A 57,671-nucleotide genomic window follows, 5' to 3' on the forward strand; every position below is an offset into this window, starting at 1 on the left:
TGCGTCCAGGTAGTGTGATTGAGTTTACTCTGCTACGTAAAGGGCAAGAAATGATAGTACCAGTGACGATTGCCGAAGATAGCCGAGAATAAACGCTCTCGTTTATTGCTTATCGAGTATCAGCAACAAACAACAGATAAAAAAACGGAGCCTAATGGCTCCGTTTTCTCAATGAGAACGCGAGTTCTAGCATTATTTTCTAGTAAGCTTCTCTCTAATACGAGCTGCTTTACCAGATAGATCGCGTAGGTAGTACAATTTGGCACGACGTACTGCACCACGGCGCTTCACTTCAATGCTAGCAACAACTGGAGAGTGAGTTTGGAACACACGCTCAACACCTTCACCGTTAGAAATCTTACGTACAGTGAAAGCTGAGTGTAGACCACGGTTACGGATAGCGATTACAACACCTTCATAAGCCTGTAGACGCTCACGATCACCTTCTTTTACCTTAACTTGAACCACAACAGTGTCACCTGGTGCGAATTTAGGTAGGTCTTTCTTCATTTGCTCTTGTTCTAGAGCCTTGATGATATTACTCATGTTTTTAAATTCCTAGAATAAACTGATACTAAATTTAATAGGTTACTGTTGAGTCTCTTTAATATACTCAGCCAGTAATTGTTCCTGTTCGTCAGTCAGAGCTAGGTTTTCCAGGAGCTCTGGTCTTCTTAGCCAAGTACGGCCTAACGATTGTTTCAATCGCCAGCGACGAATTTCCTGATGATTACCAGACATCAATACCGTAGGTACGGTTTTGCCATCCAATACTTCAGGGCGCGTATAATGTGGGCAATCCAATAAACCATTAGCAAAAGAATCTTCTTCTGCTGACGCGAAATCACCTAATACCCCTGGAATAAAACGGGACACCGTATCAATCAACGTCATGGCTGGAATTTCGCCCCCAGTCATTACAAAATCACCGATTGACCATTCTTCATCAACCTCTGATTGTATAACGCGCTCATCTATCCCTTCGTAGCGACCACAAATGAGCAATAAATTGTCATTGTTTGCCAGCTCTTCTACTCCTTGCTGATCGAGTTTTCGACCTTGGGGAGAGAGATAAATCACTTTCGTCTTGCCCGGTGCGGCTGCTTTGGCAGCATGTATGGCGTCACGCAAAGGTTGCACCATCATTAACATGCCTGGGCCACCACCGTAAGGCTTATCATCGACAGTATGACGTTTGTCATGAGCGAAATCGCGTGGATTCCAGCTCTGTACGGATAATAGCCCTTTTTTTACCGCTTGGCCTGTGACTCCAAAATCCGTTACGCTACGGAACATTTCAGGAAATAGGCTAATAATGCCAACCCACATGTGTTCTTCGCCTTATCGATTTAGAGTTAAAACGCAGGATCCCAGTCAACTTCGATCCGTTGAGCAGTGCGATCAATTTGTTTGATCACTTGCTCTTCAAGAAACGGAATTAATCGTTCCTTTTGCCCAAAAGCATCTTTAAGATTCGCTTTCACTACGAGAACATCGTTGGAGCCAGTTTCTAACATATCGACAACTTCACCAAGGTCATAACCTTTCGTTGTCACCACTCGCATTCCAAACAATTCACGCCAGTAGAATTCATCTTCTGACAGTTCAGGTAATGCAGCTGGGTCAATTGAAATTTCAAAGTTAGTCAATAGATGAGCATCTTCACGCACATCAAGACCTTCAAGTTTTGCCACCAAACCTTTGTTATGGCGCTTCCAACTTTCTACTTTGTACTCAACCCATTCACCATTTTGGTTTACCAACCAAGGGCTATAATCGAAAATGCTTTCAGCATTGTCTGTGTAGGACAAAACTTTAAGCCAGCCACGAATGCCATAAGAAGCACCAAACTTGCCTACAACAATTTTCTCGCCTTGCTCGCTCATTGTCTGTTTGCCTTTCATCGACATAAACTAGTTGCTACTGGTTATTAAGCCGCTTTTTGAGCGTCTTTAACTAGTTTAGCTACGCGATCAGATAGAGATGCGCCTTGTGAAACCCAATGGTTCACGCGATCTAGATCAACACGTAGGCCTTCTTCTTTACCCGCTGCTGTTGGGTTGAAGAAACCAACTTTCTCAATGAAACGGCCAGTTGCAGAGTTGCGGCTATCAGCTACAACGATTTGATAAAATGGACGCTTTTTAGCGCCGTGACGTGCCAAACGAATGGTTACCATGTCGTCCTCTTTGCTTTCTCAAAAATAAAATTAACCCCAGAAACTATTTATTTAAAACAGTTTGGGGTCTCGTGCCAAAATAAAGCCTCGGAATTTTACTCTTATTCCGAGGCTTTGCAAGGGGTTTAGCTACTTTTTCACCAGCATAAATTGCATTTTAACTTTGTGATTTAGGTAACAGCTTTAAAAAGAGGAAAAAAAACAAACTGGCTTAAGCAAAACTCAAGCCTCGATTTTTTAACGGCCAAACGGGTTAAAGCCACCACCGCCCATCATGCCTTGCATATTGCGCATCATGCCCTTCATGCCGCCTTTTTGCATTTTTTTCATCATTTTTTGCATTTGAGTAAACTGCTTGAGTAGTCGATTAATATCTTGTACTTGTGTTCCCGAACCTGCCGCGATGCGTTTTTTACGCGAGCCTTTGATTAAATCGGGATTTTGTCTCTCTTTCATGGTCATCGAATTGATGATGGCTTCCATTTGCTTAAACATGCTATCATCAACTTTATCTTTAACGCCCGCCGGAAGTTGTGACATACCAGGGAGCTTATCCAGCATTCCCATCATGCCACCCATGTTTTTCATCTGCCCTAATTGCTCGCGAAAATCTTCTAAATCAAAGCCTTTCTTCTCTTTGAACTTCTTCGCTAGCTTCTCGGCTTTGTCTTGATCAACATTGCGCTGTAAATCTTCAATTAATGATAAGACATCGCCCATCCCGAGAATGCGCGAGGCAACGCGATCCGGATGGAAGGCTTCAAGCGCATCGGTTTTTTCCCCAACCCCCAAAAACTTGATCGGTTTCCCTGTCACATGACGTACCGATAAAGCCGCACCACCACGTGCATCACCATCAACTTTCGTTAGAATTACACCAGTAAGTGGTAAGGTGTCACCAAACGCTTTAGCTGTATTCGCAGCATCTTGCCCCGTCATTGCATCAACAACGAACAAGGTTTCTACAGGGTTAATCGCCGAATGAAGCGCTTTGATCTCAGCCATCATCACTTCATCAACCGCTAATCGACCGGCTGTATCGACAATCAAGACATCGTAAAACTTCTTCTTGGCATGATCGACGGCAGCATTAGCAATATCAATCGGCTTTTGATCCGCTGATGAAGGAAAGAAATCCACGCCCAAATCGTTAGCTAATGTTTCTAACTGCTTAATCGCGGCCGGACGATAAACGTCTGCCGAAACCACCAGCACTTTTTTCTTATCACGTTCTTTAAGTAACTTAGAGAGTTTACCGACACTGGTGGTTTTACCAGCCCCTTGTAAACCCGCCATTAAAATAATTGCCGGAGGCTGGGCAGCAAGATTCAACGCTTCATTCGCGGCCCCCATGACAGTCTCAAGCTCATGGCGAACTATTTTAATAAACTCTTGCCCAGGCGTTAACGATTTGGAAACTTCAACGCCAACAGCACTCTCTTTTACTCGACTAACGAAGTCGCGCACCACTGGCAAAGCAACGTCGGCCTCAAGTAGTGCCATACGCACTTCACGTAAGGTATCTTTTATATTGTCTTCGGTAAGACGACCTTTACCACTAATATTCTTTAGGGTTTTAGATAAACGATCGGTTAAATTTTCAAACATGTTTTTCTCTTCGCGATTAGGCGACCAATGCGCCTGAGTATACCTTAGCCAACTGCTTAGGCATACCCATTGCAAGCTAGCTGTCGAGTTTCTTTGTTAGATTGGGTTATCTTTCGATATCTCAACTCTCAAAAACGATTGCGATCCAACGTAGCTCATTAAGGTTTGGCAAGGTATAATTCGCCAACTGAGCCACTAAATTTGTGACAAGCATGGATAACCTAATCGCTATTGTTGCCGCTACGCTGTATTTTTTATCGATTGCCACTATTGTCCCTGGACTGGTTAATCAAACGGGCATTAAGGCAAAAACCGTCTTCATTAGCGCTACATTGGGGCTTTTTTTTCATGCCTGGTTACTTAGTGGCTTAATTTTCCACAGTAATGGACAAAATCTTAGCATTCTTAATGTTGCTTCGCTTATCAGCTTTATCATTGCTTTGGTGATGAGTTTAGCGATGTTCAAGGTGCGTTTATGGTTTTTACTGCCCGTAGTGTATAGCTTTTCAGCAATCAATTTATTCTTGGCAACCTTTCTACCAAGTACCTTTATCACTCATTTGGAACGTGAACCAGAGCTAATGGCTCATATTGCCTTAGCTCTTTTCTCTTATTCTACGTTATCCATTGGTGCATTATACGCTTTACAGCTTGCTTGGCTGGATTACAAATTGAAAAAAAAGAAAGGCTTATCCATCAACCCTAATTTACCACCCTTGATGATGGTCGAGCGCCAACTGTTTAAAATTATTTTAATCGGCAATGTTCTACTTACAGGAACATTATTAACCGGTGCACTTTTTGTACAGGATATGTTTGCTCAAGGTAAAGCTCATAAAGGTATTTTATCGTTTATCGCTTGGATCGTTTATTCGATTTTATTATGGGGCCATTATCAAAAAGGATGGCGAGGACGCAAAGTGACTTGGTTTGCCGTTGCAGGGGCGACATTACTCACCCTCGCTTACTTCGGTAGTCGATTTGTCAGAGAGATCATTCTGCGCTAAGGTCTGTTTATATCTGACTTTATCAACCTATCATCATGGAAAATAATGCTTAATTTAGGTCTAACGATGGGATGAAAACGGTGGACTTAATCCCCATATAAGCTCAGTGTATTTTATTTCTGGATACAACTTTATCCCTGAATCACTTGATGTAACAAATAAACGGTAAGATGAGTACCCCATAAATACAGATAAATCGTCTAATGGGGATTAGTGACTACAGTCGCACCGACGTTGCTTTTCATCGAAAAGGGATACGCTCTTTTTGTTATTGAACATCTATAAGTATAAGGAAACAAAGCGTTTTGGACGACATATCAACGGGTATCTTATTTGCGCTACTCGCGTGTCTTATCATTATTTCTGCCTATTTTTCAGGCTCAGAAACAGGCATGATGGCACTTAACCGCTATCGCCTTAAGCATTTAGCGAGTACTGGTCATAAAGGCGCTAAACGCGTTGAACGGTTACTCAGTCGTCCAGACCGTTTAATAGGCTTGATCTTGATTGGCAATAACTTAGTCAATATCCTTGCCTCTGCGATTGCTACGATCATCGGGATGCGACTATATGGTGATATTGGTGTAGCGATAGCAACCGGTGTATTAACTCTCGTGATTCTCGTCTTCGCGGAAGTGACCCCGAAAACGCTAGCTGCGATTTACCCTGAAAAGGTATCTTATACCAGCAGTGTTGTGCTGACTTTTCTAATGAAAGTGCTTTCTCCTTTGGTGGTTTTTATCAATTTCATCACCAACGGCTTCATTCGCTTACTGGGTCTCAATGCTAAACACACTCGCGATGATCCCCTCAGCTCCGAAGAACTGCGTACGATTGTTAACGATGCAGGGCGGCTTATTCCTCGTCGCCACCAAGATATGCTGTTATCCATTCTTGATTTAGAACATGTAACAGTGAATGACATTATGATTCCGCGTAATGAAATCACGGGCATTAATATTAATGATGATTGGAAGTCGATCATTCGCCAGCTCACTCACTCACCTCATGGTCGAGTAGTACTGTATCGCGACAATATTGATGAGGCAGTCGGCATGCTGCGCTTACGTGAAGCAGCACGGTTAATGTTAGAAAAAAACGAATTCAATAAAGAAACGCTCTTTCGGGCCGCTGATGAAGTGTACTTTATTCCCGAAGGAACACCGCTTAATGTCCAATTACTCAAATTCCAACGTAATAAACAGAGAATTGGTCTTATCGTTGATGAGTACGGCGATATTATAGGTCTTATTACCTTAGAAGATATTCTGGAAGAGATTGTCGGTGAGTTTACCACCTCAATGGCTCCTAGCTTAGCTGAAGAGATCACACCACAAGGTGATGGCAGCTTCTTAATTGAGGGTAGTGCTAATATTCGCGATATTAATAAAAGCTTAAAATGGAAGTTACCAACCGATGGGCCAAGAACCCTAAATGGACTAATTCTGGAACATTTAGAAGAGATACCTGAAACTCACTTAAGTGTTAAAGTTGCTAATCATCCGATGGAAATTGTTCAGTTAGAAGAAAACCGCATAAAGCTAGTGCGTGTCTACCCGCGAAAAATCAAAAAGCCCTAATCTATGATGATCATAAACGGCTAAAAAAATGGGCTGCGAATCAACGCAGCCCATTTTTATTACCTGATAGTTTCTTAAGCTATTAATTGACTTGTAAATTTTTTAGCATCGATTCAGGTAAAGCAAGTTGATCGTTTTTGTTCACTCCAATACCGCTGGTCAATACTTGCTGAGCAATGGCTTGTGCTTCCGATAAAGAGTGCATCGCTGCAGTACCGCACTGATACTCATTGAGTTCTGGAATGTCCTTTTGATCACGAACTTTCAAAACATCTTCCATCGCAGCGAGCCACGCCTTAGCCACTTGCTGCTCCGTAGGGGTACCAATCAAACTCATATAAAACCCAGTGCGGCATCCCATAGGAGAAATATCAATAATTTCTACCTCTTCGCTATTAAGATGATTACGCATAAACCCTGCATAAAGGTGCTCTAGAGTATGAATCCCTTTTTCAGATAAAATCGCTTGATTAGGTAGAGTAAAACGTAGGTCAAACACAGTGATGGTATCACCTTTGGGTGTTTGCATCGTTTTCGCTACGCGTACAGCGGGAGCTTGCATACGGGTATGATCGACCGTAAAACTATCTAATAATGGCATGTAACTTATCTCCTTGTTTAACCGTTAAAATACCCATTTGTACGCTGAGCCCAATTCACTAGCGATCTCAGTCTGCGTAGCAAACGAACGACATTTTCTTATTCATACGTCACTGATTATGACTCTAAATAGCTAAAATAGTCAGCTAAAAAGGCATCGAAACTCAGCGTGTCTTGCTGCTCTATCTCTAATTGAGCCTCGCGTGAACGAACGACTTCTTGCTGCATTTGTTGTTCGGAATAGACTTGGTAAGCATGCTGTAAATTATCTTCACGATAGCGTTCACCAAGATAACTTCCGACTTTACCTAATCCACCTAGTTGCTGAGTTTTTTCTAGTAAACAAGCCGATAAGGTTTGTTCAGGGTTATCAATCCAGCGGTCAAGCTCTTGGCACACCTCTTGATAGGCATTACCGCCACAGGCCGCGTCCATTTGCTCAGCAATCAAACTTAGGTCTGCAAATACGCGTTTCGCCCATGCCGTCAGAGTTAATTTTTCACCATGACAGCCAATTTGCAACTCTAGTCCTGGTTTTCGTCCTTCAAGGACGACTTTACTCCAGTTATCGCGCCAACACTGTAACTCACAACTATCCATCGGGTCTGAATCTGATAAAGCGGTCCATGTGAGGAACAAATCTAGAAAACGTACTTGCTGTTCGGTGATCCCGATAGGACTGAAAGGATTGACATCCAATGAACGTACTTCAATGTATTCTACCCCACCACGCGCTAACGCTTCTGAAGGTTTTTCACCATTTTTAGCAACACGTTTCGGACGAATCGGCGCATAGAGCTCATTTTCAATTTGTAAAATATTGCTATTCAGTTGACGATATTCACCATCGACTTTGACACCAATATTAGCAAATAGCTCAGATGGCGTTCTTATCGCTTGATTTAAGCCAGTTAAATATTGTTCTAAACTATTAAAACCAATTTTGAGGCTACTTTGCGCATCATTGGTGTAACCTAAATCACTCAGTCTCAATGAAGTTGAATAAGGTAGGTAGAGCGTTTTACCTATCGATTCGAAAGGTAACTGCGTTTCTCTTCCCTGAATAAATGAAGAGCATAATGCGGGAGAGGCCCCAAAAAAATAAGGGATCAACCAACCAAAACGATAATAGTTACGGATTAGGCCAAAATAGGCTTGCGACTGACTAGCTTGACGCTCTTGATCCGTTTGCTCGCCGTATAAGGCATCCCAAAATGCAGCTGGAAACGAGAAATTAAAATGCACGCCAGAGATGATCTGCATTAGGCTGCCGTAACGCTGTTTTAATCCTGTTCGGTATAGGGTTTTCATTCGTCCAGTATTGGAAGTGCCGTATTGAGCAAGCTGAATATCCGCTTCACTCCCAACATAACAAGGCATAGAGAGAGGCCAGAGTTTTTCGTCACCAATGTTAGCTTGCGTAAAATGATGAATGTCTGCTAATTGAGCCATTAAGGTATCGACATTGTTCGACACTGGCGTAATAAACTCCAGTAATGATTCAGCAAAATCAGTAGTGATCCAAGCATTAGTCAACGCTGAACCTAGTTTCTCAGGGTGCGGCGTTTGAGCAATACGACCATCGACGGTATAACGTAAAGTTTCACGCTCAACACCACGGCCAAACTGCTGAAATATTTCTGGTTGATTAGCAACTCGTGCTAGTCGATCGGCAAAGTTAGTCAAAATAAAATTCGCTTATAAATAGATGATGTTGTAGATATCGCTACCGTCGTTCGCCCAAGGCCCACAGACGCTCCAGAAGATGCAGACTCCATTGCTTGATCGCTACTTTGTCACAGCAACGAAAGCCACGTAAAATTTTTGTGGCCTTAGTTGCTCAAGTAACGAGGTAGAATGCGATATTTGATACGCGATAAGAAACCTAATGGCTCATAGCGCAGCCTTGAAAGCCGTATCTTTTCTTCTACGTTGTTTTTATATATGCGTGCTCTAATGGATTATTTCAAGCTCTTCAATCGGAATTGATAATTTTTCTAATTGTGGCCTTAAGCTTTTAGCATCGCCAACCACAATAATTTGATAATCCTCTGGGACAAACCATTTCGCCGCCAATGTGTTCAGTGTCGATTTATTCACCGTTTTCAATAGACGATTACGCTGCTGAAGATAATCCTGATCCAGATTATTAGTCAGCATTTGTCCAATCAATTGTGCTTTTTGTGAAGGCGTTTCGTAACTCAAAGCCTCTTGTTGACCAACGGCAAGACGTAAAAAGGCCATCTCATCCGTGGTTAAACCATACTGACTAAAATGACTCAGTTCTTGGATAATTTCTTGAATGGCTGGTAACGTTGCATTCGCTCGCACTTGAGCATTAAAAATGATCGCCCCCACTTCACGATTACTGGACAAATAACCACTTGCACCGTAGGTATAGCCTTTATCTTCACGTAAATTCTGGTTAATACGACTATTAAAGTTACCCGCCAAGTTGAAATTCGTTAATTGAGTGAGATACATTTCTCCCGTGGCATCGAAAGGCAGTCCACGGCGAACAAAACGCACCACACTTTGCGGTGAATCGGGTTTATCGACCAAAAAAAGACGCTGCTCAGTGAGCGTCGGGATCACTTGCGGACGGAGAATAGGGGCAGGTTGACCATGCCAATCAGTAAAAAAAGCCAGTTGTTCACGAACTTGTTGAGGTTCAATATCACCGACGACAATCACTTGAGCACCGTGTGGCGTATAATGCTGCTGATAAAAACCTTTAACCTCATCCAATGTCAGTGCAGCAATAGAGGCTTGTGTACCATCACTCGAACGAGCAAACACCGAGTCGCCAAACAACACTTGACGCATCGCCTGCCCTGCCAACCAACTAGGTTGCTGATGCTGATAGACCACACTTTGCAGCATTTGTTGCTGGATACGCTCAAAATCCTCTTGCTTAAATCCAGGGGTTAATAACATCTCTTGGACAATCTGCAATGTTTCTGGCAAATGCTTGGTTAAGCTTGAGATAACCACATTGGTTGAATAAGCTCCGGTATTGAGACTGATGGTCGAGCCCAGTTTATCAAGTTGTGCTTGAATCGCTTCCACACTGCGTATCGCTGAGTCCTGCTTGATTAAAGCTGCCGTTAAATTTGCTAAGCCTTCTTTGCCAGCTTCAACATGACGCTCTCCCGCCGGTAAACGGATCTCTATTTGTACCGTCGGAGTCTCACTGCTCACCGTCCCGATTAACTCCGCGCCATTATCAAAATGGATTTCATACAACTCAGGCATATTAATTTGTACAGCTTGCGCAACGGCAGGCATCACCGAACGATCAAAATTATCCACGACTTGGCGGTATTCTAGCTGTTGTTCTGTTATTTTCTGATACGTGGGTAATAAACGATCAGGAGTGACAAAGGTTGCTTGACGAACGGCTAATGATTGACGACCTCGAGGGACAACACTTAATGTGACTTTGGGTTTACCTTGTAGATAAGTTTGAAAAACCTGACTCACTGATTGAGGGGTAACCGCTCTTAACTGTGCTAACTGTGCTTCGATACGATCGGGTTGATCATAGAAGGTTTGATTACTTGCCAACTGGGTCACTTTGCCTTGAACACTTTGTAAAGCAAAAATAGCGTTCGCTTCTGCCATCCCCGAAATTTGCGCTAGACGGTCATCACTAACACCTTGCTGCTCAAATTGCGCCAATGTACGCATGATTTCTTTATACAAGGGGGCCAATTGAGCACGTTGCCCTGAGGGAGCCATCGCGTAGATATAAAAAGTACATGCCAGTTCTGCACAATCTTGAAAAGCACCGGCATCGACCGCTTTCTGTGTTCTTACTAAATTCTGATACAGTAAACTATTACTACCACTACCAAGTACTTGTGCTAAGGCATCTAATGAAGCTTGTTGTTCAGCGCCTCGATAAGCCGTTGGGAAGCCAATCAGTACCATCGGCTGCTGAATACGATCTTCTAAGGTGATATAACGATCTTCCATTAACGTGACTGGCTGTTTCTCTGCCTTATCAACCTCTGGACCTCTGGGAATCGAGCCAAAATAACGATTAACCCAAGCTAAGGTTTGTTTAACATCAATGTCCCCGCCAATCGTAAGTACTGCATTATTCGGTCCATACCAGCGTAAGAAAAAAGCTTTCAGATCATTCACATCCACTCGATCTAAATCTTCGACATAACCAATCGTCTGCCACGAATAAGGATGGCTTTGTGGATACAAGGCTTCAGCCATTTTCTCCCAAATCAGTCCATAAGGACGATTATCATAGTTTTGTGCGCGCTCGTTTTTCACCGTATCACGTTGTATTTCAAACTTACGCTGCGAAACAGCATCAAGTAAAAAGCCCATTCGATCGGCTTCTAGCCATAACACTTTTTCTAGTTGGTTAGCAGGGACGGTTTGAAAATAATTGGTTCGATCACGATTGGTGGTGCCATTTAAACGTCCGCCAGCTTCAGTAATCAACCGAAAATGCTCTTGATCGGCGACATGCTTAGAACCTTGAAACATCATGTGTTCAAAGAAATGTGCGAACCCAGACTTACCTTGCTCCTCACGAGCAGAGCCGACATGATACGTCATATCAACATGCACTAATGGATCAGAATGATCCGGTGACAAAATCACGGTTAAGCCATTATCTAAGCGATATTTGCTATAGGGAATCATCACTTTATCAGGCTGTGCTTCGATCTCTTCTAGTAAAGTGACACCAGAAGGTAAGGATGAAAAAAAGGATAACGAGGTAGGAGTAGAACAGCCAGAGAGAGCTAGCAGCGCGAGTGCACCTAGCCAAATAGTCTTCATGCCATCACCTTAAAAAAGACCGTAGAAAATTGCAGTTAATAAGCAGTAGCGGAGCATCTTCCCAATCAGGAGCATACAAAAAACCACACTACCACGCATTCGTAACCACCCTGCGGCTAAACAAAGTGGATCACCAATAATCGGTAACCAACTGAATAATAATGCCCAATAACCATGTTTGTTTAACCACGTTAATGCATTATGACCATGTTTTTCCTGTTGAGTTCGATTAGGAAGCAATAAACCTAACCAATAATTAGTCATACCTCCGAGTGAATTACCAAGCGTTGCGATCAAAATGATCAACCATGGAGAGTATTGACCAAGGGCAAGTGTTGCAATGAGTATCGCTTCGGAACCACCGGGAAGTAAAGTCGCGCTAAGAAAACTAACAACAAACAATACCCAAAGTGCTGAAGTAGAAAACAGCTCCGCCAAATAGGTAAAACTGATATTAAACAGTTCTAGCATTGCATATTAAGCAAGATTTTACCTCGCGTATGTCCCGTTGCGATTTGCTCGTGTGCTTGTTGTACTTCTTGCAGAGGGTAAATATGTTGAATTTCTATTTTCAACAACCCAACCCCAACCATGTATAGCATAGTATCTAACTGCTCAGGATTAGGATCGACCAACATACCACAGGCTTCAAAACCCAATAATTTGGCTTTCTCACAGATAAGCTCAGCGCTGAGTGTGGGTACTGTGACCACTCTGGCCGCATCTTTCAAACATTTGAGTGCGTCGAGAGCAACATCACCACCAACAAGATCGATCAGTACATCAACCTCTTCTAATCGCTGAGAAACAGGAGCGAATTGATAATTGATTGCATGAGCACCTAACGTGGCAAGATAATCTAAATTGGCTTCACTACAAGTGGTGTAAACTTCCGCTTTCGTGGCTAACGCTATCTGTAAAGCGATATGCCCAACGCCGCCGGCTCCAGCAAGGATCAATACACGATCGCTCTCTTTAATCTGAGCTTTACTTAAAGCTTGAGCTGCAGTCTGTCCAGCTAATGGTAATGCAGCTGCTGCCTCCAAAGTCACCGAGTCAGGTACGATACTAAGATCTTTTTCCGCCACACAGACATATTGACTATAACCGCCGCCTCGCAGTGGAAAGCCAATAAAGCCTGCGACATTCATCCCCTGCTGTAACTCACAAACCCCAGAACCAACTTTAATAATCCGTCCGGAGATATCATAACCAGGAACCCAAGGCAATTTATCTTTATTTTGTTCTGCAGCCCAACCTAAACCGGCGCGAGTTTTGATATCAATTGGATTCACGCTAGCAAAAGCAACCTTGACTAACACCTCCCCTTCCTGTGGCTCTGGAATGCTTGATGATTGAATCGCGAGCACTTCTGGCCCACCGAATTGGGTAATGACTATCTGCTTATTGTCCATGTCCTCGGTTCCTATTGCTAGCAAGTAAAAAGAGATGCCGAAGCATCCCTTTGAATATATATCATTTTATAACTGATTGTGAACTATATCTCCCCAAAGTGATTGGAGAGCGTCCGTTTCATTGCTAAGAGTGAAGACACTCAATATTCAGACTCGATGTGTTGCTCAACCTACCAAGGCAAGCAATACTCCAGCAGCAACGGCTGAACCTAATACCCCTGCCACATTCGGCCCCATCGCATGCATTAATAAAAAGTTTTGCGGATTGGCTTCTAAGCCGACTTTATTCACCACTCGAGCAGCCATTGGTACCGCAGAAACACCAGCGGCACCGATCAGAGGATTAATGTCTTCTTTAGAAAATTTATTGAGTAATTTCGCCATCAATACACCACCAGCGGTACCAATACTAAAAGCGACGGCGCCAAGCAATAATATTCCCAGCGTCGAGACATTGAGAAACTTGTCCGCTTGCAGTTGAGAGCCGACTCCCAAACCTAAGAAGATAGTCACAATATTAATCAGCTCATTTTGTGCCGTTTTCGATAATCGCTCAACAACTCCCGCTTCACGCATTAAATTACCTAAACAGAACATACCAACCAAGGGGGTCGCTGCCGGAAGAAATAAGATTGCCATCAACAACACTAACAATGGAAAGATCATTTTTTCCAGTTTACTGACAGGGCGAAGCTGAGCCATCTTAATTTGACGCTCTTTTTCCGTAGTCAATGCTCTCATGATTGGCGGCTGAATGATCGGCACCAGCGCCATATAGCTATAAGCAGCAACAGCAACCGCCCCCAATAAATCAGGAGAGAGTTTACTGGTCAGAAAAATCGCGGTTGGGCCATCAGCCCCACCGATGATCGAAATCGAAGCAGCATCCGCCATGGTAAAACTGATCCCTGGCACATAATTGAGTAAAATCGCACCAAATAAGGTGGCAAAAATCCCAAACTGCGCCGCAGCACCCAGCCATAACGTTTTCGGGTTAGCAATTAAAGCACCAAAATCGGTCATGGCTCCTACGCCAAGGAAGATCAACAACGGGAAAATACCTGACGCAATACCTATGTGATAAACGTAGTAAAGCAATCCACCGGGGTCGGTAAAACCAGCATTAGGAATGTTGGCTAAAATCGCTCCAAAACCAATCGGCAGCAATAATAACGGCTCAAATCCTTTGCCAATGGCTAAAAATAGCAATCCCACACCAACCAAAATCATGATTAACTGGCTGAGTTCAAAATTAGCAATCCCAGTTTCATTCCATAGAGTTAACAATCCGTCCATGTGATAACCCCTATGCCAGACTTAAGATTGGCGTACCAACGGAGACAGAATCACCCTCTTTGACATGTAGTGCTTGAACGACACCATTACGTGCAGCACGCACTTCCGTCTCCATTTTCATTGCTTCTAAAATCACCAATACATCACCTTCAACCACTTCGCACCCTGGTTGAACTTGAACTTTAAAGATATTGCCAGCGAGCGGTGCTGGCACAGCTTCTGCGGTTGATGCTGAAGCTACCGCAACGTGAGGCGAAGCTTGAGCGGCGACAGAAGTCAATTCTCCCTGAGGGCCCACCTCCACTTGATAAATCTGACCGTCTACTTTAACGCTGTAAGTCTCAACACCTTTTTGCGCGACACTCGTCTGTCGATTTTCTGTCGGTACAGAGGATTGAGGCGCAAGATTAGGTGCGGGTTCAAATGCTGAGGCATCACCTCGGTGTTTTAAAAACTTCAAACCAACCTGCGGGAAAAGGGCATAAGTTAGTACATCATCAACGGCTTGCTCAGCAAGAGAAATCCCTTCAATTTTGGCCTTCTCTAATAATTCGCTCGTTAAGTTAACCATCTCTGCTTGTAAAAGATCCGCAGGACGACAAGTGATAGGTGACTCACCTGCGAGTACTTTTTGCTGTAACTCATGATTAACCTCGGCAGGTGTCGCGCCATACTCGCCCTTCAAAACACCAGCCGTTTCTTTGGTAATGCTTTTATAACGCTCACCCGTTAAAACGTTAATCACTGCTTGTGTACCGACAATTTGTGAGGTGGGTGTGACCAAAGGGATATAACCGAGATCATGGCGCACTCTCGGGATCTCTTGCAGAACTTCATCAAGACGATCAGCCGCTCCTTGCTCTTTTAACTGGCTCTCCATATTGGTCAACATACCACCAGGTACCTGAGCAATCAGGATTCGTGAATCAACCCCTTTTAACTGCCCCTCAAATTGAGCGTACTTTTTACGTACTTCACGGAAATAGGCGGCAATCGGCGCTAATTGCTCAAGACTCAGTTGAGTGTCATATTCTGTTCCTTGCAGCATCGCAACGACGGTTTCCGTTGGCGTATGACCATAGGTTTGACTCATCGACGAAATCGCGGTATCCAGAATATCTACCCCAGCTTCAACCGCTTTAATCGCGGTTGCCGTCGACAGCCCAGTGGTTGCATGACAATGCAAGGCTAGAGGCACTGCGCAAGACGCCTTAATCCGCGAAATCAATTCTTCCGCTTCATAAGGTTTAAGTAGCCCAGACATATCTTTAATGCACAAAGAGTGGCAGCCGAGATCTTCTAAACGTTTCGCAAGATCGACCCAAGTCTGAGTATTGTGAACTGGGCTAGTAGTGTAAGAAAGTGTCCCCTGAGCATGAGCACCAACATCGATCGTTGCTTTTACTGCTTGTTGAAAATTACGTACATCGTTCATCGCATCAAAAATACGAAATACATCCATGCCATTGGCATGAGCGCGTTCTACAAATTTGGCGACAACATCATCGGCATAATGACGATACCCTAATAAATTTTGGCCCCGTAACAACATCTGCATCGGCGTATTGGGCATCGCTTGTTTTAATGCCCGTAAACGATGCCAAGGGTCCTCACCGAGAAAACGAATGCACGCATCAAATGTCGCTCCACCCCATGTTTCCAGTGACCAATAGCCGATCTTATCTAACTCTGCCGCAATCGGCAGCATATCTTCCAAGCGCATACGAGTCGCAAATAATGACTGATGTGCATCACGTAGGACCACATCGGTGATAGCAAGTGGTTTAGACATGCTGATTAACTCCTTTTAATTCTTACAATTAGACTGCTGAATGTCGGTATTGATGTACCGCGGCAGAAATGGCCGCCACAACCTGAGGATTTGCAGTCGTGGCTGAAGGGATACGGTTATGGGCTGGGACAGGCTTCGCTTCTGGTAGTGCCTCATCGGGGAGACATTTGGACATCAGTCGAACCAGATAGACCAAAATAGTTAAAAAAACAAATACTACCGCCATTCCTGTACCCATTAAGGTTGCGGCATCGATAAGCAGGCTTCCAATATCAATCATGTTGCTTCCTTTCTCTGTCATCCTGACAATCTGCTTGAGAAATTACATTGACGGCTACAGCGTCTTAGCCTCACTGAGCATTATCATTGCTGAGAAAATGTCTATTAGCGATTGAGATAATTCACTCGAAGCTTAGATAAAAGCGAGGTCAGCAGGGATTATCTCGACTGGCGAAAAATTGTCAATTTGCTTTAAACATCTTTGACCAAATCGGGGCATGTAAGTCATAGAAGCGTCACATGAATCACATAAACGAGTGTAATATTGGCTAAATAAGAGCAGAGATTATATTCAAAATAGCAAGTTTGGTGAGTTTTGATACTCCGACAAACGATATTGCCATTAATTGCAAAAAGCATTTATTGAAAACAAAGACTTGTAAATTAAAAGAACAAAAAATGTTAATGAAAAGTTAAACTAAGGGGAATAAAAAACCCCGCCTAAGCGAGGTTCTTATAAATGGCGCGCTCAGGAGGATTCGAACCTCCGACCGCCTGGTTCGTAGCCAGGTACTCTATCCAGCTGAGCTATGAGCGCGCAGATGTTTTATCTATTCATTCACACCACTAGTGAAGAAAAGAATCGGTGATCACTCACCGTAATATGGCGCGTCCTGGAGGATTCGAACCTCCGACCGCCTGGTTCGTAGCCAGGTACTCTATCCAGCTGAGCTAAGGACGCAAGGCTAATGATTGACATCACTAGTTTAAAATATGGCGCGCTCAGGAGGATTCGAACCTCCGACCGCCTGGTTCGTAGCCAGGTACTCTATCCAGCTGAGCTATGAGCGCGCAGATGTTTTATCTATTCATTCACACCACTAGTGAAGAAAAGAATCGGTGATCACTCACCGTAATATGGCGCGTCCTGGAGGATTCGAACCTCCGACCGCCTGGTTCGTAGCCAGGTACTCTATCCAGCTGAGCTAAGGACGCAAGGCTAATGATTAACATCACTAGTTTAAAATATGGCGCGCTCAGGAGGATTCGAACCTCCGACCGCCTGGTTCGTAGCCAGGTACTCTATCCAGCTGAGCTATGAGCGCGCAAGAGTGATTTTCATCACTAACTATTTCTTTTAAAACAAAAATGTTGACCTCAGGTCAACAAATGGCGATGAGGGAGGGATTCGAACCCTCGATACGGCTACAAACCGTATACTCCCTTAGCAGGGGAGCGCCTTCAGCCTCTCGGCCACCTCACCACATATTTATACTCTAAAAGAAATATGGCGCGTCCTGGAGGATTCGAACCTCCGACCGCCTGGTTCGTAGCCAGGTACTCTATCCAGCTGAGCTAAGGACGCGCTGTCACTTATTTCTACAAATTTCTTCATCTAAACAAGCGCCACAAGATGGCGATGAGGGAGGGATTCGAACCCTCGATACGGCTACAAACCGTATACTCCCTTAGCAGGGGAGCGCCTTCAGCCTCTCGGCCACCTCACCGTCTTGCGGAGGCACATATTACGATTTACCCAAAATATGTCAAACACTTTCTTGGTAAAAAAAACAAAAACCACATCAACCGTTGGCAATTTAACCAAAGCGTTGAGAATTTGCACTTTAGAAAAAGTATAGGTAAAAACAAACACCTAAATAATCTCGCACACGACTTATCACACAGACACTCAAAATGCGCTATCTCGACTGTCATGGCGGTAAATAAAAAACCAGAAAGGCTGACAATCGTCAGCCTTCCTCAGTTCAGTAATTAGTAATTGCCAGTCGTGGCGTTACCATTACCTTTTTCAGCTTGAATGCGCATGTAGATTTCTTCACGGTGCACAGACACCTCTTTCGGAGCATTCACACCAATACGAACTTGGTTACCTTTTACGCCCAGAACTGTTACGGTTACTTCATCACCGATCATCAGTGTTTCGCCAACGCGGCGAGTCAAAATTAGCATTCTTTGCTCCTTGAGTATTCTCTGTATTATCTTGCAACAACACTATTATCTACTAAAAGTTATATTTTCGTAAACTCTATACTCTCTAAATCAGCCTAAAAAGGCTTGTTTAGCCTGAAACTGCAATAAAGTATCCGAATGAATATAAGCTTCGTGCAAAATATTAGCCGCACTATCAACCTTGTCCGGCGCAAGCATTAACATTAACGAGTGTGAGGTGTGAGAAACATAATGCACATTAATACCGTTCTCGGCCAACAATGTGCAGGCATGCTCCATCAAAGCAGGGGCTTGCAAACCAACTGTCGTGAGTAAACTCACCTGCTCACTATTACGGATTTTATCGTGGAACACCAGATCCAACTTAGCATAAGCATCGCGTTTTATGACCACACCTGCCCATTCTGTCTCCTCGATCACATTCCAAAGTTCAATCGCTAGCATCTGACACTGTTTAATTAAACCAGCTAAGCTGTCATGAGGAACGGTGACTAAAGCCATATCGCGTTGTATCGCTACGCCACAGACTCTTTGTGTACCGACTTCCCCTTTAATTAAGCTGCCATGATTAACATCGAACGTTGATAACACTCGTAAAGGCACTTGATGCTTCCATGCATATTGCACGCAAGGTAAATGCAACACTTTAGCGCCTTTACGCGCCATCTCTTCCATAGATGGGAAATCTATCACGTCTAGCTTTTTGGCTGTAGGCACCACTCGTGGATCACAAGTGTACACACCATCAACATCCGTGAATATTTGACACTCATCAGCTCTCAGTGCTCCAGCGAGTGTTACTGCACTCGTATCGGAGCCTCCTCGCCCTAAAGTGGTGATATCCCCATTGTCATTAATACCTTGAAAACCTGCCACTATCACAATCTGATCTTGCTCTAATAGCTCAGTAATCGTTTGAGTATCAATGTTCTTAATCGTTGCGTCATTGTGTTGATTATCCGTCACAATCTTCGCCTGAGCTCCGGTTAGTGAGCGAGCAGCATGCCCTAACTTATTTAAGGTCATCGCCAACAGTGCCATCGACACTTGCTCACCAGCAGAGAGCAAAACATCAAGTTCTCGAGCAGTAGGAACGCTATCGATTTGTTGGGCGAGACCCAATAAACGATTAGTTTCTCCTGACATTGCCGAAACGACAACGACAACTTGATTACCATCATTCTTCGCTTTAATGATGTGTTCGGCTACGGTATACATTCTTTCGATTGAACCAACCGACGTTCCGCCGAACTTTTGCACGATAAGGGGCTTTTTCACCAGTATTCACCTTCCCAAGACCAAAGTCTCATTAGGTTCAAACAATATCATAATCAACCAGTACACTAATCAACCTATTGATTATTTGTTTGAAGAGTATAAACAACAAAACCAAGTGAGTAATTGGTTACGGTTAAAATAACGTCAATTACACCACTTGGTTAACCAGATAAAGTTACGCTCAATCAAAAAAACAGTGATTGAGCGTAAGTTATCATTATTTTATAGACGCTCAGCAATCCAAGCGTCTACTGACTCTAAAGCCAATGGCAGTGCTTGCGCGTCACTTCCCCCAGCTTGAGCCATATCAGGACGACCACCACCCTTGCCACCAACTTGCTGAGCAACGAGGTTAACCAGCTCACCGGCTTTGACTTTGGCGGTCAGATCGTTAGTTACGCCAGCAATTAAACCAACTTTGTCGTCAGCTACATTGCCAAGTAAAATAATACCACTACCCAATTGGTTTTTAAGTTCATCCACCATGCCACGTAAGGCTTTATTATCAGCGCCATGCAATTGCGCCACGAGGACTTTAACACCCGCGATTAATTTAACCTGATCGATCAAGCTAGCACTCGCTTGTGAAGCAAGTTTATCTTTCAGTTGCTGGATTTCTTTTTCCAATTGCTTAGTTTTTTGCACCGCTTCCGATAATTTCTCTTCGTACTTGTGCTGCTGAGTATCCAGTGCATCCAGTGCGGCTTCACCCGTTACGGCTTCGATACGACGGATCCCGGCCGCAATTCCTCCTTCAGAGAGAATCTTAAATAGGCCTATATCGCCAGTATGTGACGCATGAATACCACCGCATAATTCCGTCGAGAAATCACCCATCGACAAGACACGCACTTGTTCATCGTATTTCTCGCCAAACAGCGCCATCGCGCCTTTTTGCTTGGCTGACTCGATGTCCATCACATGAGTTTCAATTACATGATTTAAACGAATTTGCGCATTAACTAAACGTTCAACTTGCTTAATTTCTGCTGCGGTCATGGCTTCTAAATGAGAGAAATCGAAACGCAAATTTTCGGCTCTAACCAGTGAGCCTTTTTGCGTCACATGCTCACCGAGCACTTGACGTAAAGCGGCGTGCAATAAGTGGGTCGCTGAGTGATTGAGTGAGATCGCATTGCGACGTTTTTCATCCACCAAGGCTTCTACATGATCGCTACTTGCTAATACACCTTCTTGCATCACACCATAATGGGCAATGGCATTACCCAATTTCTGGGTATCTTCTACTTTAAACACACCCGAAGCGGTTCTCAGTAAGCCAGCATCACCACATTGACCACCGGATTCAGCATAAAACGGCGTCGTTTCCAAAACCACAATCGCTTTATCACCCGCGGATAGCGCCGAAACTTCTTGTCCATCGACAAACAAGGCAGATACCGGACTCATTTGCTGGGTCGCGCTATAACCACAAAATTCCGTTTCTCCATCAACCTTAATCAGGCTGTTGTAATCGGTGCCAAAATTGCCTGCATCGCGCGCGCGCTGACGCTGCTCTTCCATCGCAGCTTCAAAGCCTTCTTCATCAATGGTAAAACCACGCTCACGCGCGACATCATTGGTTAAATCCGCAGGGAAGCCGTAAGTATCATAGAGTTTGAATACGGTTTCACCATCTAAAACCGAACCTTTAACCGTATCCAATGCATCGTTGAGAATCGCCATACCGCGCTCTAATGTACGACCAAAGTTTTCTTCTTCGATACGCAGAACTTTTTCCACTAAGGCGTGCTGTTTCTTAAGCTCTTCGCCAGCACTGCCCATCACCTCGGCTAACGGTGCCACAAGCTTATGGAAGAAAGCCCCTTGTGCTCCTAATTTGTTACCATGACGAACTGCACGGCGAATGATGCGGCGCAGCACATAACCACGGCCTTCATTCGACGGCATCACACCATCCACAATCAAAAAGGCACAAGAGCGAATATGGTCAGCGACAACACGTAATGATTGATTAGTGAGATCTTGGTAACCAATAACGTCTGCCGCGGCTTTGATTAACGTTTGGAAAACGTCAATCTCATAGTTGGAATGAACCCCCTGAGTGATCGCCGAAATACGCTCAATACCCATTCCGGTGTCAACCGAAGGCTTAGGCAGCGGTTCCATTTTTCCGTCAGCGTGGCGATTAAACTGCATAAAGACTACGTTCCAGATTTCAATAAATCGATCGCCATCTTCTTCGGCTGAACCTGGAGGACCACCCCAAATATGCTCACCATGATCGTAGAAAATTTCCGTACAAGGACCACAAGGTCCGGTATCACCCATTTGCCAAAAGTTATCCGACTCGTAAGCTTTACCACCAGGCTTATCGCCAATACGAATAATACGATCTTGGGGAATACCAATCTTCTGATGCCAAATATCAAACGCTTCATCGTCGGTTTGATAAACGGTGACCAATAGACGCTCTTTAGGAAGCTTAACCACTTCGGTTAAAAACTCCCACGCATACTGAATGGCATCTTCTTTGAAATAATCGCCAAAACTGAAGTTGCCTAGCATTTCAAAAAAAGTGTGATGACGAGCAGTAAAGCCAACGTTTTCTAGATCGTTGTGTTTACCACCAGCACGAACGCAGCGCTGAGCTGTCGTAGCGCGAGTATAGGCGCGTTTTTCTAGGCCTAAAAAGCAGTCTTTAAATTGGTTCATCCCAGCATTGGTGAATAGCAGGGTCGGATCGTTTGCAGGCACCAATGACGAACTGTCAACGATTTGGTGTCCTTTACTTTCAAAGAATGAGAGGAACGCGCGGCGAACCTCATCGGTGCTCATAAACATGCAGCTCTTCCTGAATAACTCAAGTTAGAATTTTGCGTATTGTAAAGCATGGATAAGGCTTCGCCTAGTTTTCTTAAATAAAAGCCGCTAATGGTGATAGAAAAGAAGCGTGATAGACAGTTATATAGCGTTTAGTTCATCTCTTCTTGATCACTCAAAGCGTAGTGAATCTGTTCAAAACTGAAACCTCGAGACTGTAAAAATCGCACCCGCTTTGCCTGTTCTTTGGCTTCAAGCGCAGCTTGGGCTTTAAACTTTTTTTTTGCTAGCTGCTTGGCAAGTTGAAACCAATCGGGATCAAGCTGCTGTAACGCGGTATTGACCAGATCATCGGCAACTCGATTTTGCTGCAATAACTGACGAATTCTCCGCTCACCATGGCCTTTGTTCATGCCTTGGCGAATGGCACTCAAAGTGTAACGTAAATCATCAAGATAACCGTATTCTCGACAAGAATTCATCACAGGTTGTATCTCCTCATGATTAAACCCTTTGAGGAGTAACTTTTGCAGCAATTCATATTCACTGTGATCTCGACGAGACAATATCCGCAAAGCCGTTTCTTTAGGAGAACTAACGGCTGAAGCATTTTGATGTCGATGGGGAGAACGCGAGGATAAAGGAAAATGCATCGTTTTCGCTCCAATAAGAAAGCCCTGCACAGCAGGGCTTAAAGAGTAGTCAGGCGTTAGATTATAACTCTTCTTCCTGTTCAGGAATCACGCCAAATTCAGGCTCATCGAGCGGAACTTGTTCAGGGCTGAGTAACATCTCACGCAGTTTGCTATCGATTGCTTTACTGACTTCAGGATGCTCACGTAAGAACTTACAAGCATTGGCTTTACCTTGGCCGATTTTATCGCCATTGTAACTGTACCAAGCACCCGATTTTTCAATCAGCTTATGTTTAACCCCTAAATCGACCAACTCACCCTCACGGTTAAATCCTTGTCCATACATGATTTGAGTATTGGCTTCTTTAAACGGAGCTGCGATTTTATTTTTAACGACTTTAATGCGGGTTTCATTACCAACCACTTCTTCGCCTTCTTTAATCGCACCAGTACGGCGAATATCTAATCGAACAGAGGCATAGAACTTCAGAGCATTACCACCGGTTGTGGTTTCTGGGTTGCCAAACATGACACCAATTTTCATCCGAATTTGGTTGATGAAAATACACATACAGTTCGACTGCTTCAAGTTACCCGTCAGCTTACGCATCGCTTGAGAAAGCATACGGGCTTGTAGCCCCATGTGGCTATCACCCATTTCACCTTCGATTTCAGCTTTTGGTGTTAGCGCAGCAACAGAGTCAACAACGATGACATCGACGGCACCTGAACGCGCTAGTGCATCACAAATCTCTAATGCTTGCTCACCAGTATCAGGCTGAGAGACGAGTAAATCGTTGATTTTCACACCCAGTTTCTGAGCATAAATAGGATCAAGAGCGTGTTCAGCATCAATAAACGCACAGGTTTTACCTTCACGTTGTGCAGAAGCAATTAACTCAAGAGTTAAGGTTGTTTTACCCGAAGATTCAGGACCATAAACTTCAACAATCCGCCCCATTGGTAAACCGCCGGCACCCAATGCGATGTCAAGAGAAAGAGAACCGGTTGAAATCGTCTCTACATCCATAGTACGGTTATCACCGAGCAGCATGATAGAGCCTTTACCGAATTGCTTTTCAATTTGACCGAGCGCTGCGGCTAAGGCTTTTTGTTTATTCTCGTCCATTACTTTCTCCAGACTGTCACCTTGCGGTGAAAAGTTTCGCGATTGAGTGCGACGTTATCGTCAACTTGCTACTTATTATACTGTTGATTCATACAGTGTCCAGAGCTGTATGAAGATTTTTGCGCCTTAGTTCAAATCGTCGAAGATAAATGGTCACTGATGATTTGTAACGCATGGATGATCGCTTGCTCGCGAACGCTCACTCTATCCCCTTGAAAACAAATCGTTTCTACTCTCCGCCAATCTTGGTTACTTGCCCAAGCAAAACACACTGTGCCGACGGGCTTATCTTCCGTTGCTCCTGACGGACCAGCGATACCACTGATCGCCACTCCAATGGTCGCTTCTGAATGCAACAGGGCTCCCTGCACCATTTCTAGCACAACCGGTTCAGACACCGCGCCATATTCCAATAAGGTTTGTGAGCGTACGCCGAGCATCTCTTGTTTGGCTTGATTACTGTAAGTGACAAAAGCGCGATCGAACCAAGCCGAGCTGCCTGCTGTCTCAGTGATAGCATAGGCAACCCCACCTCCCGTACATGATTCTGCGCTAGTCATTATTTGCTGAGCCGCCAATAGCTGCTGTCCGACTTGTTGGCTAAGTGCGATAAGGTTACTCATGCTACCCCCTACTTATTTTCGATCCAATCATCCAACATCATAAAACATAATGGGTACCATTCGGTACCCATTGATTAACATCGCACAGTCATGATGACTCTTAAATTTCAAACATCAAACTGTCCGCATCGAGGAACGGCCAGCGAATAACCTGAGGAGATTGACTTTGTTCGTCAAAAAAATACCCGACCTGTGGCGTAGCAAATACTTTGTCACCACGAGCAATAGGCTGCTCATTTAAAGCGCGATGAGTCAGTTTCGCTTCCCATGGTTCAGGGCTTTGCCAACCGATAGGTGCAAGCTCGACTCGTACCTCCGCACCAACAGGATTAATCGACAAGACCTCACAAGGTAAGTACGCTTGACTGTTCTCTTTGAGAGAAATACTCAACTCATGACTACGAACGTAAAGTGTTCCAGTTTGTTGAATCGCCCTCTGCTGAGGCGGCAAAATAAAAGCCTGATCATTTTGCCAATGGGGAGCCTGCCACTGAGCAGGAAAAACATTCACATTACCAAAAAAGTCGAACACAAAACGACTGTTCGGCTCAGCGTACAGCTGAACAGGGGTATCGACTTGTTCAATACGACCATTACTCATCACCACCACACGATCAGAAAGCTCTAAGGCCTCATCTTGATCGTGCGTAACAAAAACACTGGTAAAGCCGAGTTCATCATGCAAACTGCGTAACCAGCGACGTAACTCTTTACGTACTTTGGCATCGAGTGCACCAAACGGCTCATCCAACAACAATACTTCTGGTTGAGTGGCCAATGCTCTCGCCAATGCAATACGCTGTTTTTGTCCACCCGATAACTGCTCTGGATAGCGATCCGCCAAGTGACCAAGTTGAACGATTTCAAGCAGTTGCTTGACTCGTCGAGCGATTTCAGTCGATGTTGGCCGTTGGCGACGCTCCATCACTTGTAAACCAAAGGCTACGTTATCTGCAACGGTCATGTGCCGAAACAGAGCGTAATTTTGAAACACGAATCCAACTCGACGATCACGAACATGAACATGGGTCACGTCGCGGTCACGAAAATGAATGTGTCCCGTATCCGCGTCTTCTAAACCAGCTATAATACGCAGTAAGGTAGTTTTTCCAGATCCAGAAGGGCCTAGTAAACCAATCATTTCTCCGTCATCAATATGTAAAGAGAGCGGTGATAAAGCCTGAAATGCTCCAAAGTTTTTGGAAATATTATCTAAACGAATACTCATACCGTCTCTTGCTCACTATTTGTTTTGCTTTGATTATGTTCTTGTCGCCATTCAACAATCGCTTTTAACACTAACGTCAACAAGGCGATAAATGCCAGTAATGAAGCGCTCGCGAACGCCGCTTGCGATTGATAATCTTCATATAATACTTGGACATGCAAAGGGAGTGTGTTGGTCTCACCGCGAATATTGCCAGAGACCACCGCTACCGCACCAAATTCACCAATCGCCCTAGCATTGGTTAAGATCACCCCGTAGATAAGAGCCCATTTGATATTCGGTAACGTCACTCGACGAAACAATTGCCACCACGAAGCCCCTAAAATTACCGCAGCTTCTTCATCCGAGCGGCCTTGCTGCTGCATCAGTGGGATCAGCTCTCGGGCAACAAACGGGCAAGTCACAAACACCGTGACCAATACGATCCCCGGCCAAGCAAACATCACCTGTAAATCACGGTCAAATAGCCACTGACCTAACCAGCCATTACTGCCATAGAGCAGTAAGTACAACAGACCAGCAACAACAGGTGAAACTGCAAAGGGAATATCTATGATTGTGGTCAGTACCTTACGTCCCGGAAATTCAAAACGCGTCACCGCCCAAGCGAGCAACACCCCGAAAACCAAGTTAATAGGCACCGTTAATAGAGCAACGAATAACGTCAAACTGATCGCATGACGTGTATCGGGTTCGAGTAAATGACCAATATAAGCCGATAGCCCGCTCGCAAACGCTTGCTGAAAAATACTGACTAATGGGATCACTAAAAGTAAAGTAACCCAGAATAGCGCTAATCCTATCAAGCTCCATTTCACCCAAGGCGTTTCACCGACTCGTCTCGGCTGTAATCCTTTCATCGCCTTCTCCTTAACGCCCATGAATACGGCGTAAATAAGCACCTTGCCATAGATTAATCATCAGCAGTAACAGCAAAGAAGCCACTAGCACCACAGAAGCAATCGCGCTCGCCGCAGGAAAATCAAACTCTTGTAAGCGTACAAAAATCATTAATGATGTAATTTCACTGACATAAGGCATGTTACCTGCAATGAAGATCACCGCTCCAAACTCTCCCAAACTGCGCGTAAATGAAAGCGCGACACCAATCAATAGAGCGGGCTTTAACGAGGGCATGATCACTCGCCAAAATACCGCTCGATCCGTCGCACCAAGGGTCATGCCAGCTTCTTCTTCCTCTTTGGAAATCTCTTCTAACACTGGCTGAACCGTACGAACGACAAAAGGCAAACTGGTAAATACCATCGCCAATACAATCCCTAAAGGGGTGTAAGCAACCTTGATACCGAGTTCACTAAGCACACTTCCTACCCATCCGTTGGTTGAGTACAGCGTCGCTAAGGTTATTCCTGCCACTGCCGTGGGGAGCGCAAAGGGTAAGTCGACTAACGCATCCAAGACCCGTTTGCCATAAAACTCATAACGAACCAAAACCCACGCCAATAAAAGCCCCAATAAACCGTTAAATAATGAGGCAATCAAAGCCGCTCCGACAGTGACTTTATAACTGGCGACGACTCTGGGATCGGCGATAACCTGCCAATACTCTGTCCAAGACATATTGCTGGTTTGAATGATTAAACCACTCGCTGGCAGCAATAAAATTAAACTAATAAAAAAGAGCGAGGTCCCGAGACTAACCCCAAAGCCGGGCAATACTCTTTTATGACGTGGTCGCGTGAGAGAACGGCTCATAAACCCTCTGCAAAAACTTAAGCGTAAGATAGCCACTTATCGAAATAAGTGGCGAATAATCGGTTAACGACGTTGTAATTGATCCAATTTTGCACCATTAGCAAAATGATCTTGCATGGCTTTTTCCCAACCACCTGCGATAGTCTCTACCGTTAATAGTTCGACATCAGGAAAACGATCGGCAAACTCGGCTTTCACTTTTTCATCATGAATTCGATAGCTAAAACCAGCCAGTAAGCGCTGTGCTTCTTCACTGTACAAATAAGAAAGGTATTCGTGAGCAACTTCATAAGTGCCTTTACGTTTAGCGGTACGCTCGACAACCGCTACCGGAAATTCAGCCAAAATAGAAATTTTAGGCACCACGACTTGATAATCATCCATGCCGTACTGCTGACGAATATTATTAACTTCAGATTCAAAGGTAATCAAGACGTCCCCAAGACCACGCTCAACAAACGAAGTGGTTGCCCCTCGACCTCCGGTATCAAATACCGCAACATTGGCAAGAAACTGTCTTAAAAATCGGTCTTGTTCCGCCTGATTATCAGCGCCAAATTCTTGCTGGGCAAAACCTAGTGCTGCCAAGTAAGTATAACGCGCATTACCGGAAGTTTTCGGATTTGGAAACACCGATGACACATCGTCGCGAGCTAAATCATCCCAGTTTTGAATATTTTTCGGGTTACCTTTGCGAACTAAAAATGCGGTTGTTGAATAATAAGGTGAGCTCGCATTAGGAAATTGATCTTGCCAATTGGCGTCGATGAGCTTTCCCCGATCATGCAGAACTTGCACGTCGGTAACTTGGTTGAAGGTCACCACATCCGCAGCAAGCCCTTGTAAAATAGAACGAGCTTGGGCGGAAGAGCCACCATGAGATTGGCGTATTTCTACCGTTTGCCCAGTTTTTTCTTGCCAATGCTTAGCAAATAGCGGGTTATAAGCATTGAAAAGCTCACGAGCGATATCATACGATGAGTTAAGAATGGTTTGATCGGCGGCTGAAACATTCAATGATCCAACCATAAGTAGTGTGGCTAACGCCGACTTAATAAACTTCATATTTGATACTCCACAATTCCCGTTGCCAGCATGGCTTCCTATTGCTTAGAGTATTAGGTAAATGAATTATAACAAAGCTTATTAATAGAACTTTTTGGAATAAAATCTAGCAATAAATTGTATGTCGATTAAACCGTGAGTTTTATAATAAACAGACGACCGGAGTGTGATAAAACAGCTTAGTCTGAACGACACCTCTATCACTCAGACAACCAGCGGTGTACTGTTTCATCAAATGATCAATGACTAAGGATAAGCACGTGACTGATTTTCCAACCATCGAAGCGTATGTCGGACAAACACCATTAGTTCGTTTACAAAGATTACCTCAAGGTAACTCAAGTACCGTTTTAGTCAAACTGGAAGGAAATAATCCAGCAGGTTCAGTCAAAGACCGTCCAGCGTTGAATATGATTATTCAGGCAGAAAAGCGTGGTGATATACAACCTGGAGATAGGATCATCGAAGCCACCAGTGGTAATACTGGTATCGCTTTAGCCATGGCTGCGGCTATTAAAGGCTACAAAATGACCTTAATCATGCCAGATAACGCAACCCAAGAGCGTAAAGATTCTATGCGCGCCTATGGCTGTGAATTAATTCTGGTCAGTAAAGATCAAGGGATGGAAGGAGCACGTGATTTAGCTCTGCAAATGCAAGCTCAAGGCAAAGGGAAGGTGTTGGATCAATTTAATAATCCAGATAATCCCTTAGCGCACTTTCAGTCAACCGGCCCCGAAATTTGGCAGCAAAGCCAAGGAAAAATTACTCACTTTGTCTCTAGTATGGGAACCACTGGCACCATCATGGGGACATCTCGCTATCTAAAACAACAAAACCCGCAGATCCAAATCATCGGTCTACAACCATCTGAAGGCAGCTCGATACCTGGAATTCGCCGCTGGCCAAAGGAGTATCTACCGGGGATTTTTGAACAGTCTCGGGTCGATGTGGTGATGGACATCAGCGAGCAAGACGCTATTCAAACGGCGCGCGCGTTAGCAACTCAGGAGGGGATTTGCGCAGGTGTTAGCTCCGGAGGCTCTGTATTTGCCGCCTTACAAATCGCCAAACAAAATCCAGGCTCGGTGGTTGTCGCGATCGTCTGTGATCGTGGTGATCGTTATCTCTCTTCTGGTCTATTTTCTTGAAACCAAAAGAGTATTTTTGAATGACATGATGAGCCTGTTCATCATGTCATTCACTGCCTGCCCCATCGGTTGATTGCTCATTAATAGTGAAGTTTGTTATCCTCTGCGGCTGAGTTGTTGACGCTCAGAACAAACAACTGGCTAACCGAGTAACGAATACCATGAGTACATCCAACGCTTCTTGCATCGAGTCTTCCTCATCTCATACGCCAATGATGAGGCAATATCTTAAACTCAAAGCAGAAAACCCCGATATTTTGCTGTTTTATCGTATGGGTGATTTTTATGAGCTGTTTTATGATGATGCAAAACGCGCCTCGCAATTATTAGATATCTCACTCACTAAACGTGGAGCGTCCGCTGGTGAGCCGATTCCTATGGCTGGCGTTCCTTACCATGCCGTCGAAGGCTATTTAGCTAAGCTGGTACAACTGGGAGAATCTATTGCTATTTGCGAACAAATTGGCGATCCGGCAACCAGTAAAGGCCCCGTTGAACGTAAAGTAGTACGCATTATTACCCCTGGCACCATTACTGACGAAGCCTTATTGTCTGAGCGTAGCGATAACTTGATTGCGGCGATTTACCATCAAGACGGTAAATTTGGTTATGCGACTTTGGATGTCACTTCTGGCCGCTTCCAACTTTCTGAACCAGATTCGGTAGAATCAATGTGCGCTGAACTGCAACGCACTGCACCGCGCGAATTACTCTTTCCTGAGGATTTTAGCCCAGTACAGGTTCTGGCCAATCGTAAAGGTAATCGCCGCCGCCCAATTTGGGAATTCGAACTCGACACCGCAAAACAGCAGTTGAATCAACAATTTGGTACTCGTGACTTGGTGGGTTTTGGTGTAGAAAAAGCCAAACTCGGTTTATGTGCAGCAGGCTGCTTAATTCAATACGTAAAAGATACTCAGCGCACCGCCCTACCCCATATTCGTGCTCTAACTTTTGATCGCCAAGATCAATCGGTTATTTTAGATGCAGCGACTCGTCGTAACTTAGAATTAACCCAAAATTTAGCGGGCGGACAAGAGCACACCTTAGCGGAAGTATTAGATCACTGTGCGACCGCAATGGGTAGCCGCATGCTCAAACGCTGGATTCATCAACCTACTCGCCATATCGACACCATCAATCAACGTTTGGATGGGATAACCGAGCTCAAACAAGAGGCTCTCTTTGCTGAACTTTCCCCAATACTAAAACAAATTGGCGATATTGAGCGTATCTTGGCTCGTTTAGCACTGCGCTCTGCTCGTCCACGTGATTTGGCTCGCCTGCGAAATGCGCTACAGCAGTTACCTGAACTCAACCAGCAAATGGCATCACTGAAACACCCGTATTTATGTCAACTACGTCAAGATGCCCAGCCTATTGAATCCCTTTCTCTATTGCTAGAACGTGCAATAAAAGATAACCCTCCAGTGGTGATCCGTGATGGCGGAGTGATTGCCGATGGCTATGATGCTGAACTGGACGAGTGGCGAAAATTAGCGGCTGGCGCGACCGAGTATCTTGATCAATTAGAAGCCGATGAGCGTGAACGTCACGGTATTGATAGCTTAAAGGTCGGTTACAACAATGTGCACGGCTTTTATATCCAAGTCAGCCGCGGACAAAGCCAACTTGTGCCACCGCACTATGTACGTCGCCAAACCTTAAAAAATGCTGAACGCTATATTATTCCTGAGCTCAAAGCACATGAAGACAAAGTTTTAAATTCAAAATCCAAGGCGTTAGCACTAGAAAAACAGCTTTGGGAACAATTGTTCGATCTGTTACTGCCCCATTTAGAGCGTTTGCAGGCGTTAGCTTCAGCACTCTCACAGTTAGACGTGTTACAAAATTTAGCCGAAAGAGCAGAAAGCTTGGATTATTGTCGGCCAACTTTAACCCAGAGTATTGGTTTACAGATTCAAGCCGGTCGACATCCAGTGGTTGAGCAAGTGATGAACGATCCCTTTATTGCCAACCCAATCACACTCCACCAACAGCGCAAAATGTTGATCATTACTGGTCCGAACATGGGGGGTAAATCGACTTATATGCGCCAAACCGCCTTGATCGCCCTGATGGCGCATATGGGCAGTTACGTCCCAGCGCAATCAGCGACGATCGGTTTGTTAGATCGGATTTTCACGCGGATTGGTGCTTCTGATGATCTGGCTTCAGGACGATCCACGTTTATGGTCGAAATGACCGAAACCGCGAATATTCTGCATAATGCAACGCAGCATAGTTTGGTATTGATGGATGAGATTGGCCGGGGCACCAGCACTTATGATGGGCTCTCTTTAGCATGGGCCAGTGCCGAATGGTTAGCCACTAAAATTGGGGCGATGACCCTATTTGCTACTCACTATTTTGAGTTAACTGAACTGCCCAACACTTTGCCACATTTGGCGAATGTTCATCTCGATGCGGTTGAGCATGGTGAAAACATCGCCTTCATGCACGCCGTACAAGAAGGGGCGGCCAGTAAATCTTACGGTTTAGCCGTCGCGAGCTTAGCCGGTGTACCTAAGGCTGTGATTACCAATGCCAAAAATAAACTCGCGCAGCTTGAGCAACAGCGAGAGACGACGAAGAAACCTGCAGCATCACTGGCTATAACTGATCAAATGAGCTTAATTCCTGAACCAAGTGAAGTTGAACAACTACTCGCCGATATTGATCCCGATGAGCTGACACCACGCCAAGCATTAGAAGCCTTATATCGTTTAAAAAAACATTTATAAACACCTAACTATTAAAGCAAAAAGGCACCGTAACGGTGCCTTTACTCGCTCATTAAAACCAATTAATAGTCATTATCAACATTAAACAAAGCTTCCATATTCAGCCCTTGTTTAACGAGGATCTCACGCAATCGGCGTAAACCTTCCACTTGGATCTGTCTGACTCGTTCACGAGTAAGGTTAATTTCTCGCCCAACTTCTTCCAGTGTTGATGGTTCATAACCCAGTAATCCAAAACGGCGTGCTAAGACTTCTTTTTGCTTTGGATTGAGCTCATCAAGCCAATTAAGCAAAGATAAACGAATATCGTCATCTTGAGTCGATACTTCCGGATCAGAGTGGTTAGAGTCTGGCAGAATATCCAACAATGCTTTATCGCCATCGCCACCAATCGGAGTATCAACAGAACTGATTCGCTCATTCAAACGTAGCATTTTGTTGACATCTTCAACTGGCTTGTCCAGCTCAGCAGCAATCTCTTCTGCCGTAGGTTCATGGTCTAAACGCTGTGAAAGCTCACGAGCGGTGCGCAAATAGATATTGAGTTCTTTAACAACATGAATCGGTAGACGAATGGTACGAGTTTGATTCATCAGCGCCCGTTCGATGGTTTGACGAATCCACCACGTGGCATAAGTCGAAAAACGAAAGCCTCGTTCTGGGTCAAACTTCTCAACCGCTCTGATCAAACCTAGATTGCCTTCTTCAATCAAATCGAGCAAGGCTAGACCACGGTTACTGTAACGACGAGAGATTTTCACAACCAAGCGTAGGTTACTTTCAATCATTCGCTTGCGCGCGACCTCATCACCACGTAACGCACGTCGAGCATAAAGAACTTCTTCTTCGGCGGTTAAAAGGGGTGAGAAACCAATTTCACTCAAATACATCTGTGTTGCATCTAAGCTTTTGCTCGATGCATCGTATTCTTCTTTGAGGTTAATGGCGGATAGTTGCTCAACGTCAGACTCCGCTGCGCTGATAACTTCAGGATCAAAATCAAAATCTTCGACTTTAGTGACTGAATTGCTGATACTCATAACGCCTCCCCTGGCGAGCTAGCAAGACATTACAACTTCAAATGTCGGCTACATAACTCATCACAAGCATGTTTATGGTAAGTAGCGTTGTGGATTCACTGGCTTACCTTGGTAACGAATTTCAAAATGTAAGCGAACACTGGTGGTTCCTGAGCTGCCCATGGTCGCGATTTTTTGACCGGCAGTTACATTCTGACCTTCTTGGACCAGCAGTTGATCATTATGAGCATAGGCACTTAGATAGTCATCATTGTGCTTAATAATGATCAAATTGCCGTAGCCGCGTAGCGCATTACCTGAATACACCACTGTCCCAGCCGCGGTAGAAACAATCGATTGACCTCGCTGACCTGCAATATCAATACCTTTGTTTCCTTGATCTCCTGCGGAGAAACCTTTAATTACTCTCCCTTTGGTTGGCCATAGCCACTTAGCGATTTTATCGTTATTTTGTGTCGGTTTAGTGACAGGCTGATTAGTAACATTCACTTTAGGTGTAGATTCAACATACCTGTTTGTTTTCGGTTGTTCAATAGGTGGCGTAGGTGCTTTCCTATCAGTTGTAGGCGTTTTCTTACCGTTTTGAGAGATCGATACAGGATTAGAGTCTTTGCTCTTCACAGACACCGACGGAGTCACGACAACGGGCGTAGGCGCAACGACAGGAGTCGATGCTGAAGCAACGCTCCCTACCGAGCTAACATTAGCTCTAGGTCGAGGACCAGCGCCCGTTCCAGCATAAGCAGGAGGCGTATAAACCGGCCCCCATAAACGCAACTTTTGCCCAGGATGAATCACATAAGGCGCTTGCAGGCGATTAAAACGGATAATATCGTTAACATCTTTATCAGTGATGTAAGAGATAAAATATAAAGTATCGCCTTTTTTTACCTCATAATAACTGCCTCGATAGCTGCCACGAGGTATTGAATTATAGTCTTTGTTCAGCTCCGAAACTGGCGCAGGAGTGTTAACCGCACAACCAAATAGTAAGCAGCACAAACCAATCAACCATCCATTTCGACACTGTAGCTTTTTCATTAAGCTAATTCACCTGCTACTAAAGGTACGAAACGTACCGTTTCTACGCTTTGAGTTATCCATTCATCACCTTGACGACAAATACACAGTAGTTGCTGCTCTTCTTCCCCTACAGGAATAACTAAACGCCCACCATCGGTTAGTTGATTAAGTAAAGCCTGAGGCACCACAGGTGCGGCCGCAGTAACGATAATCGCATCAAACGGTGCTTTAGCCGTCCACCCTTGCCAGCCATCACCGTGTTTAGTTGAGACATTATAAATATCCAATTGTTTCAAACGGCGTTTCGCTTCCCATTGTAAAAATTTAATACGCTCAATTGAAAATACGTGATCAACCAGTTGAGCGAGTACCGCCGTTTGATATCCCGACCCCGTCCCCACTTCTAAAACTCGGCTATGTGGCTTTAAAGACAATAGCTGAGTCATTTTGGCCACAATATAAGGTTGGGAAATCGTCTGTCCAAGACCAATAGGTAACGCGTTGTTATCGTAAGCTTGGTGCATCATCGCTTGCGATACAAAGCGCTCTCTTGGCAATCCATGAATGGCTGAAAGTACCGCTTGATCATCAATACCTTGCTGCACTAAATATTCAATCAGTTTGTCCGCTTTAGGGTTACTCATTTTTTATACCTTTAACCACGTCGCCATCGCTCCTAGCGACTCGTGTGCAGTTAAATCAACCAGTATCGGCGTGACTGACACATACTTTTGCTCAATAGCAAAAAAGTCGGTGCCTTCACCCGCGTCTTGCTCTCTTCCCGGAGGCCCCAACCAGTAGATATCATGCCCTCGTGGATCTTTTTGTTTGATCATGTTCTCAGCATGATGACGAGCGCCAAGTCGGGTGACTTGAGTCCCTGTTAGCTGCTCGAAAGGCACGTCTGGAATATTAATATTAATCAATCGATTGGTTGGAATTGGAGAAGATAAGTGCTGCAAAACGATTTGACGAGCAATCTTACCCGCCGTTGCAAAATGGGTTTTACCAACCAAAGAGAAAGCGATAGATTGCACACCAAGAAAATGCCCTTCCATAGCCGCAGCAACCGTACCAGAATAAAGCACATCATCGCCTAAGTTAGCACCATGATTGATGCCACTTAATACCAGATCCGGCAAATCATGTTTGAGTAATTCATTAAGAGCAAAATGAACGCAATCGGTGGGTGTACCCTGTACGGAATAGGTATTCGGCTCAATTTTAGTGACTCGCAATGGCTGCTCTAACGTCAAAGAATTTGAGGCACCTGAACGATTTCTATCCGGAGCAACAATGATAATCTCAGCCAAATCGGCTAATGCATAGGCCAGCGCTCGAATACCCTCGGCATAAACACCATCATCATTACTCAATAAAATTTTTAATTTTTTATTAGTCATAAACTCGTTCAACTGGAATTTCTTCAATTAACTCACGGACGATAGAGGTCGCAAAACTGCCCGCATCCAAAGTAAAGCTAAGCACTATATTATTATTGTCGACTTGCCACTGAAGCTGCTGAGGATGTAAAGCAATCACTCGCCTGTCGTGACGCATCCGGTTGCCGCGGATCAGTTTCATTAGATCGGGTTCGGCATCGAGCGCTTGTTGCTCCAAGGCTTGCGCAGCACTTTGAGTCGGCAGAGCATTATCTCCTGCCAATGCCGCAGTAATTTGGACTTTCTGATCGGCTAACTGTTGATTAAACTCCATCAGTTGCTCACCACTAACCAGTTCTGATGCTCCGTTTTTTAAGGCGATATCCCCCTCAATAAAAGACTCAAAACACCCTGACTGAATGCGAGCAGAAACAATATGATTAAAAATCCACGAACGGGCAGCAGATAAATACAAACTGCGCTGATTTTGATTACGAGAGCGCACATTGTCACGTCCCCAGCGACGGGCTTCATGAAGGTTATTACCATCTTTACCAAAGCGCTGTTGACCAAAATAGTTAGGGACTCCCTGCTCAGCAAGCACCTGCAAACGCTGCACAACATTATCGATATCGGTCACTTCGCTCAGGGTCAGTTCAAAGTGATTGCCCTGCAAATCACCGGGACGTAACTTTTTATGATGGCGAGTCATCGCCAATACTTGAATACTTGGGTATTGCTTTTCAAATGCGGCCAAATTCGGCAATTTGCCATCAGGAAGATAGACACTGAGCCACTGTTCCGTCACAGCATGACGATCTTTAAGCCCGGCCCAGCCGACATCTTTGGATTTTACACCACACGCCTTAGCCAGCTCGTTCGCGACAAAACTGGTATTTTCTCCGGTTTTTCTAATGCACACCATGACATGCTCACCTTCACCAGAGAAGGTATAGCCCAAATCTTCGATGACCTTAAAATGCTCTGGTCGCGCTTTAATTTTTGCTTTCGCCGTCGGCTGACCACATAAATACGCCAGCGAAGAGAGAAGATCAGTCATTTTTTATTCCAATATCTGCCTACTCACACTCGTTAACGAAAATTTGAGTTTATGGTAAGCAGTGAATGTATCCCATCGCTATCGTTCGATAACAATCGAGGAGTAAGATAAACGGACGGCGTACCGCTCCACATACCATCATGCAAAGCGTTCACCAAGTACTAAGCTTTGATTAATAATACCACGGCCTCACAAGCGATCCCTTCTTTACGGCCAGTAAAGCCGAGCTGTTCGGTGGTGGTTGCTTTGACATTAATGTTACTGATTGCTGTTTGTAAGTCCTCAGCAATCACTTGGCACATCGACTCAATATAAGGAGCCATCTTCGGTGCTTGAGCAATCAGGGTAATATCGGCATTACCCAACTGATACCCTTGTTTAAGAACGCGTTGATACACATCGCGCAGTAAGGCTCGACTATCAGCACCTTTCCATTGTTCATCCGTATCGGGAAAATGGCGGCCAATATCACCGGCGGCAATCGCGCCTAACAGTGCATCACACAAAGCATGCAGCGCCACATCACCATCAGAGTGAGCTATCAGGCCCTGCTCATAAGGGATAGAAACACCACCAATTATCACTGGGCCTTCACCGCCAAATTTATGCACATCAAAACCGTGACCAATACGTATCATGCTGTTTCCTTTTTCTGACTGACATAGAACTCAGCCAATGCCAGATCTTCTGGCTGAGTAATTTTAATATTATCCGCTCGACCGCTGACCAAAGCGGGATACACACCTTGCCATTCGAAAGCAGAAGCTTCATCGGTAATGATGGCATGCTGTGCTAAGGCTTGTTGCAGAGCTTGTAACAAGGGTTGGCAACGAAACATCTGCGGCGTGAGTGCATGCCATAACGCTTGACGTTCAACAGTCTGCACAATATTTCCATCACCATCGCCACGCTTCATCGTATCGCGAACTGGGCTAGCGAGTATCGCTCCCACTGGGTGAGATAACGCGCGCTGAATTAACTGGCTAATATCACGCTCAGTGACGCAGGGTCTGGCCGCATCATGCACCATTACCCATTCCCCTAATTGCTGTTCATCCACCAAACGCAGCGCATTCATCACCGAATCTGCGCGCTCTTTTCCGCCATTCACCACCTTCACTCGGGGATGACTTGCTAATGATAAGGAAGAAAAGTAAGGGTCTTGCTGACTGATAGCAATGACAACCTGTCCTATCTGTGGGTGAGCCAATAACTGCTCAACCGTATGCTCTAATACCGTTTTTCCATTAAGCAGGAGATATTGCTTAGGACGATCAGCTTGCATTCGACTGCCAACCCCAGCAGCAGGGACAATTGCGGTAATTAATGGGACGATCAAGGCGTTACCTCACCGATAATCCGATAGAAGGTTTCATTGTCTTTGACCATTCCTAACTCATGACGGGCACGCTCCTCAATGGCATCGAGCCCCTGCCGTAAATCATCGATTTCAGCAAACATCTCTTGGTTTCGTTGATACAAATTACTGTTTACTTGCTCTTGCACCTTAATTTCACTCGAGACCGTTCGAAAGTCTACAATGCCATTCTTACTTAGCCATAAATGGTATTGCAGCCAGCCAAATAGCAAACATAAGGCTATTGCCAATACTCGCATCTTTTTCACCTTACTGATGGGAGCGGTACATCGTGCAGATGTACCGTCTACATTGACGATTTACTTGCGAGCTTACTTATATCATAAGAGCCAAAATCAGGCGAGTAAGCTCACCGCTTAAGTGGTTGCTACTCAACACCTATCCCAAATGATTGAAACAACGCAACACAAACATCCTGATGATATTGACTGAATCTAACTAACCCGAGATAACCTCAAAGGCGAGCGGGTCGGCTCTCATGACAAAAATATTAATTCATCGATAAAAACAGAAGTAATCCGCAACCTAAAATTAAACGATAAATGACAAAAGGAGTCATACCCATTCGAGAAATAAGTTTTAGGAAAAAGAAAATGCACAAATAAGCACTAATAAACGAAGTGATCACGCCAGTAATTAAGAAATTCATCTGAATCGGTTCACCGCTCGTGATTAACTTAAGACCTAAATATCCACCAGCTAAGGTAATAATTGGAATCGACATTAAAAATGAAAATCGCGCCGCAGCCTCGCGGGTAAAACCTAAATACAGTGCAGCCGTAATGGTTGCTCCTGAGCGAGAGGTACCCGGAATGATCGCTAGCGCCTGTGCAAGACCAACAAAAAGAGCCTGCTTCCATCCTGCTTGATATTCATCTTGAGCAAGGCGAGCATGTCTATCCACATACCAAAGCAACAAGCCAAAAATGATCGTCGTTATGGCAATGACCCACGCACTACGCAGATACAGTTCGACAATATCTTTCATTAATAAACCAAAGATACACGCAGGAATGGTCGCAAGAACAATCAACCAAGCCAGTTTCGCTTCTTTAGTGCGATCGCCTTTGAAAATAGACGCAAAAAATGCGCGTAATAAGCTCACCACTTCATGGCGAAAATAAATAATCACCGCAGCTAAGGTGCCAACATGTACTGCGACATCAAAAGCTAAGCCTTGATCTTCCCAACCTAAAATCGCCGACGGCAAAATGAGATGAGCCGAGCTAGAAATAGGTAAAAATTCAGTTAAGCCTTGGATCAACGCCAATATAAACGCTTCAAAATAAGTCATGATTATTCTCTAATTAACGGATTCACGGATGGAAAACCACAAAGGAATGGGGGTTAAAGAATCGAGTTCTGGCGTTGCTTGCCACACCTCTTCAACCGTTTTCTCGCTGCCAGGGATCAGCAGTTGAGGCGACAAGTCGTACAAAGGTTGGATAACAAACGGATAATGATAAATATCACGTCTTGGTAAGACGGGAGCTTCCGTAGAGACTTGGTTACCATAGAGTAGTAAATCTAAGTCTAAGGTACGGTCTTGGAATTTCTTTGCGTTACTTTCTCTTCCCCAACGCTGTTCTATATGCCGTAATTTCTCTAGCAAGGCCGGTAAAGACAATGTGGTGCTAAGTTCAGCAACAAGATTATAAAAAGGATGGCTATCAAAGCCGACAGACGGGCATTCATAAACCGACGATAAACGCAGTTGATCAGTTAATGTCGCTAAGTCACGACATCCTGCTTCAATATGTTGATGGCGTTGAACATTTGAACCAATACCAACATAGCAAGTTATCATGCCTGTCCTCGTTCAATTACCACACCAACTCCTCTCGCTTGTGCCACTGCTCCCGGTTTTGTTAAGCGAATCTTCACCCAAGGCACAGAAAAACGCTGCATAATCAACTCAGCCACTTCTTCAGCAACTCGCTCTACCAATAAAAAACGTCCCTGCTCAATATGCTCTATCACCGCTTGACTGACTTGCGCATAATCTAATGCATCAGCCACATCATCACTTTTTCCAGCGGGTTGATTGTTATGCGCCATCTCCAAATCAAACACTAATTTTTGCTTAATGGTCTGCTCCCAGTCATAAACACCAATGGTTGTCACCACGGTTAACTGCTCGATAAAAACTTTATCCATGGCGATATTGCCTCCTTTTTGCTGGTCGGATATCCAAATTGAGTAAAAAAACGGACTATTTTTGCTTATCACGATATCATATACCCAAATCACCTATTGATGCGAAACTCCGAATAGTTTTTTTGTTTCTCAACACAATTGATCGATCTCTTTTATGCTATTTAACAATCGCTTGGAATTACCGTCGACGTTCTTTATCCATTGTCAAAGAGCAGTCAAGTTACGCTGTTTTATAAGCATGGCAATGTAATTAAATCGAGCGATACGATGCTTATCCGGTGTATATCACGTTAAAAATAAAGAAATCCTGAGACTATATACCCAAACGACTTGGAGTAGCCGGTAGAGGGTAAGTGCATAATCCCCAATGAGCGTTGACCAACGATGTGATTGGACGAATGAAAGCAGCCAACACCGCAGCAGCGTCAAGTAGGAAGAGAATATTCACCGCATTAGAGAGTCCCCGCTTAAACATTGGCTCAAGGACAGACTTTGCAGCTAAACAACGACGGTAGAGGCCAGTATGACGCCACTAGCACTGATCATGATCATTTGCGCCTATTTACTGGGATCCATATCCAGTGCGGTGTTGATCTGCCGATTACTGCGGCTGCCTGATCCTCGCGGCGTTGGCTCCCATAATCCCGGAGCCACCAATGTGCTGCGCATTGCTGGTAAGAAAACCGCCCTGACCGTGCTGATTTGTGACATGCTCAAAGGAACGATCCCAGTTTGGAGTGGCTATTACCTTAACATTGATCCTCTCATGCTCGGCTTAATCGGTATAGCCGCATGCCTTGGCCATATGTATCCCTTATTTTTCCATTTCAAAGGTGGTAAAGGTGTGGCGACAGCACTAGGCGCCATTGCACCAATAGGCTTAGAATTAACCGCCATGGTCATCGTCACTTGGTTAGTGGTGGTGTTTATTTTCCGTTATTCTTCCCTTGCTGCATTGGTGACCGTGTTATTGACGCCTTTTTATACCTGGATGATCAAACCGCACTACACGTTACCCGTCGCCATGCTCTGCTGTTTAATCGTGCTGCGTCACCAAGAGAACATTAAGCGTCTTTTTATCGGCACAGAGCCAAAAGTGGGTGAGAAAAAACCATAAAAAAACGGCCACGACGGTGACCGTTTCCACTGAGAAGTTTTACCGTTTGATTAATTAAACGATCGGCGTCAGTTGGTCAATCGGCCAGCGAGGCCTTGCTTGAACACTGAGCTCTGTTACATCACCATTTTTTAAACGCTGCATACCCGCATAGGCAATCATCGCGCCATTATCGGTACAAAATTCGGTACGCGGATAAAAGACTTCACCGCCAATTTTTTCGGCTAATTTGGCTAAATCAGCGCGCAGCTGCTTATTCGCACTCACCCCACCTGCAATCACAATACGCTTCATTCCGGTTTGCTCGAGTGCACGTCGACATTTAATGACTAACGTGTCACACACTGCATCTTGAAAAGCGTAAGCAATATCAGCCCGAGTTTGTTCATCGTCGCCATTGGCAGCAATGGTATTGGCCGTAAAGGTTTTTAAACCTGAAAAACTCATGTCTAAACCTGGGCGATCGGTCATAGGACGAGGAAATTTAAAGCGTCCAGGCGTGCCTTTTTCTGCTAAACGAGCCAACATCGGCCCCCCTGGATAATCGAGCCCCATCAACTTTGCGGTTTTATCAAACGCTTCGCCCGCAGCATCATCAATCGATTCGCCTAAAATCGTATAATCGCCAATCCCCTTGACCTCAACCATCATCGAATGACCACCAGAAACCAGTACCGCAACAAAAGGAAACGGCGGTGGATTGTCTTCCAGCATCGGGGCCAATAAATGCCCTTCCATATGATGGACCGCTACCGCAGGGATATTCCAAGCGTATGCCAAACTGCGACCGATCGTCGCGCCAACCAATAAAGCGCCCACTAAACCGGGGCCAGCGGTATAAGCTATGCCATCGATATCGGCAGGATTGAGCTTCGCCTCGGCCATAGCGGCTTTAATCAGTGGAATGGTTTTTTTCACGTGATCACGTGAAGCCAGCTCCGGTACCACACCACCATAATCGGCGTGCAATTTTACTTGGCTATACAATTGATGAGATAAAAGGCCTTTCTCATCATCATAAATCGCGATTCCAGTCTCATCGCAAGAAGTTTCAATTCCAATAATGCGCATAGTATTCTCAGCATGCTGTCAGCTAACGGTTATTACCTTGCTCAGTGAACAACCGCCAATAATCAAAATTCCGCTCATGTTACCTCGGCTTGGCATGACAAACAAACTTTGTACAGACAGTAAACAACAAAGTACTTTACAAAGCGGTCACGATGGGATTAAAATTCCGCACCATTTTTGATCAAGCTGGTTATCGCTCTAGTCAACAAAGTATCTTGTTACTTGAGCCACAAAATACCAGCGTTAACGAATTAACCCCTGAGGTGAAAGGCATATGCCAATAGTTAAAGTACGTGAAAACGAACCGTTCGACGTAGCATTACGTCGTTTCAAGCGCTCTTGCGAAAAAGCAGGTATCCTTTCTGAAGTGCGTCGTCGTGAGCACTACGAAAAACCAACTACTGTTCGCAAACGTGCTAAAGCAGCAGCTCAAAAGCGTCACGCTAAGAAGCTAGCTCGCGAAAACGCTCGTCGCGTTCGCCTGTACTAATAACTGATTCCAGAAAAGGAATAAAGTTATGGCTCTGATTGACACTCTCAAAGAAGAGCAAAAATTAGCGATGAAAGCCAAGGACAAAGCGCGCCTTGGCACTATCCGTTTGGCCTTAGCCGCCATTAAGCAACGTGAAGTCGACGAGCAGATTACTCTGAGCGATGACGATATTCTAGCTGTGCTGGTAAAAATGGTTAAACAACGTCGCGACTCTGTTGCGCAGTATGAAGCTGCTAATCGTCAAGATTTAGCGGATGTGGAAAAAGCTGAAATCACCGTTCTTGAGGAATTTATGCCTCAACCATTGAGTGAAGAAGACGTTATCGCCTTGATTGACAGCGCGGTGGCCGAATCTCAAGCCAGTGGCATGCAAGACATGGGTAAAGTGATGGCACTGATTAAACCACAAATTCAAGGGCGTGCAGATATGGGTAGAGTAAGCAGTTTAGTTCGCGCTAAACTCGTTTAATCCCACACCCAAATTGCATCAAGCCGTGCTATCCTCTGGTAGGCACGGCTTGTTCGTATCTACACTTTTGGTTTCTCTCTCTTTCTTTTAGGTTGTATGGCAGGACAAATTCCTCGTAGTTTCATTGATGATCTCCTTGCTCGACTCGATATTGTCGACATCATTGACGCACGTGTAAAACTTAAAAAAAAGGGCAAAAACTACGGCGCTTGTTGTCCATTTCATAATGAGAAAACGCCCTCGTTTAGTGTTAGCCAAGAAAAGCAGTTTTATCACTGTTTTGGTTGTGGCGTACATGGCAACGCAATTGATTTCCTTATGGAATATGAACGACTGGAATTCCCTGAAGCCATTGAAGAACTTGCTTCTTATCTAGGATTAGAGGTTCCACGTGAAGAACGCTACAACAACAGTCAGTCAGCCTCAAATTCAACACCGCGCGTTAATAGTGATGAAAAACGCACACTGTATGATTTACTGAGTAACATCGCACAGTTTTATCGTCAGCAATTAAAAACGCCAGCCGGACGAGGCGCGATCGAATATCTCAAAGATCGAGGCTTATCCGGTGATATAGCACAACAGTTTGGCATTGGTTACGTACCTGACGAGTGGGACTTAGTACGCCGTAATTTTGGCCAACATCCACAAACTCAAGAGATGCTGGTAACTGGCGGGATGCTGATAGAAAACGAAAGTGGCAAACGCTACGACCGTTTTCGTGGTCGAGTCATGTTTCCAATTAGGGATCGCCGAGGTCGCGTAATTGGTTTTGGTGGTCGAGTCATTGGTAATGGCACACCTAAGTACCTAAACTCACCAGAAACACCGATCTTCCATAAGGGTAAAGAGCTTTACGGCTTGTATGAAGTGATGCAAGCCCATCGTGATCCGACACAGATACTGGTCGTTGAAGGCTATATGGACGTGGTCGCTTTGGCTCAATATGGTGTTGATTATGCGGTTGCCTCACTGGGTACCGCGACCACAGGCGATCATTTACAACTGTTGTTTCGTCAAACCAATACCGTTGTCTGTTGCTATGATGGTGACCGAGCTGGTAGAGAAGCGGCCTGGCGAGCTTTAGAAAATGCACTAAGCTATCTTAAAAGTGGCAATATTCTTAAGTTTCTTTTCTTGCCCGATGGTGAGGATCCTGACAGCTACATCAGAAAGCACGGTAAAGAAAATTTTGAACACGCTGTACAGCATGCGAAGCCTCTCTCTAGTTATCTTTTTGAAAACCTGATTGAGACCCACAAACTCAACTTAGGCACCGTTGAGGGGAAATCAACCCTACGCACCCTAGCGAATGACTTGATTAACAAAATTCCAGATATTGGTTTTCAACAAGAGTTGGATGAAAAACTCGATAAACTCACTGGCTTTATGAGCCATGGAAAACAACGTCGAACTCAACCAACAAGTGAACGGCCACAACCGCACAAAGAGCTAAAGCGCACCCCAATGCGTGAAGTTATCGCTTTGCTTGTGCAAAATCCGAGCTATGCTGAAATGGTGCCGGAGCTGTCGAGTGTCAAACACTTAGCCATTCCCGGTTTAAGTTTGCTGGTCAATGTGGTTGAAAATTGTCAGCAACAACCCCATATCACTACCGGCCAATTGCTCGAGCATTGGCGTAATAATGAACATGAGGCACTGCTGTCTCGTCTGGCAAGTTGGGAAATCCCTCTTGTCGAAGACAATCAAGAAGAACTATTTTTAGACTCATTGGACAAAATTCTTGCCCAGTGTGTAGAAAAACAAATTGAAAACTTGCAGGCGAAAGAAAGAAGCGTCGGTTTATCAACCGATGAAAAAAGGGAGCTAATAGCATTAATGCTAGAATTGAAAGCGTAACCCAGTTTAAATAGTCAGCAACGAATAAATTTGTTAATATACATGGTTTGCATTTCGCACACTATTCTTTCACCAGATACGAAGTTGGATACCGTCTATGGATCAAAGTCCGCAGTCACAGCTAAAATTACTTGTCATCAAGGGCAAGGAACAAGGCTATCTGACCTACGCCGAAGTAAATGACCACCTACCTGCTGAGATCGTCGATTCTGAGCAAGTGGAAGATATTATTCAGATGATCAATGACATGGGTATCAAGGTAGTAGAAACTGCTCCTGATGCCGATGATCTCGCGTTAAGCGATGATAACACGATCACTGATGAAGATGCCGCTGAAGCCGCTGCCGCAGCGCTTTCAAGCGTAGAAAGCGAGATTGGTCGAACTACCGATCCTGTGCGCATGTATATGCGTGAAATGGGAACCGTAGAGCTGCTAACTCGTGAAGGTGAAATTGATATCGCTAAACGCATTGAAGAAGGTATTAACCAAGTTCAAAGCGCCGTTGCTGAATATCCAGGTACGATTCCTTATATTCTTGAGCAGTTCGATAGAGTTCAAGCAGAAGAGTTACGCCTAACCGATCTCATTTCCGGTTTTGTTGACCCGAATGAAGATGAAACTACTGCGCCAACGGCAACGCACATCGGCTCAGAGCTGACTGGTGCTGATCTCGATGACGAAGACAGTAAAGACATCGATGACGACGAAGATGAAGACGAAGATGGCGATAGCACGACCGATGATGCCGAAGAAGATACTGGTATCGATCCTGAGCTCGCACTCGAAAAATTCACTGAGTTACGTAATAAATATCAAAACTTACAGTTAGCGATCAACGAACACGGCAATGACAGCTCAACGACTCAGCAAGCTTCTGAGTTGGTACTGGATATCTTCCGTGAGTTTCGTCTAACGCCTAAGCAGTTTGATCATTTGGTTACCACACTACGTAACTCAATGGAACGTGTTCGTACTCAAGAACGCTTGATCATGAAAACCGTGGTCGAAGTCGCTAAAATGCCGAAAAAGTCATTCATTGCCCTATTTACTGGTAATGAATCGAGTGAAGCATGGTTGGATCAAGTCCTAGCAACCGATAAGCCTTACGTTGAAAAAATTCGCGCCAATGAAGAAATGATCCGTCGTTCTATTCAAAAGCTGCGTATTATTGAACAAGAAACCTCACTTGATGTGAACCGCATCAAAGACATTAGCCGTCGCATGTCAATTGGTGAAGCGAAAGCTCGCCGAGCGAAAAAAGAGATGGTAGAAGCCAACCTACGTTTGGTTATTTCGATTGCTAAGAAATACACCAACCGTGGTCTACAATTTTTGGATCTGATCCAAGAAGGTAACATTGGCCTAATGAAAGCGGTGGATAAATTTGAATATCGCCGTGGTTATAAGTTCTCAACCTATGCAACATGGTGGATTCGTCAAGCCATCACCCGTTCTATTGCCGATCAAGCGCGCACCATTCGTATTCCAGTTCATATGATCGAAACGATCAATAAACTGAACCGAATTTCGCGCCAGATGCTACAAGAAATGGGTCGTGAGCCTCTGCCTGAAGAATTAGCGGAACGCATGCAAATGCCGGAAGATAAAATTCGCAAAGTGCTCAAAATCGCCAAAGAGCCAATCTCAATGGAAACGCCAATAGGTGATGATGAAGATTCACATCTAGGTGATTTTATTGAAGATACTACGCTTGAACTGCCTCTAGACTCAGCCACGGCAACGAGCCTAAGAGCCGCAACAAGAGACGTTCTGGCTGGCTTAACACCACGTGAAGCTAAAGTGTTACGGATGCGTTTTGGTATTGATATGAATACAGACCACACTCTTGAAGAAGTGGGCAAACAGTTCGATGTTACTCGCGAACGTATTCGTCAAATCGAAGCCAAAGCACTGCGTAAACTTCGTCACCCAAGCCGCTCAGAAACCCTGCGCAGCTTCCTTGATGAGTAAATCAAACTAACGTGTTTAAAAGGTGAGCAAATGCTCGCCTTTTTTATTACCCAAAATGCTAAGTGAATAAAAACTAAGCGCTATTACCCTATTTTCCGGCTAGACAGACACCCAGCCTTCCCCTATAATCACACACCTATCGGCCCCTTAGCTCAGTGGTTAGAGCAGTCGACTCATAATCGATTGGTCCGCAGTTCAAGTCTGCGAGGGGCCACCAAATTCTAGAAGGTTAGTAAGCGTAGTGTTTACTAACCTTTTTTTGTACCTGACGATTTTGGGTCAGGTAATGGGTCAGGTAAGCCCCGATCACGCACTCTTCTCTTTCTCACTCAAGCTACTTTTTAGTACTCTGTACCATTACCGATGAGAGCGGAGATTGTGCTTATTGATAACCGCAAGAGAGAAAGGCTTTGCGCCAGATTCAAGAGCTTGTGCCAATTCTGAGACCTTTCGGTAATAAGTTACTCTTCGCTCCGATAAAGTGGTGAGCTTTAGTGCTACTGGTTGATGTGCTTTCATTGTGCGTTCTCATTATCTGTTTGCTGAGTAAATTCTTGCAAAGCCTGTAGCGCCTTTTCAGCCAGAGTGCTTTGCACAAAAATATGATCATGATAATAACCAGCAATCACATTAGCACTGATCCCATAAGACGCTAACTTAGTCGCGAACGCAGCGGTTAAACCTACCGCCTCTAAACTAGAATGCACGGTAAGTGTGATTAAGCTAAAAACGCTATCAAACTTCAGTTTGGCTGCTTTGGCTTGTTGTTCTAATAACACTAAAGTTAAGCCCTCTTGCTCTCGAAACGTTGCGATTGGATCTAGGTGCCAATACTCAGATAACGGCCCCTTCACGGTACAAAATACGTAATTGCCCTCGATGATCTGTGGTGACATCGACTTTAGTAATACCTCTAACTCGCTAATTGCTGACATTTTCTAACCTTATCTACTACCTACAAACGTGAAGAATATACGGTGAAATAAAATAAGTTTAATTCATGATATTAATGAAACATAAGAAAAGCTAATATCCAGCACGACATAAACTAAATAAATAGAAGAAAGAGAGAAATAGATTGCTGTTACATGGTTGCTTTAACGTTGGACTACGACAAAAAAAGCTGACTTATCATCATCACACTCATTCACAACAATCAATTCCATCAGGATAAAAAACTGAGAATCGAAGGTTAATTAGCATTTAAAACGAAGAATTCTTCACAAAACAAACGACCACCAAATACAGGATAATTACTAAAATTAAAGTTCAAAATAAAAACAAAAATTAGATTTAAATTTCAATTAAAAAACAAATTACCAGATAAAAAAACCATTAATAACAAATCAAATAGTCACATATTCCAAATTTTAAAAATAGAGTTATGATACACGAAAAATGACCTAGAAATAATCTGCATCCAAGGGTGCTTATCCACTGCTTAGGGTCTTTTGAAAGATAAAATCTATTTTTATTAAATAGTTATATACCAAAGCCTCTTAGAGTGAAGAGAAAACGGCAAGTGCATAAAACGCCATGAACATCGATACACGATGTGCTTGGGATGAACGAACGCGCAAACACCGCTACAACTTCAAGTCGTTTGGGTATACCAGTGTACTTTGATTGATATTATTAGGTAAGAATCATATGTTGGAAAGCATTGGCATCGTTAACCTTTGGGCCTATTTAGTCGGCGTTTTTTTAATTGTTATTGTTCCAGGGCCAAACTCTATCTTCGTGCTAACGGCCAGCGCAAAGCATGGTGTGCGTGGCGGATATAAAGCCGCAATGGGCGTCTTTACTGGTGATGCACTGCTGATTTTTTTAGCCTTTTTGGGCGTGGCTACCGTGGTCAAAAACTCACCGGCTCTGTTTCATGCCATTCAATATTTGGGTGCGGCCTACCTACTTTATCTCGGTATAAAAACCATCACTCAGAGCTTAAGAGTTAAAGAGTCTCAGCCTGAGGTAAAATCAGTTCAAGGCAGTAGAGGGATCTATTTTAAAGCGTTAGGACTGAGTATCCTCAATCCTAAGATGATTATTTTTTATGTCTCATTTTTTATTCAATTCATTGATTTTAATGCGCAAAGTACCGGCTTATCGTTTTTAGTTTTGGGCGCAATTTTACAGCTGTGTAGCATGCTTTATCTCTCGCTACTGATTTTTGCTGGTTTTGGCATCACGAATAAAGTTAAACAACATAAAAAACTAGCGACGCTATCCAATACTTTTATTGGCTCACTGTTTGTGATGTTTGCTTTAAGATTGGCTTTAACCGCTTAGTCTTTCGCCATAAAAACTTCATCACAATGCCGCCTCGCTGACACAAACCCCACTTAGCATAACGTCAAGATCACTGTTTGTGAGGACGTTATGCTATCTACCAGCCCTTTTAAATTACCCCGAAAAACCCCTTTTGGACTGGCTGAAAACCTTGCAGAATGGGCAACGGGATTAAGCAAACTCGATAAATTTTACCATCAACGCCCAGCACAATGCTCCAGTGCGGAATTTTTACGCTTTACCTTAGAGATATTAGGGATTGATTATCGCGTCACTAAAGGCTGTGCATCACAAGTACCAAACCTAGGAGCGACGATTGTCGTGGCGAATCATCCTCTCGGATGTGTTGAAGGTATTATCCTTGCTGAACTACTGCTATCGGTTCGTGATGATGTAAAAATTCTCGCTAATCACTATTTAAAAACCGTACCAGAACTCGATGAACTGTTTATTGGGGTTGATGTATTTACTGGCGAGAATGCAAGCCACGCGAATCTCTCGGCATTACGTCAGGCGCATAAACACCTTGCCAATGGCGGCGTTTTATTGATGTTTCCTGCAGGCGAAGTCTCACAGTGGGTGGGCAATAAACTGCAGCGAGTTGAGGATAAAGAGTGGAGCCAATCCGTCAGCCGGTTGGTAAAAAAACATCAAGCCACCGTCTTACCGGTCTATATTGATGGTGAAAATTCAAAACGATTTTATATGGCTGGGAAAATACATCCATTACTTCGCACACTATTGCTGGGCAGAGAACTACTCAACAAGCAGCAAAGTTGTATCGAAATAGCGATAGGAGAAACCATTGCTTGCTCAGAAATCGCCGCCTTAGATGACCAACAATTGGTCAATTATTTACGTTTAAATACCTATTTACTACAAAGCCAGCGCTGGATAACTCGCGATAAAACACAGCAAGATCGAAGTCTACCGCCTGTCGTTGAAAGGCTAAGCGACGATATTTTACAACAAGATATTGCAGCCCTACCTCAAGAATGTCATTTATTGGATCATCAAAACTTTGCCGTCTATTGTGCCAGTGCCGAGCAAATTCCGGCAGTTTTGCATGAAATTGGTCGAGTCAGAGAGTTGAATTTTCGCCAAGTTGGCGAAGGAACCGGGTTAGCTTTAGATATTGATCACTTTGATCGTAATTATCTGCATCTTTTTATCTGGGATCGAGAAAAAAATGTGTTGGTTGGTGCTTATCGTCTCGGATTGGTTGATAAATTGGTTGAGCGACATGGTATCCATGGTTTGTACACCAGTACTTTATTTCACTACGATCAGCGCTTTATCGATAGTATGGGGAAATCGATTGAGATGGGGCGTTCAGTGATCGATAGTGCTTATCAAAAAAGCGTCGCGCCATTACTGCTGCTCTGGAAAGGCATTGCAACCTATATTGATCGCCACCCTGAATACACACACCTTTTTGGCCCAGTCAGCATTAGTAGCGATTACAGTGAACTTGCGCGTCAACTATTAGCCGACACCATGACGCTGCACTACTACGATCAACAACAGGCCAATTTAGTCAGTGCCAGCCACCCGCTATCAAGTACCCATCAACTATGGAATGCTAGCCTACTATCGGCTTTAGCTGACCTGCAACTTTTATCACGAGTGATAGCACGCATTGATGATGGGAAAGGGATTCCCGTGTTGCTGCGCCAATATTTAGGCTTAAATGGTCGCTTAGTTTGCTTTAACGTTGATCCTTATTTTAATGACTCATTAGACGGATTGATTGTCGTCGATTTGCGCCAAGTTCCGGTACGAACGCTCGCTCGTTATATGGGTGTTGACGCTGCTCATCGCTATTTAACGCGATATAAAATGGATTAAAAAACAGGCACGCTTATAAAGTGGCGTGCCTGATTATTATATTTTTAATCTATAGTAGCTCTTTGCTAGCATGATCAACCGACACTCTCATGAGCTGGGTGATGTCACTGTGCTAGGATCTTCGCTTTGTAAATCATCATCATGCTCTTCCATTCGCCAAGGCAAACTCCCCGGTGAAATATGTAGAAAGTGCAGATATTTCTCAAATTGATCCAAAATATCATTGATGATGTCGCGCTCTTCATAACCGTAGACATCATAAGCTTGACCGCCTCGGCGCAGAAAGACTTCCGCTCGATAATAGTAATCATCATCGATTTGTTTTTCTTGCTCGGAAGCAAACTCGGGCATCTCATAAGCACGCAGACGAATCTCATAAATAAACTCTACTTCACCCGCTTTCTCAACATCAATGATGCAGCGAGTATTGAGATCATCAAAGGTCACTTTTGCTTGCCAACCTTTATTTTCAAGCTCCTGCTTAACCGTATTCATTGCGGTAAGGCCAGTCTGCTCAATAAATTTCTCCACACTGGTTTTAGATGGGAAGTCAATGAGATGTGATAGGCGCTTTTTCCAATTGGTTTTACCTTGTAGATGCACAGGTAACTTCATATCGTGCTGTAAACTGGTCTCATGATGCCCTTCAATCACTAACGCTCGCCACATGCCAATGCCACCGATTAACATGATAATTGCAAATGGTAAGGCACTCACGATTGATGCCGTTTGCAAAGCGCTGAGCCCTCCTGCCAGTAGTAATACCGAGGCAACCAGTCCTTGCGTCACTACCCAAAATGTACGCTGCCAGACTGGCGTATGCATTGCACCGCCCGATGCAAGTGAATCAATCACCAATGAACCGGAATCTGAAGAGGTGACAAAGAAAGTGATGATCAGTAATACCGTAATAAAAGACACTACGGAAGAAAGAGGCAACAGCTCAAATAACTGAAAAAGCGCGACAGCATGATCGGCCTGAACATAGGTAATCAGCGAGCTATAGCCTTCAACCATAATTAAATGCAGTGCGGTATCGCCAAAAATAGAGAACCAAAGAAAGGTAAAGATAGACGGAACCAACATGACTCCAACCACAAATTGTCGAATCGTTCGACCGCGACTTATTTTGGCAATAAATAAGCCGACAAATGGAGCCCAAGCTATCGTCCAGCCAAAAATAAATAGGGTCCAGTTACCAATCCAGTCACTCGATTCATAAGCTTGCAAACTAAATGTTCGTTCAACAATATTACTTAAATAACTTCCCGTATTTTCTAAAAAGGTCTCTAAGATAAAGATGGTCGGTCCAACGACAAATACAAATAGCATCAAACTGATTGCTAACAGCATATTAATAATCGATAAACGCTTAACACCTTTATCCATACCTGCGAGCACTGAAAATAAAGCTAAGCAAGTAATCACCGCAATCGCACCAATTTGGAAAGGTACTCCCACTTCGACATTTGGCCATAAATAATTGACTCCGGCATTAATTTGGGCAACCGATAAACCTAATGTCGTAGCAATACCAAATAAGGTACCAAGAATAGCGAAGATATCGACAATATGACCAATTGGACCATGAATACGTTCACCAATCAAAGGATATAAGGTTGATCGCATTGATAAAGGCAAACCATGTCGGAAAGCAAAATAAGCTAAGCACAAGCCGACCAAACCATAAATAGCCCAAATATGAAATCCCCAATGGAAATAGGCAATTTGCATGGCTTGTTTAGCCGCTTCAATGGTTTCACCGCTGCCTGTCGGTGGTGAGGCATAATGCAATACTGGCTCAGCGACACCAAAGAAAAGTAAAGCAATACCGTATCCTGCGGAGAAGAGCATCGCGAACCAAGCTGGAAAGCTATATTCAGGCTCCGCATGATCGGGACCAAGTTTTATATTTCCCCAGCGCGTAAAAGCTAACGAGACAATAAAAATTAAAAATAGGGCCACCGCTAACATATAGAACCAACCAAAGGTTTCGGTTATATAGGCTAGCGTCGTCGAAAAAACGTTACCCGCGAGACTAGGATTTGATATGGTTCCTACTACCATTAGTGCGATGACAATTACCGCCGGAATAAAAACCGGAATAAGCACTGTCGAGTTAGATTTCTCTAACTTATCTATCATAAAGCCTCCTGCTTTATTAGTTCTTATTGAAAAAAACCTCCTCATCATATAACATTTTGCCTTTCACTGCGAATGACACTGCCAATTCAATAAAAAACATCATGATAAAAACAAGTATTAACAATAATAAAAACCATTCTAAAACATAAAGTTAAACCAAATTAACACATCAAATTGAAATAATTAAACTTATGCAATTAATGACCATTTATTCAGAAAAACGTGTACGATTATTCAGCATTATCATTCAACAATTCAGCTAAAAAACATTCGGCTAATAGGGCTAAAGAATAATAAAAATCATCTTCATCACAGGTGGATTTTAAGCGTTGTAAATAGAGTGTCGCCCAAGGAAAAAGATGATCCGTTAATAACTCAATAACCGCAGATTCCTGACCTTGTTCGAGGAAATGAGCAAGGGCTAATAACATTAATCCAAATTGATCTTCTGGTTCCTGACGGGCGAGTTGCACCGCTAAACCATGACGCTGAAGAAATTGACGGTAAGCTAAGGTACTTTCACCCATCACGATATGCTCAGGATCTAAGTATACCGATCCCCAAGGCGGAGCGGGCATATCCCCTAGCCCTTCAAATAGTACACTAAAGCGCTCAGGTTGTGGTTCCGGTAGACGATGACACAGGGTTTCGATCGCCTTAGGATCGCTCCAAGAGAAATAATGGGCTAATTGAGGCAGATCGTGTAACGCATACTGCGCAGGCTCACTCTGCGGTGGATAGTAAAATAAACTACCAAGGATTCGAGGAACAATGGCTAACATTGGCTTTCCTTTCTGTTGTAAAAAGTGCTCAGCCCGTGAAGCCAACTCCCAGCGTATTCGCTTAAGGTCGCTGCTCTCACAGGCTGAACGGTACATGCTGTTTAGGAGAAGAATACGCTCAAAGTATCCTCCCAACTGCCACTACATGGTTATCCACCATAAGTTATAGAAGGTAATACGTGAAGCCAGCTCGCCAAGGATCATCAGTGCCGCACCGCTAAAAAGCAAAGGTTTAACGGCTTGTTTTTTCAGTAAGACCCACAAAGCAAGTACTAGCGCGATCGTCATCGCGAACAAATAGGTGTACCAAAACATCGTTTGTGCATTGACTAAATGCGGTACTTGCTCGGTTAAAAACGCCATATAACCGGTACGAGTCGCAAACGAAATCGCTGCCCCAACGATGACCGCTAACGCACCGAGTCGTTTAGCACCGAGTGCTAAAGCACACATCCCACCAGAGATAGCAACGGTTAGCCACAAATGTAGCGACGTATAATGGCTATTCCAAGCCGGGACGGTGGCCAATTGATAAACCTGCGTAATCGACCAAGCAAACGCAAGGCCTAATAATACCGCAATCCCATTCAACCATTGGTGCAATGTATCGGTAACGGTAACGTTAAACTTGGTTTTCAGTATATCGCGTAGGTGAGGTGCACTGAGTGCTACCGTTAAAAAAGCACAACCAAAATAGAGACCACTTAAAACAATTTCATTACTCATCGGTGAACGGAATAAACCAAACAGCAAGTTAAACGCACGCTGAGGTTGTCCCATATGTAAGCCACCAATTGCCATGCCTACAGCAAACAAAATTACGGCAACCAGATTGATTTTATGACGCTGAGCATTGGTAATTTGTCCAACAAGACCAGCAAGAAAAGCCAATAACATCATACCAACCGCGGTTTGGCCTAACACCGTAAAAAAGACTAAAGGTAATTCATGCATCTTTTACACCTCTGAAGGGTTTTGAACAGCACCGGTTCTATCACCAGTCATACGGGCATCCGCGTGCGCTTTGATGACTAAACTGGGTTTGGTCAGTTGCGGATCCGGTAAGGGGGCGACCGCATTGGTATCGCCATATTTGGCGCGTAATGTCGCTATCTCATCAAAATCAAGCGCGCGCTGTGGGCAAGACTCGACACACACGGGTTTTAAACCTTGAGCCACTCGCTCATAGCAACCATCGCACTTCGACATCACTTTCTTTTGTTCATCAAACTGCGGCGCGCCATAAGGACAACGCATTTCACAATAGCGACAGCCAATACATTTATCTTGATCAACCACCACCAAACCATCTTGCTTCCGCTTATGCATTGCTCCTGTCGGGCACCCTTTCACACACGTTGGCTCAGCACAGTGATTACAGGAGATGGACAAGTAGTAGTTGAAGGTATTTTGCTGCCAAGCATTGCCTACTTTCTGCCACTCACCACCACCATACTCATATACTCGGCGATATTTTGGACCTACCTCTTGCGCCTTCTCATCTTTACAACTGATTTGGCACGTTTTGCAGCCAGTACATTTGGATGAGTCGACAAAAAAGCCATATTGTTTCATTTAAAAATCTCCTCAGATGCGCTTAACGTCGACCAAATTGGTGTGTTGTGGGTTACCTTTAGCTAACGCCGTTGGCCGTAGCGAGGTGAGGCGGTTAATACAGCCACCGACATCAACACCTTGTTTATTAGTCTGCGCCCATGCACCCTCTGGCATAGCCGTTACACCGGGCATAATGCGTGGTGATACCTTCGCTTTAATTCGCACTCTTCCTCTGTCATTAAAGACTTCGACAAAGTCATCATTGTGAATACCTCTCGCTTGTGCATCGATGGGGTTGATCCACAAAACATCCGGCGCGACCTCTTTCAATTGAGCAACGGACGAATACGTTGAGTGGCAATGGCCTTTGGTATGAAACCCTGTCAATTGCAACGGATATTTATTCAGCATCGGTTTATCTTCGATACCTTCGACGGCTGGCCAGTATTCTGGGATCGCCGAAATTTTATCTCCGGGCAGTAATTGCCATTGAGTCGCCAATTCTGCTAACTGCTCTGAATAAATCTCAATTTTTCCTGATGGCGTTTTCAGCGGATGTTGCTGTGGATCATCACGAAAATCTTTCAGCGCAATATGTTTACTGCTATCGGCAATCCGACGATCAATGACGCCCATACCATCGGTTTGTTCAAATGGAGGCAAATGCGGTTCTTGTTTGCGCACTTGGTTATAAGCGTGTTCAATCCACTCTTGATAGGTGCGACCTTCGGTAAACGCCTCTTTCAAACCCATTTTATCGGCGATTTCTGCCAAGACATCGTAAGTCGGTCGATTTTCCCACATCGGTTCAATGGCTTTTTGTAAGCGAACCAAATAATGATAAGAACCTGATTGATATGAGTTATTAATTAACTCATCGGATTCTAAGGTTGAAACATCGGGCAGTAATAAGTCGGCATATTTAGCGCTGGCTGTCATGTGGTTATCCCATACCAGAATAAATTCACACAAAGACTCATCACGCAGCACTTTATCGACTTGGTTAAGATCCGAATGCTGATTAGCGGTGATATTAGACGCGTAATTCCATAGAAACTTCACATTGGTCGTTAAACGATCTCGACCTTTGATGTAATCTTTGTTTGCTGTCATCTCGGTGCCGCGCGTGATCGCATCGACCCAGCTAAAACATGGAATCGACACTTTGACTGGGTTTGGTATCGCCAGCCCCGCTAGTGGAT

The 57,671-nt window shown here is 44.3% G+C and carries 54 protein-coding genes and 9 tRNA genes (2 of these 63 only partly in view); 14 read left to right on the top strand and 49 right to left on the bottom strand.

From position 1 onward, the window contains the following. On the top strand, positions 1–92 hold the 3' portion of the coding sequence (gene degS, locus AACS00_RS12575) for an outer membrane-stress sensor serine endopeptidase DegS (RefSeq protein WP_072668891.1). 970 nt of this gene lie to the left of the window's left edge; 92 of the gene's 1,062 nt are visible here — the last part of the coding sequence; its start codon lies beyond the left edge, outside the window; its stop codon occupies positions 90–92. A 100-nt stretch (positions 93–192) separates the two neighbouring features. Here the strand turns inward: degS and rplS are convergent, their stop codons facing one another. The 5 genes from rplS to ffh form a co-directional block, all read right to left on the bottom strand. Next, complete coding sequence (gene rplS, locus AACS00_RS12580; protein WP_072668892.1) at positions 193–546, bottom strand: 50S ribosomal protein L19; 354 nt, start codon at positions 544–546, stop codon at positions 193–195. Between the two features lie 42 nt (positions 547–588). Beyond that, positions 589–1,329: a tRNA (guanosine(37)-N1)-methyltransferase TrmD gene (trmD, locus tag AACS00_RS12585; RefSeq protein ID WP_072668893.1), complete on the bottom strand. Its 741-nt coding sequence runs from the start codon at positions 1,327–1,329 to the stop codon at positions 589–591. A 26-nt stretch (positions 1,330–1,355) separates the two neighbouring features. After that, the gene (rimM, locus tag AACS00_RS12590; protein WP_072668894.1) at positions 1,356–1,910 is read right to left on the bottom strand and encodes a ribosome maturation factor RimM; all 555 of its coding nucleotides are present in this window, start codon (positions 1,908–1,910) and stop codon (positions 1,356–1,358) included. 20 nt (positions 1,911–1,930) lie between these two features. Beyond that, complete coding sequence (rpsP, locus tag AACS00_RS12595) at positions 1,931–2,179, bottom strand: 30S ribosomal protein S16 (protein WP_004395977.1); 249 nt, start codon at positions 2,177–2,179, stop codon at positions 1,931–1,933. Between the two features lie 237 nt (positions 2,180–2,416). Further along, positions 2,417–3,787 (bottom strand): signal recognition particle protein, encoded by a 1,371-nt coding sequence (gene ffh, locus AACS00_RS12600; RefSeq protein ID WP_110167624.1) that lies wholly within the window; start codon positions 3,785–3,787, stop codon positions 2,417–2,419. Positions 3,788–3,999: 212 nt separating this feature from the next. On the opposite strand from ffh, the gene AACS00_RS12605 reads away from it, so the two are divergent. Beyond that, the gene (locus AACS00_RS12605) at positions 4,000–4,794 is read left to right on the top strand and encodes a cytochrome C assembly family protein (RefSeq protein ID WP_072668895.1); all 795 of its coding nucleotides are present in this window, start codon (positions 4,000–4,002) and stop codon (positions 4,792–4,794) included. 305 nt (positions 4,795–5,099) lie between these two features. Then, positions 5,100–6,374 (top strand): HlyC/CorC family transporter, encoded by a 1,275-nt coding sequence (locus AACS00_RS12610; RefSeq protein ID WP_110167625.1) that lies wholly within the window; start codon positions 5,100–5,102, stop codon positions 6,372–6,374. Between the two features lie 82 nt (positions 6,375–6,456). Here the strand turns inward: AACS00_RS12610 and luxS are convergent, their stop codons facing one another. The 26 genes from luxS to cysP all read right to left on the bottom strand — a co-directional run bounded on the left by luxS (position 6,457) and on the right by cysP (position 28,931). Further along, complete coding sequence (gene luxS / locus AACS00_RS12615) at positions 6,457–6,975, bottom strand: S-ribosylhomocysteine lyase (RefSeq protein ID WP_072668897.1); 519 nt, start codon at positions 6,973–6,975, stop codon at positions 6,457–6,459. 116 nt (positions 6,976–7,091) lie between these two features. Then, entirely contained in the window at positions 7,092–8,660 is a 1,569-nt protein-coding gene (gene gshA, locus AACS00_RS12620) for a glutamate--cysteine ligase (protein WP_110167626.1), read from the bottom strand. A gap of 267 nt (positions 8,661–8,927) precedes the next feature. Further along, positions 8,928–11,780, bottom strand: a complete 2,853-nt coding sequence (locus tag AACS00_RS12625; protein ID WP_110167627.1) for a M16 family metallopeptidase — start codon at positions 11,778–11,780, stop codon at positions 8,928–8,930. 9 nt (positions 11,781–11,789) lie between these two features. Next, on the bottom strand, positions 11,790–12,251 hold the full coding sequence (locus AACS00_RS12630; RefSeq protein WP_072668900.1) for a YqaA family protein: 462 nt from the start codon (positions 12,249–12,251) through the stop codon (positions 11,790–11,792). Further along, complete coding sequence (locus tag AACS00_RS12635) at positions 12,245–13,195, bottom strand: NADP-dependent oxidoreductase (protein ID WP_110167628.1); 951 nt, start codon at positions 13,193–13,195, stop codon at positions 12,245–12,247. Before AACS00_RS12635 ends, AACS00_RS12630 begins: the two co-directional genes overlap by 7 nt. Positions 13,196–13,360: 165 nt before the next feature. Further along, positions 13,361–14,491: a sodium ion-translocating decarboxylase subunit beta gene (locus tag AACS00_RS12640; protein WP_072668902.1), complete on the bottom strand. Its 1,131-nt coding sequence runs from the start codon at positions 14,489–14,491 to the stop codon at positions 13,361–13,363. A 10-nt stretch (positions 14,492–14,501) separates the two neighbouring features. Next, positions 14,502–16,283 carry a sodium-extruding oxaloacetate decarboxylase subunit alpha gene (gene oadA / locus AACS00_RS12645; RefSeq protein WP_110167629.1) on the bottom strand — a complete coding sequence of 594 codons (1,782 nt, stop codon included), beginning with the start codon at positions 16,281–16,283 and terminating at the stop codon, positions 14,502–14,504. A gap of 28 nt (positions 16,284–16,311) precedes the next feature. Beyond that, positions 16,312–16,563, bottom strand: coding sequence for an oxaloacetate decarboxylase subunit gamma (locus AACS00_RS12650; protein ID WP_240004029.1), 252 nt, complete (start codon positions 16,561–16,563; stop codon positions 16,312–16,314). Positions 16,564–17,023: 460 nt separating this feature from the next. After that, positions 17,024–17,100, bottom strand: a tRNA-Arg gene (locus AACS00_RS12655). A gap of 67 nt (positions 17,101–17,167) precedes the next feature. Beyond that, positions 17,168–17,244 (bottom strand) — tRNA-Arg (locus AACS00_RS12660). Between the two features lie 33 nt (positions 17,245–17,277). Further along, positions 17,278–17,354, bottom strand: a tRNA-Arg gene (locus tag AACS00_RS12665). Between the two features lie 67 nt (positions 17,355–17,421). Next, a tRNA-Arg gene (locus tag AACS00_RS12670) sits at positions 17,422–17,498 on the bottom strand. Positions 17,499–17,531: 33 nt separating this feature from the next. After that, positions 17,532–17,608: transfer RNA gene (locus AACS00_RS12675), tRNA-Arg, on the bottom strand. Between the two features lie 65 nt (positions 17,609–17,673). Continuing rightward, positions 17,674–17,766 (bottom strand) — tRNA-Ser (locus AACS00_RS12680). 25 nt (positions 17,767–17,791) lie between these two features. Continuing rightward, positions 17,792–17,868 (bottom strand) — tRNA-Arg (locus AACS00_RS12685). Between the two features lie 49 nt (positions 17,869–17,917). Then, positions 17,918–18,010 (bottom strand) — tRNA-Ser (locus AACS00_RS12690). A 265-nt stretch (positions 18,011–18,275) separates the two neighbouring features. Then, on the bottom strand, positions 18,276–18,473 hold the full coding sequence (gene csrA, locus AACS00_RS12695; protein WP_072668905.1) for a carbon storage regulator CsrA: 198 nt from the start codon (positions 18,471–18,473) through the stop codon (positions 18,276–18,278). Between the two features lie 90 nt (positions 18,474–18,563). Further along, positions 18,564–19,751 (bottom strand): aspartate kinase, encoded by a 1,188-nt coding sequence (locus AACS00_RS12700; RefSeq protein WP_110167630.1) that lies wholly within the window; start codon positions 19,749–19,751, stop codon positions 18,564–18,566. A 222-nt stretch (positions 19,752–19,973) separates the two neighbouring features. Continuing rightward, positions 19,974–22,556 carry an alanine--tRNA ligase gene (gene alaS, locus AACS00_RS12705; RefSeq protein WP_110167631.1) on the bottom strand — a complete coding sequence of 861 codons (2,583 nt, stop codon included), beginning with the start codon at positions 22,554–22,556 and terminating at the stop codon, positions 19,974–19,976. A 131-nt stretch (positions 22,557–22,687) separates the two neighbouring features. Further along, positions 22,688–23,188 carry a recombination regulator RecX gene (gene recX / locus AACS00_RS12710; protein WP_110167632.1) on the bottom strand — a complete coding sequence of 167 codons (501 nt, stop codon included), beginning with the start codon at positions 23,186–23,188 and terminating at the stop codon, positions 22,688–22,690. 61 nt (positions 23,189–23,249) lie between these two features. Next, on the bottom strand, positions 23,250–24,299 hold the full coding sequence (gene recA, locus AACS00_RS12715; RefSeq protein WP_110167633.1) for a recombinase RecA: 1,050 nt from the start codon (positions 24,297–24,299) through the stop codon (positions 23,250–23,252). A gap of 131 nt (positions 24,300–24,430) precedes the next feature. Then, positions 24,431–24,922, bottom strand: coding sequence for a CinA family protein (locus AACS00_RS12720; RefSeq protein WP_110167634.1), 492 nt, complete (start codon positions 24,920–24,922; stop codon positions 24,431–24,433). 100 nt (positions 24,923–25,022) lie between these two features. Next, positions 25,023–26,150 carry a sulfate/molybdate ABC transporter ATP-binding protein gene (locus tag AACS00_RS12725; RefSeq protein ID WP_110167635.1) on the bottom strand — a complete coding sequence of 376 codons (1,128 nt, stop codon included), beginning with the start codon at positions 26,148–26,150 and terminating at the stop codon, positions 25,023–25,025. Beyond that, positions 26,147–27,010: a sulfate ABC transporter permease subunit CysW gene (cysW, locus tag AACS00_RS12730; RefSeq protein WP_072668912.1), complete on the bottom strand. Its 864-nt coding sequence runs from the start codon at positions 27,008–27,010 to the stop codon at positions 26,147–26,149. Before cysW ends, AACS00_RS12725 begins: the two co-directional genes overlap by 4 nt. A 10-nt stretch (positions 27,011–27,020) precedes the next feature. Beyond that, entirely contained in the window at positions 27,021–27,866 is an 846-nt protein-coding gene (cysT, locus tag AACS00_RS12735) for a sulfate/thiosulfate ABC transporter permease CysT (protein ID WP_110167636.1), read from the bottom strand. A gap of 63 nt (positions 27,867–27,929) precedes the next feature. Then, the gene (cysP, locus tag AACS00_RS12740) at positions 27,930–28,931 is read right to left on the bottom strand and encodes a thiosulfate ABC transporter substrate-binding protein CysP (RefSeq protein ID WP_110167637.1); all 1,002 of its coding nucleotides are present in this window, start codon (positions 28,929–28,931) and stop codon (positions 27,930–27,932) included. Positions 28,932–29,191: 260 nt separating this feature from the next. Between cysP and cysM the strand changes: the two genes are divergently transcribed. Together cysM and mutS are read left to right on the top strand one after the other, a co-directional pair. Next, positions 29,192–30,082 (top strand): cysteine synthase CysM, encoded by an 891-nt coding sequence (cysM, locus tag AACS00_RS12745; protein WP_072668915.1) that lies wholly within the window; start codon positions 29,192–29,194, stop codon positions 30,080–30,082. A 161-nt stretch (positions 30,083–30,243) separates the two neighbouring features. Then, positions 30,244–32,826, top strand: a complete 2,583-nt coding sequence (gene mutS, locus AACS00_RS12750; RefSeq protein WP_110167638.1) for a DNA mismatch repair protein MutS — start codon at positions 30,244–30,246, stop codon at positions 32,824–32,826. Positions 32,827–32,888: 62 nt separating this feature from the next. Here mutS and rpoS read toward each other — a convergent pair whose 3' ends face one another. From rpoS to folB, 11 genes are all read right to left on the bottom strand, one after another. After that, positions 32,889–33,866, bottom strand: a complete 978-nt coding sequence (gene rpoS, locus AACS00_RS12755) for an RNA polymerase sigma factor RpoS (RefSeq protein WP_110167639.1) — start codon at positions 33,864–33,866, stop codon at positions 32,889–32,891. Positions 33,867–33,938: 72 nt separating this feature from the next. Next, positions 33,939–34,907, bottom strand: a complete 969-nt coding sequence (gene nlpD, locus AACS00_RS12760; protein ID WP_110167640.1) for a murein hydrolase activator NlpD — start codon at positions 34,905–34,907, stop codon at positions 33,939–33,941. After that, positions 34,907–35,533: a protein-L-isoaspartate(D-aspartate) O-methyltransferase gene (locus AACS00_RS12765; protein WP_110167641.1), complete on the bottom strand. Its 627-nt coding sequence runs from the start codon at positions 35,531–35,533 to the stop codon at positions 34,907–34,909. Before AACS00_RS12765 ends, nlpD begins: the two co-directional genes overlap by 1 nt. A gap of 3 nt (positions 35,534–35,536) precedes the next feature. Beyond that, positions 35,537–36,292, bottom strand: coding sequence for a 5'/3'-nucleotidase SurE (gene surE / locus AACS00_RS12770; protein ID WP_072668919.1), 756 nt, complete (start codon positions 36,290–36,292; stop codon positions 35,537–35,539). Beyond that, the gene (truD, locus tag AACS00_RS12775; protein ID WP_072668920.1) at positions 36,285–37,331 is read right to left on the bottom strand and encodes a tRNA pseudouridine(13) synthase TruD; all 1,047 of its coding nucleotides are present in this window, start codon (positions 37,329–37,331) and stop codon (positions 36,285–36,287) included. Before truD ends, surE begins: the two co-directional genes overlap by 8 nt. Positions 37,332–37,492: 161 nt before the next feature. Then, positions 37,493–37,969 (bottom strand): 2-C-methyl-D-erythritol 2,4-cyclodiphosphate synthase, encoded by a 477-nt coding sequence (ispF, locus tag AACS00_RS12780; protein WP_072668921.1) that lies wholly within the window; start codon positions 37,967–37,969, stop codon positions 37,493–37,495. Then, a complete protein-coding gene (gene ispD / locus AACS00_RS12785) occupies positions 37,966–38,667 on the bottom strand; it encodes a 2-C-methyl-D-erythritol 4-phosphate cytidylyltransferase (RefSeq protein WP_110167666.1) in 702 nt (233 codons plus the stop codon). The genes ispF and ispD overlap by 4 nt, the downstream gene beginning before the upstream one ends. Then, the gene (gene ftsB, locus AACS00_RS12790) at positions 38,667–38,948 is read right to left on the bottom strand and encodes a cell division protein FtsB (protein WP_110167642.1); all 282 of its coding nucleotides are present in this window, start codon (positions 38,946–38,948) and stop codon (positions 38,667–38,669) included. The genes ispD and ftsB overlap by 1 nt, the downstream gene beginning before the upstream one ends. 251 nt (positions 38,949–39,199) lie before the next feature. Beyond that, positions 39,200–40,003, bottom strand: coding sequence for an undecaprenyl-diphosphate phosphatase (locus tag AACS00_RS12795; RefSeq protein WP_110167643.1), 804 nt, complete (start codon positions 40,001–40,003; stop codon positions 39,200–39,202). Positions 40,004–40,012: 9 nt separating this feature from the next. Further along, a complete protein-coding gene (folK, locus tag AACS00_RS12800; RefSeq protein ID WP_110167644.1) occupies positions 40,013–40,516 on the bottom strand; it encodes a 2-amino-4-hydroxy-6-hydroxymethyldihydropteridine diphosphokinase in 504 nt (167 codons plus the stop codon). After that, positions 40,513–40,866: a bifunctional dihydroneopterin aldolase/7,8-dihydroneopterin epimerase gene (gene folB, locus AACS00_RS12805; protein ID WP_110167645.1), complete on the bottom strand. Its 354-nt coding sequence runs from the start codon at positions 40,864–40,866 to the stop codon at positions 40,513–40,515. The genes folK and folB overlap by 4 nt, the downstream gene beginning before the upstream one ends. A 523-nt stretch (positions 40,867–41,389) precedes the next feature. Here folB and plsY point away from each other — a divergent pair. Beyond that, entirely contained in the window at positions 41,390–41,983 is a 594-nt protein-coding gene (gene plsY, locus AACS00_RS12810; protein ID WP_072668926.1) for a glycerol-3-phosphate 1-O-acyltransferase PlsY, read from the top strand. 54 nt (positions 41,984–42,037) lie between these two features. Here the strand turns inward: plsY and tsaD are convergent, their stop codons facing one another. Beyond that, complete coding sequence (tsaD, locus tag AACS00_RS12815; protein ID WP_110167646.1) at positions 42,038–43,054, bottom strand: tRNA (adenosine(37)-N6)-threonylcarbamoyltransferase complex transferase subunit TsaD; 1,017 nt, start codon at positions 43,052–43,054, stop codon at positions 42,038–42,040. 152 nt (positions 43,055–43,206) lie between these two features. On the opposite strand from tsaD, the gene AACS00_RS12820 reads away from it, so the two are divergent. The 6 genes from AACS00_RS12820 (at position 43,207) to AACS00_RS12845 (ending at position 48,065) form a co-directional block, all read left to right on the top strand. Further along, positions 43,207–43,338, top strand: a complete 132-nt coding sequence (locus AACS00_RS12820; protein ID WP_258306865.1) for a hypothetical protein — start codon at positions 43,207–43,209, stop codon at positions 43,336–43,338. Next, the gene (rpsU, locus tag AACS00_RS12825; protein ID WP_004396009.1) at positions 43,329–43,544 is read left to right on the top strand and encodes a 30S ribosomal protein S21; all 216 of its coding nucleotides are present in this window, start codon (positions 43,329–43,331) and stop codon (positions 43,542–43,544) included. Before AACS00_RS12820 ends, rpsU begins: the two co-directional genes overlap by 10 nt. A gap of 28 nt (positions 43,545–43,572) precedes the next feature. Next, positions 43,573–44,016, top strand: a complete 444-nt coding sequence (locus AACS00_RS12830; RefSeq protein ID WP_110167647.1) for a GatB/YqeY domain-containing protein — start codon at positions 43,573–43,575, stop codon at positions 44,014–44,016. Between the two features lie 96 nt (positions 44,017–44,112). Further along, a complete protein-coding gene (dnaG, locus tag AACS00_RS12835; protein ID WP_110167648.1) occupies positions 44,113–45,876 on the top strand; it encodes a DNA primase in 1,764 nt (587 codons plus the stop codon). Positions 45,877–45,973: 97 nt separating this feature from the next. Beyond that, the gene (gene rpoD, locus AACS00_RS12840; protein ID WP_110167649.1) at positions 45,974–47,848 is read left to right on the top strand and encodes an RNA polymerase sigma factor RpoD; all 1,875 of its coding nucleotides are present in this window, start codon (positions 45,974–45,976) and stop codon (positions 47,846–47,848) included. 141 nt (positions 47,849–47,989) lie between these two features. Next, a tRNA-Ile gene (locus AACS00_RS12845) sits at positions 47,990–48,065 on the top strand. Between the two features lie 298 nt (positions 48,066–48,363). Here AACS00_RS12845 and AACS00_RS12850 read toward each other — a convergent pair. Next, on the bottom strand, positions 48,364–48,783 hold the full coding sequence (locus tag AACS00_RS12850) for an ACT domain-containing protein (protein WP_110167650.1): 420 nt from the start codon (positions 48,781–48,783) through the stop codon (positions 48,364–48,366). Positions 48,784–49,498: 715 nt separating this feature from the next. Between AACS00_RS12850 and leuE the strand changes: the two genes are divergently transcribed. Both leuE and AACS00_RS12860 read left to right on the top strand, forming a co-directional pair. Further along, positions 49,499–50,137 carry a leucine efflux protein LeuE gene (gene leuE / locus AACS00_RS12855; RefSeq protein WP_072668977.1) on the top strand — a complete coding sequence of 213 codons (639 nt, stop codon included), beginning with the start codon at positions 49,499–49,501 and terminating at the stop codon, positions 50,135–50,137. Between the two features lie 90 nt (positions 50,138–50,227). Beyond that, positions 50,228–51,985: a lysophospholipid acyltransferase family protein gene (locus AACS00_RS12860; protein WP_110167651.1), complete on the top strand. Its 1,758-nt coding sequence runs from the start codon at positions 50,228–50,230 to the stop codon at positions 51,983–51,985. Between the two features lie 87 nt (positions 51,986–52,072). Here the strand turns inward: AACS00_RS12860 and AACS00_RS12865 are convergent, their stop codons facing one another. From AACS00_RS12865 to AACS00_RS12885, 5 genes are all read right to left on the bottom strand, one after another. After that, positions 52,073–54,130 (bottom strand): BCCT family transporter, encoded by a 2,058-nt coding sequence (locus tag AACS00_RS12865; protein WP_110167652.1) that lies wholly within the window; start codon positions 54,128–54,130, stop codon positions 52,073–52,075. Positions 54,131–54,360: 230 nt separating this feature from the next. Then, a complete protein-coding gene (locus AACS00_RS12870) occupies positions 54,361–54,912 on the bottom strand; it encodes a molecular chaperone TorD family protein (protein WP_110167653.1) in 552 nt (183 codons plus the stop codon). 141 nt (positions 54,913–55,053) lie between these two features. Next, the gene (locus tag AACS00_RS12875) at positions 55,054–55,866 is read right to left on the bottom strand and encodes a dimethyl sulfoxide reductase anchor subunit family protein (protein WP_110167654.1); all 813 of its coding nucleotides are present in this window, start codon (positions 55,864–55,866) and stop codon (positions 55,054–55,056) included. 3 nt (positions 55,867–55,869) lie between these two features. Continuing rightward, positions 55,870–56,487, bottom strand: a complete 618-nt coding sequence (locus AACS00_RS12880; protein WP_110167655.1) for a DMSO/selenate family reductase complex B subunit — start codon at positions 56,485–56,487, stop codon at positions 55,870–55,872. Between the two features lie 12 nt (positions 56,488–56,499). Continuing rightward, positions 56,500–57,671 carry the 3' portion of a DMSO/selenate family reductase complex A subunit gene (locus tag AACS00_RS12885; RefSeq protein ID WP_110167656.1) on the bottom strand. The gene runs 1,267 nt beyond the window's last position, so only the last 1,172 of its 2,439 coding nucleotides appear in the window; its start codon lies off the right edge, out of view — the gene reads right to left on this strand; the stop codon is at positions 56,500–56,502.

The organism is Vibrio sp. 11986-1-5 (assembly GCF_963878025.1).
Lineage (GTDB): Bacteria > Pseudomonadota > Gammaproteobacteria > Enterobacterales > Vibrionaceae > Vibrio > Vibrio injensis.

Coding starts and splice junctions, on each gene's coding strand:
- rpsP (WP_004395977.1), bottom strand. CDS start 2,179: ATGGTAACCATTCGTTTGGCACGTCACGGCGCTAAAAAGCGTCCATTT.
- rpsU (WP_004396009.1), top strand. CDS start 43,329: ATGCCAATAGTTAAAGTACGTGAAAACGAACCGTTCGACGTAGCATTA.
- trmD (WP_072668893.1), bottom strand. CDS start 1,329: ATGTGGGTTGGCATTATTAGCCTATTTCCTGAAATGTTCCGTAGCGTA.
- AACS00_RS12880 (WP_110167655.1), bottom strand. CDS start 56,487: ATGAAACAATATGGCTTTTTTGTCGACTCATCCAAATGTACTGGCTGC.
- alaS (WP_110167631.1), bottom strand. CDS start 22,556: ATGTTTATGAGCACCGATGAGGTTCGCCGCGCGTTCCTCTCATTCTTT.
- cysW (WP_072668912.1), bottom strand. CDS start 27,010: ATGAAAGGATTACAGCCGAGACGAGTCGGTGAAACGCCTTGGGTGAAA.
- rpoD (WP_110167649.1), top strand. CDS start 45,974: ATGGATCAAAGTCCGCAGTCACAGCTAAAATTACTTGTCATCAAGGGC.
- leuE (WP_072668977.1), top strand. CDS start 49,499: ATGTTGGAAAGCATTGGCATCGTTAACCTTTGGGCCTATTTAGTCGGC.
- AACS00_RS12650 (WP_240004029.1), bottom strand. CDS start 16,563: ATGATTGATATTGGAAGCCTGCTTATCGATGCCGCAACCTTAATGGGT.
- AACS00_RS12850 (WP_110167650.1), bottom strand. CDS start 48,783: ATGTCAGCAATTAGCGAGTTAGAGGTATTACTAAAGTCGATGTCACCA.
- dnaG (WP_110167648.1), top strand. CDS start 44,113: ATGGCAGGACAAATTCCTCGTAGTTTCATTGATGATCTCCTTGCTCGA.
- surE (WP_072668919.1), bottom strand. CDS start 36,292: ATGACTAATAAAAAATTAAAAATTTTATTGAGTAATGATGATGGTGTT.
- AACS00_RS12720 (WP_110167634.1), bottom strand. CDS start 24,922: ATGAGTAACCTTATCGCACTTAGCCAACAAGTCGGACAGCAGCTATTG.
- AACS00_RS12630 (WP_072668900.1), bottom strand. CDS start 12,251: ATGCTAGAACTGTTTAATATCAGTTTTACCTATTTGGCGGAGCTGTTT.
- luxS (WP_072668897.1), bottom strand. CDS start 6,975: ATGCCATTATTAGATAGTTTTACGGTCGATCATACCCGTATGCAAGCT.
- AACS00_RS12725 (WP_110167635.1), bottom strand. CDS start 26,150: ATGAGTATTCGTTTAGATAATATTTCCAAAAACTTTGGAGCATTTCAG.
- AACS00_RS12870 (WP_110167653.1), bottom strand. CDS start 54,912: ATGTTAGCCATTGTTCCTCGAATCCTTGGTAGTTTATTTTACTATCCA.
- AACS00_RS12820 (WP_258306865.1), top strand. CDS start 43,207: ATGGGATTAAAATTCCGCACCATTTTTGATCAAGCTGGTTATCGCTCT.
- AACS00_RS12605 (WP_072668895.1), top strand. CDS start 4,000: ATGGATAACCTAATCGCTATTGTTGCCGCTACGCTGTATTTTTTATCG.
- cysP (WP_110167637.1), bottom strand. CDS start 28,931: ATGAAGTTTATTAAGTCGGCGTTAGCCACACTACTTATGGTTGGATCA.
- recX (WP_110167632.1), bottom strand. CDS start 23,188: ATGCATTTTCCTTTATCCTCGCGTTCTCCCCATCGACATCAAAATGCT.
- recA (WP_110167633.1), bottom strand. CDS start 24,299: ATGGACGAGAATAAACAAAAAGCCTTAGCCGCAGCGCTCGGTCAAATT.
- rpoS (WP_110167639.1), bottom strand. CDS start 33,866: ATGAGTATCAGCAATTCAGTCACTAAAGTCGAAGATTTTGATTTTGAT.
- AACS00_RS12830 (WP_110167647.1), top strand. CDS start 43,573: ATGGCTCTGATTGACACTCTCAAAGAAGAGCAAAAATTAGCGATGAAA.
- cysT (WP_110167636.1), bottom strand. CDS start 27,866: ATGAGCCGTTCTCTCACGCGACCACGTCATAAAAGAGTATTGCCCGGC.
- AACS00_RS12625 (WP_110167627.1), bottom strand. CDS start 11,780: ATGAAGACTATTTGGCTAGGTGCACTCGCGCTGCTAGCTCTCTCTGGC.
- truD (WP_072668920.1), bottom strand. CDS start 37,331: ATGACTGATCTTCTCTCTTCGCTGGCGTATTTATGTGGTCAGCCGACG.
- AACS00_RS12640 (WP_072668902.1), bottom strand. CDS start 14,491: ATGGACGGATTGTTAACTCTATGGAATGAAACTGGGATTGCTAATTTT.
- AACS00_RS12865 (WP_110167652.1), bottom strand. CDS start 54,130: ATGATAGATAAGTTAGAGAAATCTAACTCGACAGTGCTTATTCCGGTT.
- folB (WP_110167645.1), bottom strand. CDS start 40,866: ATGGATAAAGTTTTTATCGAGCAGTTAACCGTGGTGACAACCATTGGT.
- AACS00_RS12875 (WP_110167654.1), bottom strand. CDS start 55,866: ATGCATGAATTACCTTTAGTCTTTTTTACGGTGTTAGGCCAAACCGCG.
- nlpD (WP_110167640.1), bottom strand. CDS start 34,907: ATGAAAAAGCTACAGTGTCGAAATGGATGGTTGATTGGTTTGTGCTGC.
- ffh (WP_110167624.1), bottom strand. CDS start 3,787: ATGTTTGAAAATTTAACCGATCGTTTATCTAAAACCCTAAAGAATATT.
- csrA (WP_072668905.1), bottom strand. CDS start 18,473: ATGCTAATTTTGACTCGCCGCGTTGGCGAAACACTGATGATCGGTGAT.
- AACS00_RS12635 (WP_110167628.1), bottom strand. CDS start 13,195: ATGGACAATAAGCAGATAGTCATTACCCAATTCGGTGGGCCAGAAGTG.
- tsaD (WP_110167646.1), bottom strand. CDS start 43,054: ATGCGCATTATTGGAATTGAAACTTCTTGCGATGAGACTGGAATCGCG.
- AACS00_RS12795 (WP_110167643.1), bottom strand. CDS start 40,003: ATGACTTATTTTGAAGCGTTTATATTGGCGTTGATCCAAGGCTTAACT.
- mutS (WP_110167638.1), top strand. CDS start 30,244: ATGAGTACATCCAACGCTTCTTGCATCGAGTCTTCCTCATCTCATACG.
- rplS (WP_072668892.1), bottom strand. CDS start 546: ATGAGTAATATCATCAAGGCTCTAGAACAAGAGCAAATGAAGAAAGAC.
- oadA (WP_110167629.1), bottom strand. CDS start 16,283: ATGTCTAAACCACTTGCTATCACCGATGTGGTCCTACGTGATGCACAT.
- rimM (WP_072668894.1), bottom strand. CDS start 1,910: ATGTCGATGAAAGGCAAACAGACAATGAGCGAGCAAGGCGAGAAAATT.
- AACS00_RS12860 (WP_110167651.1), top strand. CDS start 50,228: ATGCTATCTACCAGCCCTTTTAAATTACCCCGAAAAACCCCTTTTGGA.
- plsY (WP_072668926.1), top strand. CDS start 41,390: ATGACGCCACTAGCACTGATCATGATCATTTGCGCCTATTTACTGGGA.
- AACS00_RS12765 (WP_110167641.1), bottom strand. CDS start 35,533: ATGAGTAACCCTAAAGCGGACAAACTGATTGAATATTTAGTGCAGCAA.
- ftsB (WP_110167642.1), bottom strand. CDS start 38,948: ATGCGAGTATTGGCAATAGCCTTATGTTTGCTATTTGGCTGGCTGCAA.
- ispF (WP_072668921.1), bottom strand. CDS start 37,969: ATGATACGTATTGGTCACGGTTTTGATGTGCATAAATTTGGCGGTGAA.
- folK (WP_110167644.1), bottom strand. CDS start 40,516: ATGATAACTTGCTATGTTGGTATTGGTTCAAATGTTCAACGCCATCAA.